21 protein-coding genes are annotated in these 42,930 nt (G+C 66.6%); 11 read left to right on the forward strand and 10 right to left on the reverse strand.

Annotated elements, in window-relative coordinates:
• Positions 1–196: 196 nt before the first annotated feature.
• Positions 197–19,876 (reverse strand): SDR family NAD(P)-dependent oxidoreductase, encoded by a 19,680-nt coding sequence (locus HW932_RS19210; RefSeq protein WP_176978082.1) that lies wholly within the window; start codon positions 19,874–19,876, stop codon positions 197–199.
• Positions 19,869–27,137 carry a non-ribosomal peptide synthetase gene (locus HW932_RS19215; protein ID WP_176978083.1) on the reverse strand — a complete coding sequence of 2,423 codons (7,269 nt, stop codon included), beginning with the start codon at positions 27,135–27,137 and terminating at the stop codon, positions 19,869–19,871. The genes HW932_RS19210 and HW932_RS19215 overlap by 8 nt, the downstream gene beginning before the upstream one ends.
• Before the next feature lie 340 nt (positions 27,138–27,477).
• Between HW932_RS19215 and HW932_RS19220 the strand changes: the two genes are divergently transcribed.
• Complete coding sequence (locus HW932_RS19220) at positions 27,478–28,074, forward strand: antibiotic biosynthesis monooxygenase (RefSeq protein ID WP_176978084.1); 597 nt, start codon at positions 27,478–27,480, stop codon at positions 28,072–28,074.
• Between the two features lie 101 nt (positions 28,075–28,175).
• On the opposite strand, the gene prpC is transcribed toward HW932_RS19220, so the two are convergent.
• Genes prpC through HW932_RS19235 form a run of 3 tightly spaced genes read right to left on the reverse strand, consistent with a single transcriptional unit; the run spans position 28,176 to position 31,062 of the window.
• Entirely contained in the window at positions 28,176–29,324 is a 1,149-nt protein-coding gene (prpC, locus tag HW932_RS19225) for a bifunctional 2-methylcitrate synthase/citrate synthase (protein ID WP_176978085.1), read from the reverse strand.
• A 30-nt stretch (positions 29,325–29,354) separates the two neighbouring features.
• Positions 29,355–30,245: a methylisocitrate lyase gene (gene prpB / locus HW932_RS19230; RefSeq protein ID WP_176978086.1), complete on the reverse strand. Its 891-nt coding sequence runs from the start codon at positions 30,243–30,245 to the stop codon at positions 29,355–29,357.
• A gap of 46 nt (positions 30,246–30,291) precedes the next feature.
• Complete coding sequence (locus HW932_RS19235) at positions 30,292–31,062, reverse strand: GntR family transcriptional regulator (protein WP_246296938.1); 771 nt, start codon at positions 31,060–31,062, stop codon at positions 30,292–30,294.
• Positions 31,063–31,218: 156 nt separating this feature from the next.
• Between HW932_RS19235 and HW932_RS19240 the strand changes: the two genes are divergently transcribed.
• From HW932_RS19240 to HW932_RS19255, 4 genes are read left to right on the forward strand one after another with little or no spacing between them, the layout of a single operon-like run.
• Positions 31,219–31,395, forward strand: coding sequence for a hypothetical protein (locus HW932_RS19240; RefSeq protein WP_176978088.1), 177 nt, complete (start codon positions 31,219–31,221; stop codon positions 31,393–31,395).
• A gap of 9 nt (positions 31,396–31,404) precedes the next feature.
• Positions 31,405–31,743: a cupin domain-containing protein gene (locus tag HW932_RS19245; RefSeq protein WP_246296939.1), complete on the forward strand. Its 339-nt coding sequence runs from the start codon at positions 31,405–31,407 to the stop codon at positions 31,741–31,743.
• Positions 31,740–32,198, forward strand: coding sequence for a GIY-YIG nuclease family protein (locus HW932_RS19250; protein ID WP_176978089.1), 459 nt, complete (start codon positions 31,740–31,742; stop codon positions 32,196–32,198). Before HW932_RS19245 ends, HW932_RS19250 begins: the two co-directional genes overlap by 4 nt.
• On the forward strand, positions 32,195–33,187 hold the full coding sequence (locus tag HW932_RS19255; protein WP_176978090.1) for an NYN domain-containing protein: 993 nt from the start codon (positions 32,195–32,197) through the stop codon (positions 33,185–33,187). The genes HW932_RS19250 and HW932_RS19255 overlap by 4 nt, the downstream gene beginning before the upstream one ends.
• A 96-nt stretch (positions 33,188–33,283) precedes the next feature.
• Here HW932_RS19255 and HW932_RS19260 read toward each other — a convergent pair whose 3' ends face one another.
• The 4 genes from HW932_RS19260 to thiD form a co-directional block, all read right to left on the reverse strand.
• The gene (locus tag HW932_RS19260) at positions 33,284–35,191 is read right to left on the reverse strand and encodes a propionyl-CoA synthetase (RefSeq protein ID WP_343047431.1); all 1,908 of its coding nucleotides are present in this window, start codon (positions 35,189–35,191) and stop codon (positions 33,284–33,286) included.
• A gap of 171 nt (positions 35,192–35,362) precedes the next feature.
• Complete coding sequence (hemL, locus tag HW932_RS19265) at positions 35,363–36,649, reverse strand: glutamate-1-semialdehyde 2,1-aminomutase (protein WP_176978092.1); 1,287 nt, start codon at positions 36,647–36,649, stop codon at positions 35,363–35,365.
• Position 36,650: 1 nt separating this feature from the next.
• A complete protein-coding gene (gene thiE, locus HW932_RS19270) occupies positions 36,651–37,289 on the reverse strand; it encodes a thiamine phosphate synthase (RefSeq protein ID WP_176978093.1) in 639 nt (212 codons plus the stop codon).
• A 32-nt stretch (positions 37,290–37,321) separates the two neighbouring features.
• Positions 37,322–38,140: a bifunctional hydroxymethylpyrimidine kinase/phosphomethylpyrimidine kinase gene (gene thiD, locus HW932_RS19275; protein ID WP_176978094.1), complete on the reverse strand. Its 819-nt coding sequence runs from the start codon at positions 38,138–38,140 to the stop codon at positions 37,322–37,324.
• Between the two features lie 138 nt (positions 38,141–38,278).
• On the opposite strand from thiD, the gene HW932_RS19280 reads away from it, so the two are divergent.
• The 5 genes from HW932_RS19280 to erpA all read left to right on the forward strand — a co-directional run bounded on the left by HW932_RS19280 (position 38,279) and on the right by erpA (position 41,130).
• Positions 38,279–38,443: a rubredoxin gene (locus HW932_RS19280; RefSeq protein WP_012969351.1), complete on the forward strand. Its 165-nt coding sequence runs from the start codon at positions 38,279–38,281 to the stop codon at positions 38,441–38,443.
• A 94-nt stretch (positions 38,444–38,537) separates the two neighbouring features.
• A complete protein-coding gene (locus HW932_RS19285; protein WP_176978095.1) occupies positions 38,538–39,053 on the forward strand; it encodes a DUF5063 domain-containing protein in 516 nt (171 codons plus the stop codon).
• Between the two features lie 107 nt (positions 39,054–39,160).
• Positions 39,161–39,526: a HesB/IscA family protein gene (locus tag HW932_RS19290; RefSeq protein ID WP_012969353.1), complete on the forward strand. Its 366-nt coding sequence runs from the start codon at positions 39,161–39,163 to the stop codon at positions 39,524–39,526.
• 22 nt (positions 39,527–39,548) lie between these two features.
• Complete coding sequence (argC, locus tag HW932_RS19295; RefSeq protein WP_176978096.1) at positions 39,549–40,571, forward strand: N-acetyl-gamma-glutamyl-phosphate reductase; 1,023 nt, start codon at positions 39,549–39,551, stop codon at positions 40,569–40,571.
• Positions 40,572–40,779: 208 nt separating this feature from the next.
• Entirely contained in the window at positions 40,780–41,130 is a 351-nt protein-coding gene (gene erpA, locus HW932_RS19300) for an iron-sulfur cluster insertion protein ErpA (RefSeq protein ID WP_176978097.1), read from the forward strand.
• A gap of 75 nt (positions 41,131–41,205) precedes the next feature.
• Here the strand turns inward: erpA and HW932_RS19305 are convergent, their stop codons facing one another.
• On the reverse strand, positions 41,206–41,421 hold the full coding sequence (locus HW932_RS19305) for a hypothetical protein (RefSeq protein ID WP_176978098.1): 216 nt from the start codon (positions 41,419–41,421) through the stop codon (positions 41,206–41,208).
• A 207-nt stretch (positions 41,422–41,628) separates the two neighbouring features.
• Between HW932_RS19305 and tyrS the strand changes: the two genes are divergently transcribed.
• On the forward strand, positions 41,629–42,831 hold the full coding sequence (tyrS, locus tag HW932_RS19310; RefSeq protein WP_176978100.1) for a tyrosine--tRNA ligase: 1,203 nt from the start codon (positions 41,629–41,631) through the stop codon (positions 42,829–42,831).
• Positions 42,832–42,930 lie beyond the last annotated feature (99 nt).

Here is a 42,930-nt window from a genome sequence, read left to right on the forward strand (position 1 = left end):
CCCGAACCTTCGACGCTTTACCTTTCGCCTGCATGATCCGGGTCTTCGAGAGTCCGAGGCTGAGGAAGCACCTCGGAGTCGGTCTGTGCGACCTGTTGCAAACGCAGCGGGTTTTCACCGCTTTCCCTGGTCAACCCAGCTCTTTCAAGCTCCGGCCTTCAGGCCGGGGTAGTTGACGGCTCGTGGTGAGTGGGCATCACCACAACTCGGCGACGATCTCCCGCAGGCGAGAGACATCGGCCGAGCCGGTGGCGAGGGTCTTGATCCGCAGCATTGGCTGCTCCTGGGCCACGGTCCGGCCAAAGGCGCCGAGGGCCATGAAGGCCGGATCCGAGGCGTCGGACCCGAGGCAGAGCACAGTGACCGGCTTCGTCAGCCCCTGACGCACCAGCGCCTTGGACAGCGGGAAGAGCGACTCGAACGCCCCGGACGGATCATCGGATGTCGGTTTCAGACGGTAGAGGATGTAATCCGGAGCCGTCGTCTCCAGCAGCCGCTCTAAGGACGTCTCATCGCCTCGAAACTCGTCGGACGAAGACCCCTCGTTTCGGTGGCCGGCGGCGGGATAGAGGCTGCCGTTGACACGCTGGATCTCCAGCCGGGGCCAGGCAGCGCGCAGCTCGCCGTCGAGTCCGTCGTCGTCACCGAACAGCAGCAGTCTTCCAACGCCACCGCTGTCGCCAACCTGGGTGTCCGGTCGCTCGCGCCGCTCCCAGTGCGGTCGCAGATAGATCGGAGCGGACGGCGGACCCGATGCCCGGATGCCGAACCCCTGGATCTCCAGCCGTGCCAGACCATCCTGGTCGAACAGACGGAGATCGAAGGTTTGGATATCGCCACGCCGGACGCCGCGCCGAACCTCGACCAGTCCGGGCGCGTTCAATCCGTTACACCACAAACGATCGATGGCAAAGGGCACGGCGGTCGCTCCGCCGGACGCCGCTGCCAGAACCGAGGCCGCCTGCAAGGCGCCGTCGAGCAGAAAACAGTTCAGCACCTTCCGCGCGTCCATCCCGGCTGGAAGACGCAGCCGAGCGATGGCCCGGTCATCGTCCCATTGGATGTCCTCGATCACACGGTAGTCGTCGCGGTAGTCGAGACCGGCCCGAGCCAGCCAGGCATAGAGTTCGTCTCCCGACTGACGATGAGGTCCGGCCGCCGGCCAGGCGCTGTGATCGACCCGCTCCGGCGTCCGCGCGCGATCGATCCGCGCCCGTCCCTCGGCATGGGTGACGGACGGAGAAGTGCCGGCAAGGATCTGGAAGGACAGCGTCCCGCCCGGCTCGGAGTCCAGCCGTACCCTGAGATCGACACCGTTCTCGGCGACCAGCGGCTCGAGCCACACGACCTGCTCGAACTCGACCGCGTCCGCCGCGCCTCCCCGCGTCTCGGCGATGGCGGCCGCCACCAGTTCGAGCATCAGTGCCCCGGACACCGTGACGTGCCCCTTCACTCGATGTCCCAGGAGCCGCAGATCATCGGCGGCCAGCGGGATGGTGATGCTGTCGTCCGTCGGGAGGCGTTCAGGCTCTCTCCCAGCGGGAAGCGGCCGGGGCGAGGGGGACTGAACGCCCACGTCAGTCCTGGCGCGGTCCGGCGCGGCCGACTGAACCCAGCAGCGCTCACGGGCGAACGGATAGGTCGGAAGCGCGGTGCGCCGCGCCGAGCGCGACCGCCAGAGCGGCGTCCAGTCGATCTCGGCGCCCTCGACCCAGGCCCGGGCCAGTCTCGGGAGTTCGGTTTCAGCGTCGGTTTCAAGAGCGGCCTGGCGTTCGGCGGCGACCGGCATTCGGCCCGAGTCACGGACAGGCAAGCCCTGATAGGCGTGCGAGAGGTCGCCGCGTCGGGCCTCCGCCAATCGCTGCCGCAGCGCGTCGAGTCCGCCGACGATCCAGGCCAGCCGGAACTCCAGGGCGTCGCGACCGGTTTGCAGCGTGAACGCCAGGTCGTCGAGACGCAGGTTCGCCCGGAACGTCGTGCCGGATGGATCGAGCCGGTCATGCAGCCGCGCGACCGACTCATCGAGCGCCGCCCTGGTCTTGGCCGAGAGGACGATCAGCTCCAGGCCGTCCACGGACTCGGCTCGCCCGCCGTCGTCGAAGTCCGACAGCACCGCATAGGCATTGGTCCCGCTGTAGCCGAACGAGCTCACCGCCGCATGGCGCGGCCGTCCCGGCGTGCGGCGCCACTCCTGCGGCTCGGTATTGACGAAGAAGGGACTGTCGTCGAACCGGATCTCCTCGTTCGGGCGCTCGAAATGCAGGGTCGGCGGAATTTGCTCGTGCTCGAAGGCGAGCAGCACCTTGATCAGTCCTGCCAGCCCCGAGGCGAACGAGGTATGTCCGATATTGGACTTGACCGATCCCAGGGCGCAGAACCCGCGCTTCCGGGTGTAGGCCCGGAAGGTCTCGTTGAGACCGCGAACCTCGACCGGATCACCGAGCCGCGTCCCGGTCCCGTGCGCCTCCATCAGGCCGATCCATTCGGGATTCACCCCGGCACGTTCGAGCACCCGGCGTTGCAGCTCGGTCTGGGAGGTCGCGCTCGGCGAGGTGATGCCGTTGGTCTTGCCGTCCTGGTTGATCCCGGTCGCCTCGATCACGCCGTAGATGTGATCGCCGTCCCTTAGCGCCTCGTCGAGCCGCTTGACGATCACCATGGCCACGCCCTCGCTCAGGGCGATGCCGTCGGCACGGTGATCGAAGGGCCGGCAGCGTCCGGTCGGTGAGAGCATGCGCAGCTTGCTCGTCGTCACCAACTGGTCCGGTTCCAGAATCAGATTGATGCCGCCCGCCAGCGCCAGATCGCAGTCCCCGACCTCGAGACTGCGACAGGCCTGATGCAGGGCCACCAGGGATGACGAGCAGGCCGTGTCCAGCGCCATGCTCGGGCCTTTCAGGTTCAGCAGGTAGGAGATGCGCGCCACCATGATCGAGGGCGTCAACCCCATGCCGGCGAAGGCGGTATGGAAGAGTTCGGGGTTCTCGCGCTTCAGGATGGCGCCGTATTCACCCATGGCCGCGCCGACGAAGAGACCGCATCTCGTGCCGTTCAGGGACCGACTGCAATAGCCGGCGTGCTCGAACGCCTTCCAGGCTTCCTCCAGGAACAGACGCTGCTGCGGGTCCATGACCTCGGCTTCTGCATGGGAGAGATTGAAGAAGAGCGGATCGAAGCGGTCGACCTCGTCGATGAATCCTCCCCATTTACAATAGGTCTTGTCGATCGCCTCCGGGTCCGGATCGAACAGGCGCTCGACATCGAAGCGATCGCGCGGAACCACGGAGACGCTGTCGACTCCCTGAGCGAGATGGCGCCAGAAGGTGTCGAGATCCGGCGCGCCCGGCAGACGGCAGGACAGGCCGATGATCGCGATGGCGTCGGGGGCTGGCCTCCTGCGGTCAGTCTCCAGCCGCTCGCTCTCTGGCGGAAAGCTGGAAGCTGGAAGCTGCAAGGAGGCCGCTGCAAGGGCCGGGGGCGGGTTCAGGTTCGATTCGACGGAAACACCGACTGGAGACAGTGTGATCGGCTTGCGCGCCTCGGCCGGTGGCGACGGCGGGTCGGCGCTAACATCCCGAAGCTGAAGCTTGGCCGGCGCGGACGTTGGTTTCGCTGCCGGCGGCGTGGTGGTTGCTGGCTTCGTCGCCGTCTCGACCAGACTTGCGACATGGTCCGCCAGGGCATCGAAATGGGTCAGGTCGTAGACGATCGACGCATCCAGACCGAGCCCGAAGGTGCGGTTGACCTCGTGGATGAATTCGACACCCGTGATCGAGTCGAGACCCAGATCGCGGAAGCTCATCCGGCGGTCCAGCGTTCCAGGCTCGATGTGCAGCTTGTCGCACAGACTGAGGGCCATGGTCCGCCGCAAGTCCTCGGCCTCCAAGGCGGGGACCGTCGTTCCGGACGCGATGGCCGGCGGAGGCGGGGCGACGGCAGGCGTGGCTGCATCCATCGCGCTCGACTCGTCGCCGGCCGTTTCTTTGAGATCCGCGTCCTCGTCGCCCTGGTCTTCGCCGTCCTCGCGGAAGAAGCGACTGATCCGCGCCTTCACCTCGGGATGGCCGAAGGTCTCGCCATGCATACGCAGTTCTTCGGCGATGACAGCGGGGAGCCGGGCGAGTTTTTCGCGCGCGAGGCTGTCCTTGAGCGTCCTCAGCGTGTAGTCGGGTATCCGGGTCAGCGACCGTGCCAGCGCGATGGCCTCGTCCAGCACCCTGGCCTGCGGCTGGAACAGGACGTTGGCGCCACGCTGCTTGAGATCGGTCCCACGATAGGTGGCGGCCGTCATCATCATTTCCACCGCCAGCGCCCCGCCGAGCTTGTCGGGCAGGATCAGGGTGGCCCCCAGTCCGGGCGTGAACCCGTACTTGGTGAAGACAGCGCTATAGAGCCCCTCTTCGGCCATGACGACCATGTCGGCATAGAGTCCGAACACCAGTCCGCCGCCGGACGCATGTCCCTGGATGGCGGCGATCACCGGCACCCGGCATTGCAGGAAGCCCTTGAAAATGAACTCCATGTCGGCAAAGGTGGCCACATTTCCGGTGAGGGTCAGCAGCTCCTCGCGCGTGCCGCCCATCGAGAACACCTTGTCGCAGCCGGTGACGACCACAACCCGGACGCTCGGGTCGCGCTCGACCTGATCGAAACAGTGCATCAGCCCGTGCAACAGGGCCTCGGTGAACATATTTCGGTTGGCGCGATCCTCCATGCGCACGACCAGGATGCCGGCGTCGAGACGCTCCATCCGGACCTCGGGCCTGGCCTCGAAATGCCCGGCCGAGGCCAGCCAGTGTGTCGTGTCCACGACGGTCCTTGCAGCCGGCGGTTCGGCGACCGGTGCGGGTGCCGGCCTGTCCGCCGTCGCCTTGCCCGACACGAAACTCCCGTACCAGTAGCGATCCGCGAGGAAGGGATAGCCCGGCAGCTGCGGCACGCGATGGGGAACGCCCCCTGGATGGAGGACGCGCCAGTCGATCTCAGCCCCCGTCACCCAGGCCCGCGCGATCGCCCGTAGATCCATCCGGTCGATGGCAACCGGATCGATCGCGACGCGCTCCTGATCGGCACGACCGCGAATCGCTTCCGTCGGCTCCGAATCCAGGAAGGCCGCCAGTCGTCGTTTCAGCGCTTCAAGGTCGCCGACGACGAAGGCGACCCGCTCCGCCAACTCGGCGCGCGCGACCTGAAGCGTATAGGCCAGCGCGGACAGATCCGCCTCGGCGTCGGGAGACCACAGGTAGCCGAGCAGGTTGCCGACCGCACTCCTCAACTCGGTCTCGCCGCGCGCCGACAGCGGGATCAGCCACTCGGATCCGGTCGTCGTGACCGGGAGCCGGTCTTTCGGCGGCTCCATCCGGTACTCCTCGACGATCAGATGGGCATTCGTCCCGCCGGCCCCGAAGGAGCTGAGCCCCGCCCGGCGCGGTTGGCCCTCGGGCACGACCCAATCCCGCAATTCGCGCTGCAAGACGAAGGGCGTGCGCGAGAAGTCGATGTCCGGGTTCGGACGTTCGGCGTTCAGGGTCGGAACCAGTGTCCGGTGCCGGAACTGGAGCAGGATCTTGGTCAGGCCGGCGATCCCGGCGGCGGCCTCCAGGTGGCCGATGTTGGACTTGACCGATCCGAGCGCGCACCAGCCGGACGCGCCCGCGTCCTGGCCCGACGTGAAGGCCCGGGTCAGTCCATCGACTTCGATGGGATCGCCCAGCCTGGTGCCCGTGCCATGGGCCTCGACATAACCGATGGTGCGCGGATCGATGCCCGCCTGGCGCAGGGCCTGGCCGACGACGGCCCCCTGCGCCGCCGGACTCGGCACGGTGAAGCCATTGGTGCGCCCGCCGTGATTGACTGCGGACGCCTTGATGACGCCATAGATGTGATCGCCGTCGCGGCGTGCCTGGGCGAGCGGTTTCAAGATGACCACGCCGACTCCCTCGCCGGGCACATAGCCGTCGCCGTCCGCGCCGAAGCTGTGGCATCGTCCCGACGGCGACAGCATGCCGAGCGCACAGGCGCTGGCGTATTTGATGGGATGCAGATGCAGGTTCACCCCGCCCGCCAGGGCCAGGTCGCATTCACCCCGGCGCAGACTCTCGCAGGCCAGGTGGATCGCGGTCAGCGACGACGAACAGGCGGTGTCGACGGGCAGACTGGGACCGCTGAAATCGAAGAAATAGGAGACGTGGTTCGCCAGCGACCACTCCCCCGACTGGTCGACCCGGGTCCGGGTCTCGAGATTCCGCATGACCCCGAGCAACTGGTAGGAGTTCTGGGTGACGCCCGCGAACACGCCGACCCTGGCCCGTTCCTCGCGCCTGTGCCAGGCGAGCAGCCGGCTGCGGGCATAACCGGCATCCTCCAGGGCGTGCCAGGCCGTCTGCAGGAAGAGCCGCGTCTGCGGATCCAGGGTCTCGGCCTCGATCGGGGCCATACTGAAGAAGCCTGGGTCGAACAGGTCGACGCCATCGAGAAAACCGCCCCACTTGCAATAGATCTTGCCTTCGGCCGCACGGGCCGGGTCGGGATCGTGGCAGGCCTCGGCGTCCCAGCGCTCCGGCGGTACTTCGCGGATGCAATCACGCCCATGGGTCAGATTGTCCCAGAAGGCGGCGAGATCCGGGGCCTGCGGATAACGCCCGGCGAGACCGATGATCGCGATCTCGGTGGAGTCGTTGGAGTCGTTGGAGTCGGGCTGTGGCGCCGACTGAACCTCCGGAACCGTGTGGACGGATGGAGAATCCTCGATCGGGGCGGCCCGCGCCTCCGCCGGTTCGGACCGCTCCTGTGCGACTGGAACGGCGGCGAACAGCGACTCCAGTTCGGCACCATGAGCACTGAGCAAATGGGCGCTCAACGCCCGAGCATGCGGAAACTCGAACAGCAGCGTCCGCGATACCTCGGGAATCAGCTCCGTGATCCGGGCATTGAAGCGCGTCACCAGGATGGAATCCAGACCGTACTCGGCAAAGGGGCGCTCCATCTCGAATTGGTCGAGCGGAACCTTGAACAGCTCCGCCACCTGCTGTTTCACGAACTGCTCGATCTGTTGCTGGGCGTCAGCTTCCGGCTTCCAGCTTTCAGCCAGAGAGCTGGCGGCTGGAGGCTGGTCGCTGGAAGCTGGCGGCCGGCTGCTGAAAGCCGGATTCGCCTGAACTCGCTCAATCCGCTCGACGATCCTGTCCCGACGGCCCAGACAGCACAGACCCGAGACCAGACCCGCGCTCCCCAGGGCGCGCTCCAGGAGCCGGAGTCCGGACGCGGATTCCAGCGCCGGCAGACCGCTCTGCCGCTCGGTCTGCTCGGCGGCCTCCGCGCCGGTCGCCATGCCGCCGTCCCGCCACATCTGCCAGTCGATCGCGAGGCTGCGTCCGTGCCGCAGGCCGCGCGCGCGCAAGCCTTCCCGCCGGACGGCGAACTCGTCGAGGAAACGATTGGCATAGGCATAGTCGCCTTGCCCCGGCTCGGGCAAGACCCCGGCGACCGAGGAGAAGAGCACGAAGGCATCGAGCGGTTCGTCCTTGAGCACGGCGTCCAGGTGCATGGCGCCGAGGAGCTTGGGCGCCAGGACGCGGCGAAATTCGCCGAGTTCTTTCTTGATCAGGAAGTTGTTGTGGAGCACGCCGGCGGCGTGGATCACGGCATGGATGGCGCCGAAGCGCTCCCTGGCCAGACGCACGGCGGACTGGACATCCTCCTCCCGACCGACATCGCCGCGGACATAGAGCACCTGTCCACCCAGGGCGGCGAGTTCCTGGATTCGCGCCCGCAACCGCGCGTCGGGTTCCGAGCGTCCGATCCAGACCAGCCGGGCGCGATAGGTCTCGACCAGATGCCTGGAGAGGATCCAGCCCAGCCCGCCCGCGCCCCCCGAGATCAGACAGACACCCGATTCCCGGAACCCGAGACCGACCGCGCCGAGCGGATGGGCTTCGAGCGTCCGGATCTCGCGCCCACCCGCGCACCGGCGTACCTCGCGCGCCGAGTCATCGGCAAAGAGTTCATCGGCGACCGCGCGGTCGTCGTCCAGGGTCAGACTGAGCACGCGGATTCCGGGCCGTTCCTGGGCCAGGGTCGCCAGGAAGGCCGGAATCGCGGCGAGTGCCGGCGGCGCCTCGCTCGACAGCACAAGGATCAGGCGCACCGGCCTGGACCCTGGACTCGACACCAGGGCGCGTGCCAACCGATAGACCTCTTCGATGCCGATCACGCCCTCCTGGGCGCGCACCAGGATGACGCGCGGGGCCTGGGTCGCGATCAGATCGGCGTACTCCGTCTCGCCGGTCGGCTGAGACCGGAGCAACGTCAGATCCGGGTAGCGCTCCGCGATGGCTCGGACCAGCCCGTCTCCCGAATCCACGACCAGCACCGGCCCCTGGGGCGGTGAGGTCGGATCGCTGGTCATGGGCGCCTCCCGCCACACCGGGGCGAACAGCATCTCCTCGACGGCCGGACTCACCGGCGGCGCCGCCTCGACCGGACGGACCCGGACCGTCTCCGGCTCGCCGCGCTCAGGGGGATCGGCCCAGAATCGCTCCAGGGTAAAGGGGTAGACCGGAAGCTGAATGCGTCGCACCGGCCGGGCATGGAGGCTCGACCAGGCGATCTCGCGGCCACTCACATAGAGGGCGGCCAGTTCGAGCAGCCGGGCGCGTGTCGGCGGTCCGTCCACCGACACGGCTTCGACGTCGTCCGCAACGGAGCGCCGGACCGTACCGGACCAGAGGTTCTCGACCAGCGCCCCCTCCAGCCAGAGTCGCAGCGACTGCCGCAGCTCCAGCCGATCCCCGGCGACCAGGGCGAGGCGATGTTCGAAATGGCCGCGCCCGACGTTGAGGCCGTGCGAGATCTCTTCGAGCGAGACCGGCGAACCCGCGTCGAGCCCATCGTCGAGACAGGCGACGAGACCCTCGACCCGGCGGCGCAGGGCGATCGGATCTCGGGCCGACAGGGTGAACAGCCGGTCTCCGGTCTCCGCGACCGCCGGGGGCCGGGCGGGCGGCTCTTCGATCACCAGATGCACGTTGGTTCCGCTGAAGCCGAACGCACTCACCGCCGCCCGCCGGGGGCTTCCGGATTCGCGCGTCCAGGGTCTGAGCCTCAGGTTCGGAAAGAAGGGGCCGGCGGCGAAATCGATGTCCGGATTGGGATCGTCGCAATGCAGTGTCGGCGGGATCTGCGCGTGCTTCAGTGCCAGCAGCACCTTGATGACGCTGACGGCGGCCGAGGCCATCATCGCATGTCCGATGTTGGACTTGACCGAACCCAGGGGGCAGAACCCCCGGCGATCCGTGAAGGCGCGAAAGGCGTCGGTCAGTGCGCCGATCTCGATCGGATCGCCCAGTTTGGTGCCGGTCCCATGGCATTCGACATAGCCGATGGTCGTCGGATCGATCCCATATTGCTCATAGACCGAGCGGATCAACGCCGTCTGCGACGGGCCGTTCGGCGCGGTGATGCCCGTGGTCTTGCCGTCCTGGTTGATCGCCGAGCCACGAATGACGCCATGGATGTGATCCCCGTCACGCACCGCCTCGTCCAGGCGCTTCAACAGCAGCACGGCACAGGCCTCGCTGGGCACGAAGCCATCCGCGCCGGCGCCGAACGCCCGGCAGGCGCCGGTTCGCGACAGCATCCCGGTCTGGCTGGCGAGCACATGCAGGCGCGGGGTGCTCAGGATACTCACGCCACCGCTCAGGGCCATGTCGCTCGCCCCCTGGCGCAGGCTCTCGCAGGCCAGATGGATGGCCACGGCCGAGGCCGAGCAGGCGGTGTCGACCGCGATGCTCGGCCCTTTCAGATTCAGCCAATAGGAGATGCGCGAGGGCAGGATCGCCGGGGACAGTCCCATGAAGGCATAGGCCTCGCCATCGCGCCCGGCCGCGCGGAGCACGCTTTCGTAGTCGCCGACCGAGCACCCGGCAAAGACGCCGCACCGTCGGCCGTCCAGGTCGGATCCGGCATAGCCGGCGTCCTCCAGGGCCTTCCAGCACTCCATCAGAAAGATCCGCTGCTGCGGATCCATCAGCTCCGCCTCGTGCGGGGAGATGTTGAAGAACAGGGGATCGAACCCGTCGATGTTCGACAGGAAGCCGCCATGCCGGCAATAACTGCGGCCCGGCGTCTCCCGGCCCTCGGTATGGAAGTCGTCGAGCCGCCAGCGCTCCGGGGAGACCTCGCGCACCGAGTCGATCCCGTCACGGAGATTGCTCCAGAACTCGGCGGGGCTGTCGGCTCCCGGCACGCGCAGCGAGTAGCCGATGATCGCGATGGCATCGGGGGCCGGCTTCCAGCGGTCAGCCTCCAGCGGTCCGCTTTCTGGCTGGAAGCTGGAAGCTGGAAGCTGGAAGGAGGCCGCCGGATTTGGGACGGCGGTCGGCGCTTCGACGACCGGAACCTCGACCCGAGCCTCGTTCGGGACCGGCTCGACATCGGACGGCCTCACGGGATTCGTTCCCTGGAGCGCGATGAGTCGATCGGCCAGGCTGGGCAGGGTCGTGTAGTTGAACAGGTCGACCGAGCGTAGCTCGACCCCGAACTCCTGGTTCAGGGCCTCGACGAGCTCGGCGGCGACGATCGAATCCACGCCGAGCTGATCGAAGGTAGCCTCAGGCGTCAGGTCGGACGGCGGCACCCGAATGACGCGCTCGAAGACGGCGGCGATGCGTTCGCGCACCCGCCGCTCGACCGTCTTGTCGCGGTCGGCGCGCGGCGCGTCCGCTCGATCGGCGGGTCGCATCGCCGGCGAGGCCTCGTCCGCCGGTCTGTCGTGCGGGATGCTCGGGGACGGGACTCCACCCGAGCGCGCAAAGACCACGGTCCCGACCAGGGGGGCCGACGCATGGCGAAGCCGTTCGGCGAAGGCGACAGGCGAGAAGCCTTCCTCGATCAGCGCCCGTTCCCATCGAGCGCGGTCCAGGATCGGCGAGCCGGGGAGACGGCGGTGCCCGTCCTCGAAGCGCCACCAGCCGTCCAGCAGTCCATAGGTCAGCGAATTGAAGACGGTGACTTCTTGCACCTCGTTGAGCACCAGCAACCCGTCGCCGCGCAACAGCTCGCGCAGTAGCCGCAGGCTACGCTCGAGACTGGCGCAGACATGCAGGGCGTTGGCCGCAAGGATGATGTCGGCCTCGCCGGCGGGAAGTCGTTGCTCCTCGAGACGGCAGTCCAGATCCATGACCTCGAACCGCATGAAGGGATAGTCGGCGGCGAAGTGGCTGTCGAACCGCTTCCTGAACCCCATTGACACATCCGTGAACACATAATCGACGCGGTCTGCGTACCGGCGCAGCGCCCTGGCGACGACGGCGGTGGTGCTGCCGGTGCCGGCGCCGATCTCGACGACGCGCACCTTCTGCCCCGGCGCCAGATCGGCCAGCCGCCGACGCACCGCGCGTTCCACAACGATCGCCAGCAACTGGTTCAGATAGTCGATCTGGGCCGTGCCCGAGTAGATACGCTCGACGAGCCGCAGCGATCCCCCGGGGAACATCACCTCGGTCGCGGGCCGCCGGCCACGCAATACCTCGGGCAGCGCCTCGACGCAGGTGCGCAGCAGTTCGACATGGCCGGCGAATCCCGGATGTTCCTCCAGGAAGCGCCGCTCCAGCATCGCGGCCTCCTCCTGTTCACCGCCGGCGGCGGCCTGCGTCAGTATCCCGCGCAGGGTGCCGAGCAGACGATCATGTCGTGGAATCACGCCCAGCCGCGCCGCGAGTCGATCCAGGTCCGGTGTCCCGGTGTCGTCTCCAGGCCCCCCCAGTGAGCGCAGCCTTTCGACCAGCAGACGTTCGGCCAGCCGGTCGAGCCGTTCCAGCGCCGCCGCATCCCGCTGGAGCGCCGCGCGCGTCGGGAGCGAGCCGTCGGGATCGGCCTCCGTCAGGTCGCGGATCAGATCCTCGAAACGCCAGGACGTGTCATGGCCAGGCGCGTCCCGCACCGGCTCGAACTCGACCCCAAGCTGGTCACGCATCAAGCGCTCGCTGCCCTTGGCATAGATGATTTGTGGGATGTCCTGGGCCAGGACACGCTCGATCACCTCGAGTCCCTCGGCCTCGTGGATCGAGCTCCAGCCCAGCGCCGTCATGGCGGCGCGATAGTGTTCGTCGGCTACCACGCCGATCTCGCCCCAATAGCCCCAGTCGATGACCCGTGTGGGCAGTCCCAGGGCGTCCAGCGCCCAGCGCGCGTAGCTGTCCAGGAAGAGGCTCCCCGCCGCGTAGTTGCCTTGACCCGCCGCCGTGAGGAAGGCATTGATCGACGAGAAGGCGAGCAGCCAACCGGCTCCGGACCGGCGCGCCGCGTGCGCGAGGTTCACCATCCCCTCGACCTTGGGATCCAGCGCGGCCAGGAAATCCTCTTCCCGCATCCGTGCCAGCCAGCGATCGCGCAGGACGAGCGCCGAATGCACGACGCCGTCGATCCGGCCCCAGCGCTCCCGTACCACACTGAAGGCGGCCTTGATCTCCGCCGCGTCGGCGATATCCGCACGCAGATAGAGCGCCTCGCCGCCGAGTTCGGCGAGGGTTACGAGCTGGTGCTCGATCTCCCGGTCCGCCGGTCGCCGTCCGAGCAGGGCGATCCGGGCGTGATACTCGCTCGCCAGATGACGGGCGAGCGCGTAACCAATCCCACCGGCACCGCCCGCGATCAGATAGACGCCGCGCTCGCGAAAGGCGCGGCGCCCCGCAGGTGCCGGCTCGATCGGTCGCAGCACCTGCTCGTAACGCCGTCCGGCCCGCCAGGCCACCCGTGTGTTCCCGACCTGGGGCGGTTCGGAGAAGACGGCGGCCAGGGAGGCCTCGACACTCGCTTCCGAATCCTCTTCCAGGTCGACGCCGAGGGTGACGAGGTCCGGGTTCTCGTTCCGAACCGAGCCGAACAGACCGACGACCGCCGCGAACGCAGGGTCGCCCCGATCCTGGTCGACCACTGTCCAGATGTTTCGCGTGACCAGGATCAGACGCAGCGGTGCTTCCCAGGCCCCCCGAGACTGCAACGCCCGGATCAGTCTGAACATGGCCAGCACGCCGGTCTCCTTGGCGTGGCGGATCGCCTCCAGTGCGCCGGGCCGCTCGCCCGGCTCCGGGTGCAGGGACCAGAGGATGGCGCCCGGATTCGGCAGCTCCGCGATCACCCTGGACATGGCCCCTGGATCCCGCACGTCGACCGTCCAGACGGTTTCGGACAGTCGTCCGCTCTCCCGGCCCAACCTCAGTTCGTACAGCTCGTCGAGCCGGCCCGACAGCCGCCTTTCAAACGAATGTTGCGCGTTGCTGACCAGCCAGACGACGCCGGACGGCAGGTCCGTTCTCTGCCCGGCCGGCACCCGCTCGACCCAGACGGGTTCGAGGTACAGACCGTTCGGCTCCCGGACCAGCGGATCCTCGACCGACGGTTCCTTGGCCGAGACTCGGGCTCCGACCGACTCGCGCGTGGTATAGCCGGTCAAGCGCACACACGGGAGTCCATCGGGATCGAGCAGGTCGATCTCCGCGCCCAGAGCGAGATCCCCGCGCACATGCACCCACATCTCGGGCTGGAGTGGGGCCAGGAGCCGGACCTGCTCGACACCGAACGGAAGACGCGGCGGGGCGACCTCGCCAGACGACCAGAGCAGTCCGGCGGCCGCCTGCAGTGCGCCGTCGAGCAGACTCGAATGCAGGATCGACTCCGCCCAGTCGTGCTCGCCGTCGGCCGGGAGGCGCAGGTGCGCCAGTGATTCGCCGGCGCCCAGCCAGAGGTCGGTCAGGCACCGGAAATAGGCTCCATAGTCGACCCCGGAGCGCTCACACCAGTCGTAGAAGGCCGCCCCATCGATGTGCTCGGACAGGCGCGCGCGCAACCCGGCCAGATCGACGCGCTCGGCTTCCGGAGTCTCGCCCGCGACACGCCATTCACCGCGCGCGAGCTCGACACCCGATGCCCCAGCCCGCGTGATCGAGAAGCGAAAACCGGCCTCGGTGGGAGCGGACGCGACCCTTAGCTCGCCACCGTTCTCGAACGGACGCAGCCAGGTCACCGAGCGTAGCTCGACCCCGGCCTGCAGCCGGCGCGACCGGACGGCCCGCAGCACCAGTTCGAGATAGCCGACCCCCGGCAGGATGGGGCGGCCCTGTACCCGATGATGGGCCAGGAGCGGCTCGTCGGCCCGAAAATGGCGCGAAAACGTCCAGCCGTCACCTGTCGCCGCGACCGGTTCCAGCCGGATCGCCTCCGGTCCATCCCCGCTGCCGTACCAGAAGGGACGCAGGTCGAAGGGATAACCGGGCATGGAACAGCGCCGGGGAGATTCCGCGTCGTGCAGCGCCTCCCAATCCGGATCCAGGCCGCGCGTGTAGTCACGAGCGATCTCCAGGAGTGCGAGACGATACGACTCTCCGGTAGACCGTCTCAGATCCTCCAGCCGCCGGGCGAGCCTCTGAGCGCCAAGTCGCCTGTCCTCGGCCGCGAGACGGTCTTCGACCTGGGCGATGTAGCCCTGGGGGCTGTCACCCCCGACGACGCGATCGACCAGTTCACGGAACTCGTCCATGGACGCGGCGACGAAGGCGCACCGCTTGCGGAAGTGGCTCCGGCCCAGGTTCAGCGTCCGGCTGACGGCTTGCAGGGTCGTGGCGCGTCCGTCAGACGTCGTCAGCCAGTGGCTCAGATCCGCGAGACGTCGCTGGAGCGCTCGATCGGTCTTCGCCGAGAGCGTCAGCAGATAGGCCGGCTTGTCGCGACCGGCGACCGGCGGCAGGCGCGGGGCTTCCTCGATCAGGACATGGGCGTTGGTTCCGCTGAACCCGAAGGCGCTGACCGCTGCGCGCCGCGGCCGGTCGGGTCGCGACCTCCAGGGCCGCGCCTCGCGCGTCAGCCGGAACGGCGTGCCGGCCAGCTCGAGCTTGGGATTCACCAGGCCGCCGTGAATGCTCGGCGGGATCTCGTCGTGCTCGAGGGCCAGGACCAGCTTGATCAGCCCGGCGACACCGGCCGCCGAGAGCGCGTGACCGATGTTCGTCTTCACCGAGCCGAGTCCGCAATAGTCCGAAGCGTTCGTGAAATGCCGGAACGCATCGGTCAGCGCCTGGACCTCGATGGGATCGCCCAAGCGGGTGCCGGTGCCGTGACATTCGATGTAGTCGATCGTTTCGGGGTCGATCCCGGCCTGTTCATAGACCGCGACCTCGAGCGCCGTCTGCGAGGGGGCGCTCGGGGCCGTGATGCCGTTGGTCTTGCCGTCCTGGTTGACGCCCGATCCACGGATGACGGCCCGGATGGGATCGCCGTCGCGAATCGCTTCGTCGAGACGCTTCAGCACGACGACGCCCACGCCTTCGGAGGGAACGATGCCGTCGGCGTCCGCGGCAAAGGTCCGGCAGCGCCCGTCCGCCGACAGCATTCCCGCCTTGCTCGCCCAGACGTGGAACCTGGGTGTGCTGAGAACTGTGACGCCGCCGGCCAGCGCCAGATCGCAACTGCCGGCGCGCAGGCTCTCGCAAGCGGTGTGGACGGCCACCAGCGACGAGGAGCAGGCGGTGTCGATCGTCAGACAGGGGCCTCTCAGGTTCAGGTGATAGGCGAGACGCGCCGCCAGGATCGCGCCGGCGTTGCCGGTGAAGGACTGAGCCTCACCCCAGTCGTCGCCCTCGCGCAGGCGGAATTCGTAATCGCCATTGACACAGCCGGCGAAGACCCCGCAGCGGCTCCCATCGAGCGTCCGGTCGGAATAGCCGGCGTCCTCGAGCGCATGCCAGCTCTCCATCAGGAACAGCCGCTGCTGCGGATCCATGAGGTCGGCATCGCGGGGCGAGAAATTGAAGAAATAGGGATCGAATCCGGCCGCATCGCGCAGGAAGCCGCCCCATTTGCCGTAGCTTCGCGCCGGTGCCCGGCGGTCCTCGCTGAAGAACCCCTCCAGGGGCCAGCGTGAGTGCGGCACTTCGCGAATGCAGTCCCGGCCGTTCTTCAGGTTCGACCAGAACTCCCCGGCGTCGGCGGCCTCCGGATACTGGCAGGCGAGACCGATGATCGCGATCGGCGTGGCGGTATTCCCGAACAGCCCATCGGTCTCGAACCGAGGATCGGTCCCAAGCCGCGGATCGGTCGGCTCACCGGATTCGATCGCGCCGGACTCGGCGTCCGTCCGGTCCTGTTCCGACGGCTCGACCGGAGACGCCTCACCGGCGAGTGAGACGCCCGCCCGCTCCATCAGGGTGTGCAGGTGCTGGCCGAGCCGCCGCACCGTGGCGAAGTTGAAGAGATCCGTGGAACGCATCGGCACCGGCAGACCGGCGTTGAGCGTCTCCGCGATCTCGACCGCGAGGATCGAATCCACGCCGAGACTCTCGAAGGTGTCGTCGATGGAGAATTCCGACTCGCTTTGCAGCGTGCGCCGGACGACCGCGACGATCCGTTGTTCGAGCACCTCGATATCGGACGACGGCGCGGGCCTGGGAGCCCGGTTGCCCGTAGCACTCGCCTGGCCCGCGCCGGACGGCTGGACCGGCGACTGTCTCGGGGCGGCGACCTCCGGGACCGGATCGGCGGCGGTCGCTTCCGGGGCGAGCTCGCCGAGGATCACCGCCTGGAACATCCGGCGTTCGAGATCGCTCGACCGCCCGAGGACACGCGCCTCGCCAAAGCCTTCCTCACGCAGCATCTGTCGCCACTGCTCGACGCTCAGGTGCGGGGCATTCGGCAGGCGACGCTCGGCGTCCTCGATCTGCCACCAGCCTTCGAGCAGGCCGTAGGTGAGACCGTTGAAGATCCGGGCCTCGATCGCCTCGACCAGCACCAGGAGTCCGCGCGGCTTCAGGAGGTTCCGGATCGTCCCGAGCGAACGCTGAAGACGGCGCGTGGTGTGCAGCACGTTGGCGCCGATGACGATCTCGAAACCCTGCCGCTCGAACCCTTGGGCGACGCCGTCCTGTTCGAGATCCAGCCGCCGGAACTCCAGGCGCGGCAAGAGCGGCCGCAACCGCGACTGACCGAACCGCATGAAGCCGGCCGCCACATCCGAATAGACGTACTCGACCCGGTCGCCGAACTCCGCTAGGGCCGTGGCGACCTCGAGCGTGGTCGCGCCCGAGCCGGCGCCCACCTCGAGCACCCGGATCGGGCCGTGCGCGGCATCGCGACGCTGCAACAGACGGCGGACGGCTTCCCGGACGACCGCCGCCGTCAGCCGGTTGAAGTGGTCCATCAACGGGGTGCCCTGATAGATCTGGGCGATGGCCTCGACCGACCCCTGGGGAAAGAGCACCTCGGTTGCCGGCAGACGTCGCGAGATCACGTCCGGCAGGGCCTCGATACAGCGCCAGGCGAACCGGCCATGCGGCGCGAGTCCGGGATGGTCGCGACAGAACGCCGCCTTGACCTCATCCAGATCGTTCAGCTCCCGGACGGTCTGGGGCCGGGCCACGACCTCGGTGGCGACCAGACCGCCGTCGCGCTCTTCGAGGATTCCGCCCTGAGTCAGGAAACCGACCAGCAGGTCACAGAGCCGCGCATACCCAGGCGCTACTTCGAGCAGGGCGCGCAGATCGGCGACCGACAGGGATTCGCCCGGTTCGCGCAACCGGCCCCGCGCCTGAAGCAGCCTCAGGACGATCAGACGACCGATCCGCTCGATGTCCTCGAAGCCTTCGCCGTCGCGGGCCACCCGCGCCGGGTCGAGTGCCGCTGAGACATCGACGGCGTCCGCGATGGCGTCGATCTCCGGGGAACCAACCGCCGACCGGGCGGCCAGGGGGCGCAGCCAGTAACGGCGCCGCTCGAAGGCATGGGGCGGCAGCGGCGCTCGACGCCCGGCGTGCGTCGGCTCGGATCGCCCATCGCCGAAGCCTTCCGGCGCATATTCCTCCAGAACGACGTGGGCGTTGGATCCGGAAAAGCCAAAGGAACTCACGCCTGCCCGGCGCGGAATCTCCAGGCCGGAGCCGTCGCGAAGCCGGCGCCAGGGCCGGTTGTCGTCGACGATGAAGAAGGGACTCCGGGCCAGATCGATGTTCGGGTTGCAGGTCGCGAAATGCAGGTTGCCCGGAATCTCGCCGTGACGCATCGCCAGCAGCACCTTGATCAGGCCGGCGAGGCCCGCCGCCGCCTCAAGATGGCCGATGTGCGTCTTGACGGAGCCCAGACCGCACCAGGCTTCCTGGTGCCCGGCGTCGGGACGCAGGGCGGCAAAGGCGTCCTTCAGGCCATTGATCTCGATGGGGTCGCCCAGGGGGGTGCCGGTACCGTGGGTTTCGATGTAGGTGACAGTCGCGGGGTCGACCCCGGCGCGCCGGAAGGCCTTCTGGATGAGCCCGCTCTGGGCCACCGGATTGGGGGCGGTGAGCGCGGCGGCCCGCCCGCCGTGATTCTCCGCTGTGCCCAGGATCAGGGCCTGGATCGGATCACCGTCGCGCTGGGCCGCCGCCAGGGGTTTCAACAGCAGCGCGGCGACACCCTCGCCCCGCACATAGCCATCGGCCGCGGCATCGAAGGTCCGGCAGCGTCCGGTCGGGCTGATCATGCCGGTCGTGGCGGCCGCCCGCGTGGTGTCCGGATCCAGGATCAGATTCACCCCGCCGACGATCGCCATCTCGCATTCGCCCGCCTGGAGCGCGACCACCGCGCGGTGCACGGCGACGAGCGAGCTGGAACAGGCGGTATCGATGATGGCGCTGGGACCGTGCAAATCCAGTTGATGCGAAACCCGGCTCGCGATGAAGGACGGCGCCGTCCCCAGTAGCCGTTGGGCGGTGGAATCGACGGACGGATCGGCGCTTTCGCCGTCATACTCAGAGACGCCGACCACGCCGACGAACACCCCGGTTCGGCTTCCGGCGAGTTCTCCAGGCCGTAGCCCCGCATCCTCGATCGCCCGCCAGGCAGTCTCCAGGAACAAGCGTTGGCGCGGATCCAGGGCGGCGGCCTCGCGGGGCGAGATGCCGAAGAAGGGCGCGTCGAAGGCGTCGATGTCGTCGATGTAGGCGCCGATCGGAGCATCCGCCGACGCCCACAGCGCGCGTCGTTCCGCCGGGAGCTCGGTGACACAGTCCCGCCCCTCGATCAGGTTCCGCCAGAACCGATCGATGTCGGCCGCCCGCGGCAGACGCGCATCCACGCCGATGATGGCGATCGGCTGGCTGCCGGCTTCCGGTCGCCGGCTTCCAGTCGCCTGCCGCTCGCTCTCTGGCTGGCGGCTGGAAGCTGGCGGCTGAAAGCTGGCGGCTGAAAGGAATTCCGACGAGAAGCGGTCGGCATGATGGCGCGCGAAGTGGTCGGCCAGATTGCGCACCGTCTTGAGCTGGAAGAACAGGGTCGCATCGATTCCGGTGTCGAACCGGCGGTTCAGTTCCACCGCCAGCCGGGTGAAGCGGATCGAATCGAAGCCCAGCTCGCCGAGCGGGCGGTCGATCGGGAGGCCGTCCGGTTCGACCCCGAGCAGGTCGGCCAGGATGTTCCGCAGTCCGGCCGCGATCGCCTGCGGCAGATCGCTGCCCGGATGGCTCGCGGTCGCCGGCGGGGCGGCGCGGTGATCCCGGACGCCGTGCCGGTCGAGCAGGTCGGCGAAGGACTCGACCGCCAGGGCACGGCGGTCGATCTTGCGATTGGGCGTGAGCGGAAAATCCGAGAGCCGCTCGAACCGGGCCGGGATCATGTACTCGGGCACAAGATCCGACAGCCAGGCGCGTAGCGCGTCGGCGCCGATGTCCGCGTCGCCTCCCTCCTGTCCGATCCAGAACGCGGCCAGGCAGGGATGGCCCCCGGTCTCCGTCCTCGCCACCACCACCGAGTCGCGAATCCCGGGACGCGCGTTCAGATGCGCCTCGACCTCACCCGGCTCCACCCGGAACCCGTTGATCTTGACCTGATGATCGATACGACCGATGTATTCAAACATAGCGAACCAAATCCCCCGTCCGGTAGAGCCGTTCGCCTGACTCGAACGGGCTCGTCACGAATCGCTCCCGCTCCAGGTCCGGCCGATTCAGATAGCCGAGCGCCACCCCGTCACCGGCGATCAGCAGTTCGCCGATCTCGCCCGGACGCACGGGGTTCATCGCTTCGTCGACGACATAGAACCGGGTATTGCCGATTGGCGTCCCCAGGTGCACTGGCTGACCCGGCTCGACCCTCTGCACCGACGACCAGACTGTGGTCTCGGTCGGACCGTACAGGTTCCAGAGCTCGCCCACCCGTTCGAGCAGGGCGGCGGCGAGCCGTTCGTCCCAGGCCTCGCCGCCGCAGAGCGCCTTGACGGTGGGGATAGCTCCCAGCTCGGCGGCGAGCAGCATCTTCCAGGTGGCGGGCGTGGCCTGGACGATGGTGGCGCCCGAGCTCTCCACGGCCCGTTTCAATCGCACACCGTCTCGGACGCTGTCCTCGGGCAGGATCTCGACCTTTGCGCCCGTGATCAGCGGCAGGAAGAGCTCCAGCGCGGCGATGTCGAATGAGATCGTCGTCAACGCCAGCAGATGATCGCGCGCCGAGCAGCCGGGTGAGTCGGCCATGCAGGAGAGAAAGTGAACCAGGTTGCGATGCGTGATCCGCACCCCCTTCGGAACCCCGGTCGAGCCGGATGTGTAGATGACATAGGCCAGACTCTCGGGAGCGCGTGGCACCGCTGGCTCCGGCGGCGGCCCGGACTCGTCGAGCAGCGACTGGAGATCGACGCCCAGGGCGCGGACACCCGGCGGCCTCGGCTCGGAGGATGTCTGAGTCAGCGCTACGGCCACCCGCGAATCCGTCAGGATGTGCGCGATGCGCGCGGCGGGTTGCGCCAGATCGATGGGGACGTAGGCGGCGCCGGCGCGCCAGACGGCGAGCAGACCGACCAGCATCTCCAGCGAGCGATGCAGCATCACGGCCACCAGTGCTCCGGGTCGAACGCCCGCATCGACCAGACGACGGGCCAGACGGTCGGCGCAGGCGGTCAATTCGCGATAGGTCAGCCGCCGATCCTCGAAGATCGCGGCCACCGCGTCCGGGCGCCGTCCGGCCTGCTGGGCGATCAGCTCGTCGACGCACAGCGCGGGATAGACGAATGGCGCCGTTTGGTTGGATCCGCCGACCGTCGGTTTGCCTTCCAGTCCGTCGGCGATCCTGAAGTCGGGATCCGCGACGATGCGATCGAGCAGATCGAGATAGCGCTCTGCCAGGGATTCGGCCGTGTCGCGGCTGTAGACGCCGGGGCGATACTTGAGATTGAGTCGCCAGTCCAGATCCTGCTCGATGACTTCAAGCACCAGGTCGAGCTCTCCGGTTTGATGAATCTCGGGCAGGAGACGGGAGACGAGACCCCGCTGAACCGGGTTCTCCCAACTCTGAAAGTAGAAGGCCGCCTGTAGCTGATAGTGCGATTCGGCGTCGTCTCTTTCCGCCAGTGCCCAGGACAGCCGACGGAACGGCAGGCGCCGATGCTCGAACGCCTCCAGCAGCGTGGCGAAGACCCGGCGCAGGATCTCGCGAAAGGCCAGCGTGGGCGGGATCTCGACGGCGATCGGCAGCAGATTGGCGAAGCAGCCGATCACCTGATCGAAGCCCTCGGCCGGACGCAGATCCGTGACCACGCCCGCGACCACCCGTTCCTGTCTCCCCGCGATCGCCAGCAACGACTCGAACGCGGCCAGCAGGACCGCCTGGAGGGTGGTGCGCTCCGCGACCGCGAGCGACCTGAGCGCGCTCACCCGGTCGCTGGGGATGGATCTCGCGATCAGTGCCCCGGCGTCTGCGGCGCCGGTTCCATCCCGCGCAATGGCGAGCGGCGGGAATCCCTCCGGAAAGCGTCCGAGCCAATAAGCGCGATCGGCCTCGAACGTCGGGCCGGTCAGGTAGTCGGTCTCCCGTGCGACGAAGTCGGCAAAACCGGGCCCGCCGGGCGTGGGACTCGACGCCGTCTCCTCGACGGCCAGACGGTAATGGCGTTGGATGTCTTCGAGCATCACCCCCAGTGAATGACCATCGAAGATCAGATGATGGAAGACGAGCAGCAGCAGACTCCGGTCGTCGGACAGCGACAGTACGGTCGCGTGCCACAGGGGACCGCGCTCGAGATCCAGTGGCTGACGACCCAGCTCCCAGAGCTGCCGCGACAGCTGTGGTTCACTCCAGGACGCCGCGTCGATCCGCGACACCGCTACGGGGCTGGGTGGACCGACGGTCTGGAGCGGCTCGCCGGTCGTGGCTGGAAAGACCGTTCGCAAGGCTGGATGCAGGGTTGCGAGTTCGGTCAGCGCCTGGGTCAGGGCCTGAACCTCGATGGGCTCATCCCAGCGCCAGGCCACTGGAATGTAGTAGTCGCGATTCTCGGGATCGAGCGTCTGGATCGCCCGGATCGCCCGCTGGCTCTCACAGAGCCCGAAATCTGTCGCCGTTCGACCGGCATCGTCCGCGTTGAGTGGCGGCGGAACCGCGGGAAGGTCGAGCCGCGTCTCGGGGTTCGATTCGATGCGCCGGGCCAGCTCGCGAATCGTGCGACTCTCGAACAACAGCGCGGTCGGAATCCGGAGGCCGTCCGACGCTTGCAGCCGCTCGATGACATGCAGGGCGTGGAGAGACCCCAAGCCGAGCGACGCGAGGTCGTCATCGAGACTCAGCTCGTCGGGACGCGCGCGCAGTACCCGACAGATCGTTCTCTGAATAAGCTCTGCCAGTGAGCCGGCGCCGGATTGGTCCGAGTGGATTGGACAGTCGGGCGGCGAGGTCGAATCGCCCGGAGCGTCCGTGTCGGTCCGTGGGGACAGCCAGTAGCGATCGGACTCGAATGGATAGGTCGGCAGACGCAGGCGCCGTCGGCGCCGGCCCGAATGCAGGAGGTTCCAGTCGATATCGACACCGGCGACCCACAGTTGGGCCAGCTTTTCCAGCGAGCGATTCGCTAGCAGTTGCTGGAGGATGGTCCTGCCGTCCGCGCCCGACATCAGCGCGTGAATGGCGGCATCGGGCGATTCAACGCGACCCTGATGGATGCCGTGTGTCTGTTCGCCGTCGAGGAAGTCCGACAGACACCGCACCGCCGCCGCAACCGAGTCCGCGACGAACGCCAATCGCCATGCCATGGCCCGGCGCCCCGTCTGGAGGGTGAAGGCCAGATCGGGCCAGCTCGAATCGGGTTGCTCGTCCAGGAACCGAACCAGATGCGACGCGGACTCGCGCAACTGGATCGGCGTGCGTGCGGAGAGCACCAACAGCGCCGGCTCGCCGGAACCGAGCGCCGCGCGGTTTGGAGCAGGGGCGACGTATTCCTCGAGCAGAACGAAACCATTGGTTCCGGTCAGGCTCAGGCCGTTGATGGCCGCCCGTCTCGGATGGCCCTCGGGCCGAGCCCAATCGCGCCGCTCCGGCAGCAGATAAAAGGGACTGTCTTGCCGAGCGAGGGCCTCGCTCGGCCGGTCGGGGATGGCCATCGGCGGCAACTGTCCCTTGCGCAGCGCCTGGACGACCTTGATCAGACAGGCGATCCCCGCCGCCTCCAATGGGTGGCCGATGTTCGGCTTCAGCGATCCGATCGCGCAGAAGCCGGTGGCGTTGGCACGATCGCCGAAGCTGTCGCTCAGCGCCTTGAGTTCCGCCTCGTCGCCCAGTTTGCTGCTCGTTCCATGCGCCTCGACGAGCCCGATGGTGCGCGGATCGATGCCGGTGCGCTCGAACACCTCCCGCTGGAGTTGCCCCTGCCTGGCGGCCTTGGGGGCCGTGAGACCGTTCTTGGCGCCGTCCTGGTTGATGCCGCAGCCGAGTATGACCGCCTCGATGTGATCTCCATCTGCGACCGCGTCCTCGAGTCGCTTGAGCAGCACCGCGCCGACCGCCTCGCCGACGGCCCAGCCGTCGGCGGTCGCGTCGAAGGCCCGGCATTCGCCGCCCGGAGACAGCAGTCCCATGGACTGACAGGCCCGGAAGATCCGGTCGTCACTGGCGACATGGACACCGCCCACCAGGGCCGCGTCGCACTCGCCCGCGTTCAGAGCACGGCAGGCCTGCTCCAGGGCGACGAACGACGAGGCACAGGCATTGTCGACGACGACACAGGGACCGCCCCAATCGAACAGGTAGGACAGCCGGCCGGCGAGACCGGACCCGATGTTTCCAAGCAGGCTATGCGGGTCGGGTGACTCGATGCGCGGGTAATAGCCCGACATGGACACCCCCAGGAAGAGGCCGCACCGACCGCCCGCCAACCCCTGGGGCTGGTAGCCGGCGTCCTCGATCGCCTTCCAGGCTTCCTGGAGGAACAGGCGATGCTGCGGGTCGGTCTGCTCGGCCTCTGCCCGGCTCATGTTGAAGAAGGCCGCGTCGAAACGGTCGATCCCGTCGAGAAACCCCGCCCGGTAGCGCTCCGCCGAGTCGGATCGAAAGAATCCCTGGGGGGCCAGGCGATCCGCCGGAACCGTCCCGATCGAGCGCCGGCCCTGGGCCAGATTGTCCCAGAAGGTCTCGACGTCGTCCGCATCCGGGAAACGACCGGACAGGCCGACGATCGCGATCCGGTCCTGCGCGTGAGGATCCTGGTCGCGAGCGGCGGATGGCGAACGAGCAGCGGGCGGGTCGGGCAAGGCGGCGACGGGCGCCGGCCCCGGCGCGACTGCATGCTGTTCATGAGGGTGGGGCGCGGGTTCCCCGTCCGTCGCGCTCGGCGCGTGCCCTGGACGTGCAGCGTCGGTGTCTGTCCGCGACAGAAAGGCCGCCAGACGCCGGACTGTCGGATGATCGTAGAGCGTGCTCGTGGCCAGTTGCACACCGAGCCGCGCCTGGATCGCATGCGCCAGCTCCACCGCGAGGATCGAGTCGAGGCCCAGGTCCGCGAACGGGGCCTCGACGTCGATACTCCGGGCCTCGATGAACAGGGTTTCGCCGACGAGTTGGCGTAGCCGTTCCTCGTGATCGCGCGCCTGCCCGGACGGCGGAGCATCAGAAGGTGGCGGGGCTGGCGGGGACGCCGGAGACTCGGGTTCGCGCCGACCGGCGGCGGCCCCCGAGAGATGGGCGGCCAACTGGCGAACGGTCGGGTGGTCATACAGGGTGCTGGCCGCGACCTGATATCCGAGACGGTCGCCAATGGCCTTGACCAGCTCCACCGCCAGGATCGAGTCGAGACCGAGATCGGCGAATCGGGTGTCGGCCTCGACCCGGGCCGGTTCGACGTACAGCACGCCCGCGACCAGATCGCGCAGTCGGCTCAGGACGACGTCGGCATCTTCCGCGACCACGGGTGGGGCGTTCGGAGCGAGCTGGACGCGCGGACTCTTTGCGTCGCGGTCGATCGCGGAGACACGTCCGCTCGACGTCCGAGTGTCGTCCGGGGTGTTCAGATCCCGTAGCCGGAGCGCGACCCTGGGCGGCGCGGACACGTGCGTCACCGATTCCGGCACCCTGGTCTCCGGTGCCGTCGAGTCCCCGGCCTGGTCGAACCAGTAACGCCGATCCTCGAATGGATGTGTCGGTAGATGCAGACGGTGAGGCCGCAGACCCGCGAAGAACGGCGTCCAGTCGACCTCGGCGCCCCGGACCCAGGCCGGCCCGGCGTCGGAGACATCCGTTTCCCGTTCCTCGTGCTCGGCCCGGCCCCGATGGATCGCGATGTCGTCTCCGCCGCCTTCCAGGAAGGCACGCAGCCCGCTGCGAACCCGTTCGATACGGTCGACCCGGAACGCCAGTCGTTCCTTGAGCGCCGAACGGCCGACGCTCAGGGTGAAGGCCAGATCGTCGAGACGCACGCTGTCGTGCGCCTCCTCCAGCCATCGATCGAGACGTCGGGCCTTCTCGATCAGGGCGTCCAGGCTGTCGGCCGAGAGCGTGATCCAGAACTCGGTCCCGGCGGGAAGCGGCGCTCGCTCCGGGACCGGCGGCGCCTCTTCCAGCACCAGGTAGCCGTTCGTGCCGGTAAAGCCAACGCCGCAGACGGCCGCGCGCCTGGGAAATCCGGCGTTCTCTTCCCAGGGTTCGAGGACGGTATTGATGTGAAAGGGCCAATCTCCGTCGATCGACGCATTCGGTGTCGCAAAGCGAATCTGGGGCGGGATGGCCCGGTGGCGCAACGCCATCAAAACCTTGATCAGCGAGGTCGTCCCGGACGCCGCGAAACCATGCCCGAGGTTGGCCTTCGAGGAGCCGATCCGGCATCTGGCCGTCCGCCCGACGTCGGACGCAAAGGCCTCCCGCAAGGCCCGCGCCTCCACGGGATCCCCCTTGGGCGTGCCGGTTCCGTGCGCTTCCACATACTGGATCGTGCCGGGATCGATCCCGGCGCGGCGATGGACCTCACGCATCAGATCCCGCTGCGATTCCAGGCTCGGGGCCGTGATCCCCTCGATGTCCCAGGCCTGATTCAAGCCCGAGGCCAGGATCACGCCATGGATCGCGTCGTGGTCGGCGAGGGCCTGATCGAGCCGCTTGAGCACGACCACCGCGATCGCCTCGCCGGGGACGGTGCCATCGGCCTCGGCATCGAACGGACGACAGAGACCGCGGCGCGAGAGAATGCCCACGCGCTCCATCACATGGAAGCGTCGTTGCGTGAGGAACAGCGAGACGCCGCCGGCGATGGCCATGTCCAGCTCGCGATCCTGGAGCGCGCGGCACGCCAGATGCAAGGCGACCATGGACGAGGAGGAGGCCGTGTCGACGGCGATCGCCGGGCCGCGCAGGTTCAGGACATAGCTCACGCGCCCCGGTGAAAAGCACGCGGCCCCCATCATCTCCTGGGCGTGTGGAGACAGCGCGGTGGCCTGGGTGAGCAGATCGTGATAATCGTTCGACATCTGCCCGATGTAGACGCCGCAGCGTGCATCGCTCAAGGCTTCCCGGGCGTATCCGGCATCCTCGACCGCGTTCCACGCCTCTTCCAGCAGGAGCCGTTGCTGCGGGTCCATGAACATGGCCTCGCGCGGCGGAATGCCGAAAAAGCCCGCGTCGAAGCGTTCGACATCCTCGATGAAGGCGCCCCAGCGACAGACGGGTTCCTGGACGGCCGCCAGTCCGGGCAAGTCCCAATAGCGTCGGCGGTCCTCGGGAATCTCGGTGATCGCACAGACGCCTGACGCCAGATTGGCCCAGAGTCGATCCGCGTCGGCGGCTCCGGGGAAGCGTCCGGACAATCCAATGATCGCGATCGCCGTCCCCGAAGCCTCGGTCACAGCCTGGCCTGCCACGGTGTCCACACTCATACTCAAAGTCCGAGCCTCTCGACATGGGCGGATGGCGGGAGTTTACGGCAAGGCCGCCGCCTGATCGAGAACCAGCAGATGGGCTGAAAGCATGGGCACGTCTACTCTTCAGACACGACGTGCAAGTATCATCGCTTTTTTGTGCAGACGCATGACCATGGCGACCAATCTTCCCATGTTCGGTTTGGACGCGCCGGGCAGCGCTCGAACACTTCGAAGAGCCGCGAGCCGCTGGAGAAACTCGCGGGCAAGGAACAACGGACAGCTCTTTCGCGGCCCAGGATCACAGGGGCCGCAACAGTAGAATCAAAACGCACCAATCAATTGATAACCCGTCCGTATGAATATGAAACTTGTCTATTCCTCGTCTTCAATTTTTCCCGATGCGGCTGATCCTCACAGTCACTCTGTCACCGTCCTGGTCAACCGGGTCGTGCCGTCGACCGATAGCCAGTCTTTCATGGCTGAACTGCGCCATCTGCTCGAAGAATTCGACCGCTTTCCCGGAACCGCCGGAAGCCTGGTCTTCCAGCAGAGCGACGGCGACACTCAGGTCGAGTTCTCGATCATGCAGCGGTTCGCCAGCGAGGAGGATCATCAGGCCTGGCGCGCTTCGCCGGATTTTGACCGCTGGCTCAGAGAAATTGTCCCTCAGACGCCGATGCCGAATCATGTCCGGCATTATTCCGGAGTGGAATCACTCTTTGTTTCAGACCGAACCGCTGGCGCACCACCGCTCTGGAAAATGACTGTCCTACTGCTCATCGCGGCTTACCCGATGACGTTGGCGAGTTCCCACTGGATTGCACCCGCTCTGTCCGGGTTGCCGATGCTTCTGAGCACACTGATCATGTCGCTCTGTGTCGTATCGGCAATGACCTATGTGCTCGTTCCATTGTTGACCAGGATATTCCGTGGGTGGCTGGAATCCGCCTAGACGTTGAACGAAGGGGGCGTCGTACTAACCGAGCGTGGCGGGTCGATGCGCCTGGTCGAGCGGGTCGGCGAAACCACTCGACCAGGCAAAGCGGCGTCCGATCAGCGCGCCTCGATCGGCGCCCAGCTCAGATTCTCCGGCCCGACATAGTTGGCGCTCGGGCGGATGATCTTGCCGTCCTGGCGCTGCTCGATCACATGCGCGACCCAGCCGGTGGTGCGTGAGATGACGAAGATCGGCGTGAACAGCGGGGTCGGCACGCCCATCTGCGCGTAGGACACGGCCGAGAACCAGTCGAGGTTGGGGAACATCTTCTTGAGCTCCCACATGACGGTTTCGAGCCGATCGGCCACGTCGAACATGCGCCGGTCGCCGTTGGTGTTCGACAGACGCTCGGCGACGGCCTTGATGACCTTGTTGCGCGGGTCCGAGATCGTATAGACCGGATGGCCGAAGCCAATGATGATCTCCTTGCGCGCCACCCGCTCGCGGATGTCGGCCTCGGCCTCATCCGCCGTAGCGTAGCGTTCCTGGATCTCGCAGGCGACCTCGTTGGCCCCGCCGTGCTTGGGACCGCGCAGCGCGCCGATGGCGCCGCTGATGGCCGAGTACATATCCGAGTTGGTGCCCGCGATCACGCGCGCGGTGAAGGTCGAGGCGTTGAACTCGTGCTCGGCGTAGAGGATGAGCGAGGTGTGCATGGCGCGCACCCATTCCTCGGACGGCTTCTCGCCATGCAGCAGGTGCAGGAAGTGACCGCCGATGGTGTCGTCGTCGGTCTCGACCTCGATGCGACGGCCGTGATGCGCGAAGTGATACCAGTACAGCAGCATCGATCCGAAACTGGCGATGAGCCGGTCGCCGATCTCGCGCGCGGCGGCCACGGGCATGTCGTCGCGTTCCGGCTCCAGGGTGCCAAGCAGCGAACAGCCGACCCGCAGCACGTCCATCGGATGCGCGGTGGAGGCCGGGATCTGTTCCAGCGCGGTCTTGACTGCCGCCGGCAGACCGCGCATGGACTTGAGCTTGCGCTTGTAAGCCTCGAGTTCGGCGCGGGTCGGCAGACGCTCGTGGATGAGCAGATGCGCGACCTCCTCGAACTCGGCCTGATCGGCGAAGTCGAGGATGTCATAGCCGCGATAGTGCAGATCGTTGCCGGTGAGGCCGACGGTGCAGATGGCGGTGTTGCCGGCGACGGTGCCGGAGAGGGCGACCGACTTCTTCGGCTTGGGCTGGTGGGTCTCGGTCATCGTTTCCTCGCTTGTTTTTCTAAGACGGCCTTATTCGCCGGAGCGTTCCTGCGCGAACAGCGCGTCGAGTTTCTGCTCGAAGTGGTGGTAATCGAGATAGTCGTAGAGTTCCATGCGCGTCTGCATGGTGTCGACGACATTGGCCTGGGTGCCGTCGCGGCGGAGCGCCTGATAGACGTTGAGCGCGGCCTTGTTCATGGCACGGAAGGCCGACAGCGGATAGAGCACCAGCGACACGCCCACGGCCCCCAGTTCGGTGGTGGTGAACAGCGGCGTGGCGCCGAACTCGGTGATATTGGCCAGCACCGGCACCTTGACGGCGGCGGTGAAGCGCTCGTATTGCGCCAGCTCGGTCATGGCCTCGGGGAAGATCATGTCGGCGCCGGCCTCGACACAGGCCTGAGCGCGCTCGATGGCCGCGTCCAGTCCCTCGACGGCGAGCGCGTCGGTGCGGGCCATGATGACGAAGTCATCGGTGCGCGCATCCACGGCGGCCTTGATGCGGTCGACCATCTCGGCCTGCGAGACGATCGCCTTGCCGGGACGATGCCCGCAGCGCTTGGCGGCGACCTGATCCTCGATGTGACAGCCGGCCGCCCCGGCGCGGATCAGCTGCTTGACGGTGCGGGCGATGTTGAAGGCCCCGCCCCAGCCGGTGTCGGCATCGACCAGCAGCGGCAGGTCGGTGATATAGGTGATGCGGCTGACGTCCTCCAGCACATTGTCCAGACTGGTCATGCCCAGATCCGGGATGCCGTAGGAACCGGCCGCGACACCGCCGCCGGACAGATAGAGAGCGCGATAGCCGGTGCGCTCGGCCATGCGGGCGTGATAGGCGTTGATGGCGCCCACCACTTGCAAGGGGCGTTCTTCCTGGACCGCGAGGCGCAGCTTGGCGCCGGGTGTCATGGCTTGGGTCATGGTCTGTGCTCGTCTCGGTTGGTGGAGCCGGATGGACTCGGGTCGTTCAGTTCGGGGTGGCCGGGGGCCGTGTGGTCGGGCGTCGCGGACGGCGAACCCTTGGCCCATTGATCGCCGACGGCGGGTGGCCGGCCGTAATCAGGGCCAGTTGCTGCTCGGTGGCCTGACGCGAGGCGCGGATATGACGGCGCATCAGCCACTCGGCCAGCTCGCCGTCGCGCGCGGCGATGGCCTCGACGATCAACTCATGCTCGCGCAGCGCCTCGCGGGTGCGATGGCTCTTCATGCCGAACTGGCAGCGGTACAGGCGCGTGAGGTGATAGAGATCGTTGCACAGGATCTCGATCAGACGGCGGTTGCCGCTGCCTCGGGCAATGCGGAAATGGAAATCGAGATCGCCTTCCTGCTGGAAGTAGCGTTGCCAGTCCTCGTGCGCGAGTTCCTGGCGGTGGCGTTCGAGCAGGGCCTTGAGTTCCGCGATGCCGGCGTCCGACATGCGCTCGGCGGCCAGACGCGCGGCCATGGCTTCCAGTCCCTCGCGCACACTATAGATTTCCAGCAACTCGGTGCTGCTGAGCTGGACGACGCGGGCGCCGACATTGGCGCGCCGTTCGATGAGCTTGATGGCTTCGAGCCGTTGCAGCGCCTCGCGCAGCGATCCGCGGCTGACGCCGTAACGCGCCGCCAGCGCCGGTTCGCTGATCTTGCTGCCCGCCGGGATCTCGCCCTCGACGATGGCCTGACGCAGTTGGTCGAACAGGCGATCGGCGATGGTGAGCGAGGGGGCGTCTTCGAGGTCCAGGGCCGCGAGTGTCATGGTGGATGTGTCGACAGTCATCGGGTCGGTACGCCGTAAAATAGTCGATTCATCGATAATGTCAAGATGGATTGTCGACAATAAAGACGGCGATTGCTCTGTTTGAGATCGCTCATAATCGCTAACGGGAACAGTTGACTGGGGGAGTTGCGAACGATGAAACGCGCCTTGGCCATTTCATGCACTGCACTACTGATATTCACGGGCTGTGCCAATATGAACAAAACCGAGCAACGGATGGTTTCCGGGGCGGCGGTGGGCGGTGTCGTCGCCGGTCCGATCGGGGCCGGTGTCGGAGCCGGTGTTGGCTATGTCGTCGAGAAGTTCGAGTAGGGCGGCGTCATGTCGACCCGTGATCCGATGTTCACCGTGCGCAATCTCTTTACCGATCTGCCGACACTCGCCGGCGGTGAGTTCTTCGAGGAACTGGCGGCCTGTCGGAGCGTGCGCATCGAGCGCATTCTGAGCAGCGATCAGCCGGAGCCTGTGCTCTACGATCAGGAGCAGGACGAGTGGGTCTGTCTGCTCCAGGGTGAGGCGCGGCTGTGGATCGCAGGTGATGAAGTCGAACTCCGGGCCGGGGATCATTGCCTGATTCCGGCGCATACGCCGCATCGCGTGCTGCGTACCTCGCAGGAGCCGCCCTGTCTGTGGCTGGCGGTGCATGTTCATCCTCGATGAGCGATGACCGTGGCGCCTATCTGGTTCGGCTGATCCCTGAGCAATCGGGGCCGGTGCTCATCGGGCGACTCGGCACCCTCACGCTCGCCGGCGGAGAACTGCTCTATGTCGGCAGTGCGCTGGGGCCGGGCGGGTTGGCGGCGCGCTGTCGTCATCATGGGCGACTGGCGGCGCGTCCGCATTGGCATTTGGACTATCTGCGCCCGCACTGTCGGGTGGCGGGCTGCTGGGTTGCACGGGGACTGGAACGGCGCGAGCATGTCTGGGCACGCGCACTCGCTACGCTGCCGGGCGCCTCCTGGCCTCTGGCGCGCTTCGGGTCGAGCGACTGCGACTGTCCGGCGCATCTGATCCGGCTGGATCGGGCGCCGGAGACAGCGGCGTTGAGCGTGCTGTTGGGCGTGTCGCTCGTCTGGCGGGCGGCGCCGGATCAGTTCGAGGAGCCTGAACCATGACGGAGACATCGATGGATATCGCACTGTGGCCGGCGGATGAGGTCAACGCCGAGGCTGAGCCTTCGCCCGGTTTCGAAGGCGAGGGATCGCCTCCGGATGAGAGAGTGTCCACGCCTGTCGTGGCTGGCGAGTCGGCGGGCAAGCTCGCCGAGCGGCCCGAAGGGTGCGCACCGGCCATCGAGATCATGGCCCCGCTCCAACCACCCCGCTCCGTCGCCCTCTACATCGACGGCGACAACCAGTCACCGGCCATCGCGCGCGATCTGCTGGCGAGCGTTCGCCACGATTGGGGGCTGGAGGTCTCGCGTGTGGTGCTGGCCGGCAATGATCATGGTCACACGGTGCCGCGCTGGCTGACGGCGTTGGCCAATGAGGCGGTGCACGAGGATCGGATCCTGGCGTTGCGCGTGCAGAGAAAGCCGGAGGCGGCGGATCTGGCCGTGATCCTGGAGCTGGGAGCGAATATGGAGCAGCATCGTCAGGGGCCGGATCTGGTGATGGTCGTCTCGCGTGACGAGTGGCTGATCGGAGCTGCTGAGGCCGTACGGGCGCGCGGCTGTCGGGTTTGGGTCGCCTATGCCGAGAATGAGGCGGTGGCGGCTCAAACCCAGTTGCCGACGCTGCTCTTGCCGGCGGTCAATCGCGCCCAGGCCCAGGCCAGAGCGGCAACCGCCAGCCCCAAGACGCCGGTCGAAGGCGTGACGCCGACGGTGCCTGCGTCCTCAGTAACGTCTACAGCGGCTGCACCAAGGGTGAAACCAAAAGAGGCAGCACCGCCCAATCAATCGACACCATCGCACAAGGCGCTGCTTGCTCAGGTACGTGCACAGTGCAAGGTACAGCCGGGCGGCGGGTATCTGGCGACGGAGGTCGGACAGGCGCTCTACACGCTGGGCCTGACCGACAAGGCGGCGCGGAACCGGTTTCTGAAGGCTGTTACGGACTTGCGGGAAGTCGGGGCAGGAGGCGCTAAACGACTGATGTTCTGACCCAAGCCATTGAGCATGATGAGCCGTTCTGATCGCGCAAGGCTGCTTCCCCGCGCTCCTGCGCTCTGAGGCGCAAGAGACGCGGGGACAGCGCGATCAATGCTTGGCGTACCCGATGGCTTCCAGCGCCTTCTGGATCTCATCCAGGATGGCCGGATCGTCAATGGTCGCCGGCAGGTTGTAGTTCTTGCCGTCGGCGATGGCCTTCATGGTGCCGCGCAGGATCTTGCCCGAGCGGGTCTTGGGCAGACGATCGACGATGGCCACCATCTTGAAGGCCGCGACCGGGCCGATCTGATCGCGCACCAGATCGACCAGCTCCTTGATCAGCATCTTCTTGTCGCGCTCGACACCCGATTTGAGCACCACCAGTCCCACTGGCAGCTCGCCCTTGAGCTGATCCGCCGCGCCGATGACGGCGCACTCGGCGACATCCGGATGCGAGGCCAGCGCCGCTTCCATGCCGCCTGTCGACAATCGATGCCCGGCGACATTGATGATGTCGTCGATGCGGCTCATGACGAAGATGTAGCCGTCTTCGTCCATGTAGCCGGCATCCCCGGTCAGATAGTAGCCGGGCTGGGTCGAGAGATAGGACTGCACGAAACGCGCGTCATTGCCCCAGAGCGTTTGCAGACAGCCGGGCGGCATCGGCAGCTTGATCAGGATGCGCCCGATGTCGCCCGGATTGACCGGCTCGCCCTCGTCGTCGAGCACACGCACATCGTAACCGGGCACGGCGCGGGTCGGCGAGCCGGGCTTAACCGGCAGCGGCTCGATGCCCAGACAGTTGGCGGCGATGGCCCAGCCGGTCTCGGTCTGCCACCAGTGGTCGATCACGGGCACGCCGAGCGTGCGCTGCGCCCATTCGAGCGTGTCCGGGTCGCAGCGCTCACCGGCCAGGAAGAGCGAACGGAAGCGCCCGAGATCATAGCGCTTGAGATGTTCGGCCCTGGGATCCTCGCGCTTGATGGCGCGGAAAGCAGTGGGCGCGGTGAAGAGCACCGAGACCTGATGCTCCTGGATCACGCGCCAGAAGGCGCCGGCATCCGGGGTGCCGACCGGCTTGCCCTCGTAGACGATGGTGGTGCAGCCCGCCAGCAGCGGCGCATAGACGATATAGGAATGTCCGACCACCCAGCCGACGTCCGAGGCGGCCCAGAAGACCTCGCCCGGCTCGACGTTGTAGATATGGCGCATGCTCCAGGCCAGGGCAACCGCATGACCGCCGTTGTCGCGCACCACGCCCTTGGGCTGACCCGTGGTGCCCGAGGTGTAGAGGATGTAGAGCGGGTCCGTGGCCTCGACCGGGACGCAGTCGGCGGGTTCGGCGTCGGCCATGGCCTCCGACCAGCTCAGGTCGCGCCCCTCGATCAGCACGCCCAGCTCCTGCGGGCGTTGCAGGATGACGCAGTGTTCCGGTTTGTGCGCAGCCTGATCGATGGCCGAGTCCAGCAACGGTTTGTAGTGGACGATGCGGTTGGTCTCGATGCCGCACGAGCCGGCGACCATGACCCTGGGTTTGGCGTCGTCGATGCGGGTGGCCAGCTCATGCGCCGAAAAGCCGCCGAAGACCACCGAATGGATGGCGCCGATGCGTGCGCAACCGAGCATGGCCACCAGCGCCTCGGGAACCATCGGCATATAGATGATGACCCGATCGCCCTTCTCGACGCCGAGCGACTTCAGCACCCCGGCGAAGCGCGCGACCTGATCCTGCAACTCGGCATAGGTGATGACGGTCTTGGAATCCGTCACCGGGCTGTCGTGGATGATGGCCGGCTGATCGCCGCGTCCAGCCTTCACATGACGGTCGACGGCGTTGTAACAGGTATTGAGTCGGCCACCCTTGAACCAGCGGTAGAAGGGCGGATTGGAATCGTCCAGCACCTGGTCCCAGGGTCGATCCCAGTCGATCAGCCCGGCGGCCTCGGCCCAGAAGGCCGACGGATCCTGCATCGAGCGGTCATAGAGGGTTTGGTAGCCCATTTGTCGTTCTCCGATGGTGGTGTGGCGGTTGTGGGCGATCTCCGGGAATGGCGTATCCCTAGCTCACCTTCGTAGCATTCGGCGGATGAGGTGGAAATAGACAGGATTAACAGGATGTTTCAAGATGGACAGGATTTGGACGGTCCCAAAAAATCCTGTGAAATCCTGTCAACCCTGTCTATTGATTCAGCCGGCGGCGATGGCCGCGAAGGTGTCGGCGGCCGCGTCGAGCGTCGCTTGGATGTGCTCATCCGTATGCATGATGGAGACGAAGCCTGCCTCGAACGCCGAGGGCGCCAGATAGACGCCGCGCTCCAGCATGCCGTGGAAGAAGGCCTTGAACTGATCCTGATTGCAGGCGGTGGCCTGCTCGTAGTTCGTCACCTGCTGATCGGTGAAGAAGATCCCGAACATGCCGCCGGCCTGATTGGTGGTCAGCGCAATGCCCGCCGCCGCCGCACGCTCCTTGAGGCCGGTCATCAGAGTCGTCACCTTGGCCGACAGCTGATCGTAGAAACCGGGTGCCGAGATCAGCTCCAGGGTCTTGAGACCGGCGGCCATGGCGATCGGGTTGCCCGACAGGGTGCCGGCCTGATAGACCGGGCCGAGCGGCGACAGACGCGACATGATCTCCTGCTTGCCGCCGAAGGCGCCGACCGGCATCCCGCCGCCGATGACCTTGCCGAGCGCGGTCAGGTCGGGCTTGATGCCGAAATGCGCCTGAGCGCCGCCGAGCGCGACGCGGAAGCCGGTCATGACTTCGTCGAAGATGAGCACCGAACCGTACTGGTCGCAGACCTCGCGCAGACCTTCCAGGAAGCCCGGCACCGGCGGGATGCAGTTCATGTTGCCGGCGACCGGCTCGACGATGATGCAGGCGATCTCGGAGCCGATCTCGGCGAAGGTCTCGCGCACCTGAGCCAAATCGTTGTAACGCAGGGTGATGGTCAGTTCAGCCAGCGGCGCCGGGACGCCGGGCGAGCTGGGTTCACCGAAGGTCAGGGCGCCAGAGCCGGCCTTGACCAGCAGCGAGTCGGCGTGCCCGTGGTAGCAGCCCTCGAACTTGACGATCTTGTCGCGCCCGGTATAGCCGCGTGCCAGACGCAGCGCGCTCATGGTCGCCTCGGTGCCCGAGCTGACCATGCGCACCATGTCCATGCTCGGCACCAGCTCGCAGACCTTGTCGGCCATGACGGTCTCGAGTTCGGTCGGCGCGCCGAACGACAGCCCCTTGTCGAGCCGCTCGCGCACGGCGGCCAGCACCTCGGGGTGGGCGTGACCGAGGATCATCGGACCCCAGGAGCCGACATAGTCGATATAACGCTTGCCGTCGGCATCGATGGCATGGGGACCGGAGGCGCTCTCGAAGAACACCGGGTCGCCGCCCACTCCGCGGAACGCCCGCACCGGCGAGTTGACGCCGCCGGGGATGTGACGCTGCGCGGCGGCGAAGAGGTCGTGGGATCGGCTCATCTCAATGGGTCTCCTTCGGAAACAGGTTGGTATAGGCACGGGCGGCGGCGGTGATGTCGGCTTGGGCGAAGACGCCCGTGACGACCGCGAGCATATCGGCCCCCGCCGCGATCAAAGACCCGCCATTGTGTGGCGTGATGCCGCCGATCGCAACCAATGGCAACGCGACCCGCCGGCGGGCCTCGGTCAGCAGGCCGGGATCGGGGCGCACGGCCTTGGGTTTGGTCGTCGAGGGGAAGAAGCTGCCGAAGGCGACGTAACTCGCGCCGGCGGCTGCGGCGGCCTCGGCCAGTGCGAGCTGGTCGTAGCAGGAGACGCCGATGATGGCGGTCTCGCCGAGCCGTTCACGTGCGGCGCGCGGGTCCGGGTCGTCGCGACCGAGATGCACGCCGTCGGCTCCCAGTTCGACCGCCAGATCGAGATCGTCATTGACGATGAGCGGCACGCCGGCGACGCGGCAACGGGCGAGCAGGGCGGCGGCGCGAAGGCGGCGCTCGTCGCGCCCGTGGGTCTTGTCGCGATACTGGATCACACGCGCCCCGCCGGCGATGGCCGCATCGACCTGATCGACGAGCGTCGCGATCGTCAGCGGCGCATCGGGCGTGATGGCATAAAGACCTCGGAGAGATGTGTTCGACATGCGACTGTTTCGATTGTGTTGATTCTGTGTGTTCAATCGGCCGACGCTTGGCTATAGAGCCGGTTGGGCGTCAGTTGACAGCGCCCCGTGCGCAAGGCCCGTTCGAGCGCCGTCCAGGTATAGGCCTGAGCCGACTCGACCGCCTGAACCAGCGTCATCCCATGCGTCAGACGCGCGGCGATGGCACTGGCCAGGGTACAGCCCGAGCCGTGGTACTCGCCGGGCAGACGCGGCCAGTCCCAGGCGTGGCGCTCGCCGTCCGAACCGAAGAGCCGGTTGGTGACAGCCTCGGTCGCGTCATGGGTGCCGGTGATCAGTACCCAGGGCGCGCCGGCCGCGAGCAGACGCTCGGCACAGTCTTCGGGCGCATCGGCGCCGGTCAGGGCGCGCGCCTCGGGCAGATTGGGCGTGACCAGCGTGCAATGCGGAATGAGCGCCTCACGCACGGCCTCGCGCAACGCGGCATCGGCGACCGACTGGCCGGCACCTGTCGCCAGTACCGTATCCAGTACGACCGGAACGCGCGCACGCTCAGCCGTTGCGAGCGTGTCGATGAATCGGGCCAGCATCCGGGCGATGTCGGCGCCGCCGATCAGACCGATCTTGAGCGCGCTGGGCGGACTGTCGCTCAGCAGGCGTCGGCAGTGCGCCTCGATCTGCTCCGGCGGTTGCGGATGGAGCCGAGCCAGCCCGCAGGTATCCTGCTCGGTCAGCGCCGTGATCACGGTCAGCGGAAAAGCGCGCGCTGCCTGCACCGCCTCGGCATCGGCGAGGATGCCGGCCCCGCCGCTCGGATCATGCCCGCCGATGCAGAGCACCAGCGGTCGATCGGGTCGTTGGGTCTCCGTCATGGCGTACCCCAGGCATCCGCCGTCGCTTGAACTGCTCGGCCATGCCCCGATTCTGTCCGCCAGATCATCGGGCGCTTCGCCGGCCTATCGGTCGGGCAGGCGCCGAATTTACCCAGACTCAGGAAGCTGTAACCGTACATGAATACCTATCAATGTCTCGTTTGCGGGCTGATCTACGATGAAGCCCAGGGCTGGCCGGATGACGGTATCGCGCCCGGCACCAAATGGGAAGACGTCCCATCTGACTGGAAGTGTCCCGAATGCGGCGTCGGCAAGGACGATTTCGAGATGGTCAGGCTCTGAGCCGACTCGACGGTGACGACGGCACGGGGCCATGGCATGGCGAGCTTGGAGACCACGCCGGTCAAGTCGTTTTTTCTCGACTACACTCCTTGGCATGGACGCCATCACATCTCCCACTCGGGTTCTGGAGACTGGCCTCGACCATGATCTGGCCAGACTCGCCAGGCGTTATTGCGAACTCATCGAGACACGCGCGACGAAGCGCGGTGTCTGGCTGGCGCGGATCGCCGAGTTGCTGCCGCGACTACATGCCGGCGTCAGCTCGCTCGTCACCGCGAAGCCGCCGCCCGGCGATCGGCCGGAGCCTGTCGATCTGGACGCGCGTTTCGAGCTCTTCAGCCAACTACGCGACCTGCTGGCCGACTGCGACCCCTACTGGCTCGAATTCGACTCGGTGGCCGACGGCATGACCGCCATGACCGGCAGCCTCGCCGACGATCTCACCGACATCTATTGCGAGCTCAAGCAGGGTCTGACGCTCTTCGAGTTGGACCCGGACCGTGCGGTCACGGCCTGGGCGTTGGGCTACAGGCAGCATTGGGGACAGCACTTGGTCGATGCCGAACGCCATCTGGCCATGCTCCAATCACAATCACGGCTCGATCTCTAATACCGTGCATTTTACGCTGGCATTCCCAGTCGGCTTTCTGCTACGCTCCCGCGCTGATTTTTTGCGTGATATGCACGTATTTTCGAGTTTTCGAGAGGATTCCACCCATGTCCCTGGCGATCACCGAAGCGGACCTGACACTGACCGGGCCGGCTCAGGCCAAGATGAGCGATCTGTTCCAGCAGGTCGACGACAGCGTGCAGGGCGTGCGCGTCTTCGCCACTGCCGGCGGCTGTAGTGGCGTCAGCTTCGGCATGACCTTCACCGACGTCATCAACGAGGACGACGGCGTTCTGTCCTTCGACGGCTTCAAGGTCGTCGTCGACGACGGCACGCTCGAATATCTGCGCGGCGTCGAGATCGATTTCGTCGATCAGGGCGACGGCAACGCCACCTTCATCTTCAACAACCTGCCCCAGATGGGCGGCGGCTGCGGCAGTTGCGGCTCGTCCTCGGGCGGCGGTTGCTCCTGATCGACAGCGGAGTCCTTCGCGCATGATCCGAGTCGGAATCGTCGGCGGCACGGGCTACACCGGAGCCGAGCTGCTGCGTCTGCTGGCACGTCATCCTCAGGCTACACCTGCCGTCATCACCTCGCGCAGTGAATCCGGTCTGCCGGTGGCCGAGATGTTCCCGCATCTGCGCGGTCGGCTGGATCTGTGCTTCAGCGAGCCGGATACCGGCGCTCTGGCCGAGTGCGATCTGGTCTTCTTCGCCACGCCCAACGGCACGGCGATGAAGTCCGTGCCCGAGCTGCTCGAACGCGGCACGCGCGTCATCGATCTGGCCGCCGATTTCCGCCTGAAAGATCCCGCACTCTGGGAGCGCTGGTACGGGATGCCGCATCAGTGCCCGGATTTGCTCGCCGAGACCGTCTACGGCTTGCCCGAAGTCAATCGTGACGCGATTCGTAATGCACGGTTGATCGCCAATCCCGGCTGCTATCCCACGGCTGTGACCCTGGGTTTTCTGCCGCTGCTCGAACAGCGCGCGATCGATCCGTCCTGGCTGATCGCCGATGCCAAGTCGGGCGTGAGCGGTGCCGGTCGCAAGGCCGAGACCAATCTGCTGATGGCCGAAGTCGGCGAAAGCTTCAAAGCCTATTCGGTGAGCGGCCATCGTCATCTGCCCGAGATCACCCAGAATCTCCAGACCTTCGCCGGGATCGAGGTCGGCCTGACCTTCGTGCCGCATCTGGTGCCCATGATTCGCGGCATCGAGGCCACGCTCTACGCTCGCCTGACCGATGACAGCCTGGATCTCGCCGCCCTGTACCAGTCGCGCTATGCCGGCGAACCCTTCGTCGATTTCATGGTGAGCGGCAGCCCGGACACCCGCTCGGTGCGCGGCTCCAATGACTGCCGAATCGCTGTGGCGCGTCAGGGCGACATCGTCATCGTGCAGTCGGTGATCGACAATCTGGTCAAGGGCGCGGCCGGGCAGGCGGTGCAGAACATGAACCTCATGTTCGGATTCGACGAGACGCTCGGTCTGGAAGCCCTGGCCATGTTGCCTTGAGGCGTGATCGTCCCGCCCGGCTTGAACATCGCCCGCAGCAGACGCATGTCTCGTCCCTGAACAGTTTTGTCTTGGTCGGATTCGAGTCTGTTTGGGATTCGAGGCCAAGGAAACCCAGATTCAGTCGCTACCGGGCGCCAGCGTCACTCGGCGCCCGGTCCTGTCTTTGACCCGAGTCCGAAAGGGCTGGGTTCTTGCGGAGAAACCGATGAACGCCGAAGCCGATCTCGAAGCCCCACTCGTCTTTACCACGTCCGCCGCCTCCAAGGTCGCTGAGCTCATCCGCGACGAGGGCAATCCTGGACTCATGTTGCGCGTCTACATCCAGGGTGGGGGCTGCTCCGGATTCCAGTACGGCTTCACCTTCGACGAGGACGTGCAGGACGGGGATACCGAGGTTGTGACCGATGGGGTCAAGCTGCTCGTCGATCCCATGAGCCTGCAATATCTGATGGGCGCCGAGATCGACTATACGGAAGGGTTGCAAGGCGCGCAGTTCGTCATTCGCAATCCGAACGCGACGACGACCTGCGGTTGCGGTTCCTCGTTCTCGGCCTGATCGGCGCCAGACCGGCTCCGAGATCACGAACTCGGACGTGGGCGGATTCAGCGATAGCCCGCGTCCGAGCGCACCTCAGTTGGATTGAGGCGGAAGCTGGAGTGGGATGATGTGCGAGGGCAGATGCGTGCCCTGATTGGCTTGGCTTGGTCGATTGGCAAAATAGTCGAAGATGGCGTAACCCGCTCCAGCCACCGCCAGCAGCGCCAGAATCCGCAGGAACATCCCCAAGCCGAATCGACGCTTACGGCGCGGAGTCCATTCGGTGCGTTTGAATTTGTAGTCACGCATCATCGAAAATCTGCAATATTTCAAGAAATAACGCGATGTTTTCGCGTTTTGGCTAGTGTAGTCGCAAAGGCCCCGATCGAACAAGGTTCCCCCGGCTGAATGCTCGGGCCGGCCGCGTGCGGCTTGTCTAGGCTTGACGCGCGTCGTAACCTCCCGCTCTTTGCGCCCAGAGGCGCTTCCCTGAACATGCGGACCAATACAGCCACCATGGAATCTGTCGAGCGATCACTCGCGCTCATTCAGCGCGGCACCGAAGAAATCCTGCTGCAAGACGCCCTGCGCAAGAAGCTGGAGCAGGGGCGACCACTGCGTATCAAGGCCGGTTTTGATCCGACCGCGCCGGATCTGCACCTCGGTCACACAGTGCTCATCAACAAGCTGCGCCAGTTCCAGGAGCTTGGGCACGAGATTTTGTTCCTGATCGGCGACTTCACCGGCATGATCGGCGATCCCACAGGCAAAAGCGTGACGCGCAAACCCCTGTCGCGCGAAGAGATCCAACAGAACGCCCAGACCTATAAGGATCAGGTGTTCCGCATCCTCGATCCGGACAAGACCCAGATCCTCTTCAACTCCCACTGGCTCGATGACCTCGGGACGGCCGGTTTGGTTCAACTGGCCGCGCGCCAGACGGTCGCGCGCATGCTTGAGCGCGACGACTTCTCCAAGCGCTACAAGGCCGGTCAGCCGATCGCCATTCACGAATTCCTCTATCCGCTCATCCAGGGCTACGACTCGGTGGCCCTGCGCGCCGACATCGAGTTGGGCGGAACCGATCAGAAGTTCAACCTGCTCATGGGCCGTCAGCTCCAGGAAGCCTATGGTCAGGAACCGCAGGTCGTCATCACCCTGCCGATCCTCGAAGGTCTGGATGGGGTGCAGAAGATGTCGAAGTCGCTCGGCAACTATATCGGCATCGCCGATGCGCCCGAGGAGATGTTCGGCAAGCTGATGTCGATCTCGGACGATCTGATGTGGCGTTACTTTGAGCTGCTCAGTTTCCGCGAGCTGTCGGAGATCGAGGCCTGGCGTCGCGCGGTGAGTGAAGGCGCCAATCCGCGCGATATCAAATTCGAGCTCGGCTTGGAGCTGGTGACCCGTTTCCACGGCGCCGAGCAGGCGCGCAAGGCGCAGGAAGCCTTCGTGGCCCGGTTTCAGAAGGGCGCCATGCCGGACGACATGCCCTTTATCGAACTGGCCTGTTCCGATAGCGCCGGACTGCTGCTCGCCAACCTGCTCAAGGAAGCCGGACTCGTGGCCAGCACCTCCGAGGCTATCCGAATGGTACGCCAGGGGGCTGTGCGCATCGACGGCGAGCGCGTCGAGGATGCACAGCAGATCTGTGCGGTCGGCGCCGAACATATTTATCAGGTTGGCAAGCGCCGTTTCGCCAAGGTTCGGCTGGTTTGATGGAGTAGGGCGCACTTTGATTGTCAGCCCCAGTCGCCAGCTGATCTGTCACGTTGGAGAAAAAAATTGCATCATGGGGTTGACAGGGAAATTGAGGTG

The organism is Allochromatium humboldtianum (assembly GCF_013385175.1).
Taxonomy (GTDB): Bacteria; Pseudomonadota; Gammaproteobacteria; order Chromatiales; family Chromatiaceae; genus Thermochromatium; species Thermochromatium humboldtianum.

Coding starts and splice junctions, on each gene's coding strand:
- HW932_RS19210 (WP_176978082.1), bottom strand. CDS start 19,876: ATGTTTGAATACATCGGTCGTATCGATCATCAGGTCAAGATCAACGGG.
- HW932_RS19215 (WP_176978083.1), bottom strand. CDS start 27,137: ATGAGTGTGGACACCGTGGCAGGCCAGGCTGTGACCGAGGCTTCGGGG.
- HW932_RS19220 (WP_176978084.1), top strand. CDS start 27,478: ATGAATATGAAACTTGTCTATTCCTCGTCTTCAATTTTTCCCGATGCG.
- prpC (WP_176978085.1), bottom strand. CDS start 29,324: ATGACCGAGACCCACCAGCCCAAGCCGAAGAAGTCGGTCGCCCTCTCC.
- prpB (WP_176978086.1), bottom strand. CDS start 30,245: ATGACCCAAGCCATGACACCCGGCGCCAAGCTGCGCCTCGCGGTCCAG.
- HW932_RS19235 (WP_246296938.1), bottom strand. CDS start 31,062: ATGACACTCGCGGCCCTGGACCTCGAAGACGCCCCCTCGCTCACCATC.
- HW932_RS19240 (WP_176978088.1), top strand. CDS start 31,219: ATGAAACGCGCCTTGGCCATTTCATGCACTGCACTACTGATATTCACG.
- HW932_RS19245 (WP_246296939.1), top strand. CDS start 31,405: ATGTCGACCCGTGATCCGATGTTCACCGTGCGCAATCTCTTTACCGAT.
- HW932_RS19250 (WP_176978089.1), top strand. CDS start 31,740: ATGAGCGATGACCGTGGCGCCTATCTGGTTCGGCTGATCCCTGAGCAA.
- HW932_RS19255 (WP_176978090.1), top strand. CDS start 32,195: ATGACGGAGACATCGATGGATATCGCACTGTGGCCGGCGGATGAGGTC.
- hemL (WP_176978092.1), bottom strand. CDS start 36,649: ATGAGCCGATCCCACGACCTCTTCGCCGCCGCGCAGCGTCACATCCCC.
- thiE (WP_176978093.1), bottom strand. CDS start 37,289: ATGTCGAACACATCTCTCCGAGGTCTTTATGCCATCACGCCCGATGCG.
- thiD (WP_176978094.1), bottom strand. CDS start 38,140: ATGACGGAGACCCAACGACCCGATCGACCGCTGGTGCTCTGCATCGGC.
- HW932_RS19280 (WP_012969351.1), top strand. CDS start 38,279: ATGAATACCTATCAATGTCTCGTTTGCGGGCTGATCTACGATGAAGCC.
- HW932_RS19285 (WP_176978095.1), top strand. CDS start 38,538: ATGGACGCCATCACATCTCCCACTCGGGTTCTGGAGACTGGCCTCGAC.
- HW932_RS19290 (WP_012969353.1), top strand. CDS start 39,161: ATGTCCCTGGCGATCACCGAAGCGGACCTGACACTGACCGGGCCGGCT.
- argC (WP_176978096.1), top strand. CDS start 39,549: ATGATCCGAGTCGGAATCGTCGGCGGCACGGGCTACACCGGAGCCGAG.
- erpA (WP_176978097.1), top strand. CDS start 40,780: ATGAACGCCGAAGCCGATCTCGAAGCCCCACTCGTCTTTACCACGTCC.
- HW932_RS19305 (WP_176978098.1), bottom strand. CDS start 41,421: ATGCGTGACTACAAATTCAAACGCACCGAATGGACTCCGCGCCGTAAG.
- tyrS (WP_176978100.1), top strand. CDS start 41,629: ATGGAATCTGTCGAGCGATCACTCGCGCTCATTCAGCGCGGCACCGAA.